The 56253-nt window shown below is 69.3% G+C and carries 51 protein-coding genes and 1 tRNA gene (1 of these 52 only partly in view); 30 read left to right on the top strand and 22 right to left on the bottom strand.

Going from position 1 to position 56253, the window contains the following annotated elements; all coding sequences use genetic code 11:
• The 3 genes from ASF45_RS18855 to ASF45_RS18845 form a co-directional block, all read right to left on the bottom strand.
• Positions 1-393, bottom strand: partial view of an efflux transporter outer membrane subunit gene (locus ASF45_RS18855; protein WP_056666069.1) — the 5' portion only. The gene continues 1029 nt to the left of window position 1, outside the view; only the first 393 of its 1422 coding nucleotides appear in the window; the start codon lies at positions 391-393; its stop codon lies beyond the left edge, outside the window.
• Positions 393-1163, bottom strand: coding sequence for an enoyl-ACP reductase FabI (gene fabI / locus ASF45_RS18850; RefSeq protein ID WP_056666066.1), 771 nt, complete (start codon positions 1161-1163; stop codon positions 393-395). The genes ASF45_RS18855 and fabI overlap by 1 nt, the downstream gene beginning before the upstream one ends.
• A 194-nt stretch (positions 1164-1357) precedes the next feature.
• On the bottom strand, positions 1358-3088 hold the full coding sequence (locus ASF45_RS18845; RefSeq protein ID WP_056666063.1) for an alpha/beta hydrolase: 1731 nt from the start codon (positions 3086-3088) through the stop codon (positions 1358-1360).
• 183 nt (positions 3089-3271) lie between these two features.
• Here ASF45_RS18845 and ASF45_RS18840 point away from each other — a divergent pair, with 183 nt between their 5' ends.
• Genes ASF45_RS18840 through ASF45_RS18830 form a run of 3 tightly spaced genes read left to right on the top strand, consistent with a single transcriptional unit; the run spans position 3272 to position 6767 of the window.
• Positions 3272-3919 (top strand): TetR/AcrR family transcriptional regulator, encoded by a 648-nt coding sequence (locus ASF45_RS18840; protein WP_056666060.1) that lies wholly within the window; start codon positions 3272-3274, stop codon positions 3917-3919.
• Positions 3919-4920, top strand: a complete 1002-nt coding sequence (locus tag ASF45_RS18835) for a DUF4105 domain-containing protein (RefSeq protein ID WP_056666056.1) — start codon at positions 3919-3921, stop codon at positions 4918-4920. Before ASF45_RS18840 ends, ASF45_RS18835 begins: the two co-directional genes overlap by 1 nt.
• On the top strand, positions 4917-6767 hold the full coding sequence (locus ASF45_RS18830; protein WP_056666053.1) for a triacylglycerol lipase: 1851 nt from the start codon (positions 4917-4919) through the stop codon (positions 6765-6767). Before ASF45_RS18835 ends, ASF45_RS18830 begins: the two co-directional genes overlap by 4 nt.
• Here the strand turns inward: ASF45_RS18830 and ASF45_RS18825 are convergent.
• A complete protein-coding gene (locus tag ASF45_RS18825; RefSeq protein ID WP_056666050.1) occupies positions 6751-7626 on the bottom strand; it encodes an EamA family transporter in 876 nt (291 codons plus the stop codon). The two genes, ASF45_RS18830 and ASF45_RS18825, sit on opposite strands and share 17 nt — an antisense overlap.
• A gap of 126 nt (positions 7627-7752) precedes the next feature.
• On the opposite strand from ASF45_RS18825, the gene ASF45_RS18820 reads away from it, so the two are divergent.
• The 11 genes from ASF45_RS18820 to ASF45_RS18770 all read left to right on the top strand — a co-directional run bounded on the left by ASF45_RS18820 (position 7753) and on the right by ASF45_RS18770 (position 21854).
• Positions 7753-10482 carry an HAD-IC family P-type ATPase gene (locus ASF45_RS18820; protein WP_056666046.1) on the top strand — a complete coding sequence of 910 codons (2730 nt, stop codon included), beginning with the start codon at positions 7753-7755 and terminating at the stop codon, positions 10480-10482.
• Positions 10479-11369, top strand: a complete 891-nt coding sequence (locus ASF45_RS18815; RefSeq protein ID WP_056666043.1) for a universal stress protein — start codon at positions 10479-10481, stop codon at positions 11367-11369. The genes ASF45_RS18820 and ASF45_RS18815 overlap by 4 nt, the downstream gene beginning before the upstream one ends.
• A gap of 160 nt (positions 11370-11529) precedes the next feature.
• Entirely contained in the window at positions 11530-11805 is a 276-nt protein-coding gene (locus ASF45_RS34690; protein ID WP_162244033.1) for a DUF4148 domain-containing protein, read from the top strand.
• 460 nt (positions 11806-12265) lie between these two features.
• Positions 12266-13549: a solute carrier family 23 protein gene (locus tag ASF45_RS18805; RefSeq protein WP_056666036.1), complete on the top strand. Its 1284-nt coding sequence runs from the start codon at positions 12266-12268 to the stop codon at positions 13547-13549.
• Positions 13550-13553: 4 nt separating this feature from the next.
• Positions 13554-14438, top strand: a complete 885-nt coding sequence (locus ASF45_RS18800) for a LysR family transcriptional regulator (protein WP_056666032.1) — start codon at positions 13554-13556, stop codon at positions 14436-14438.
• Between the two features lie 106 nt (positions 14439-14544).
• The gene (locus tag ASF45_RS18795; protein WP_056666028.1) at positions 14545-15522 is read left to right on the top strand and encodes a tripartite tricarboxylate transporter substrate binding protein; all 978 of its coding nucleotides are present in this window, start codon (positions 14545-14547) and stop codon (positions 15520-15522) included.
• A 5-nt stretch (positions 15523-15527) separates the two neighbouring features.
• Positions 15528-16700, top strand: a complete 1173-nt coding sequence (locus ASF45_RS18790) for a CaiB/BaiF CoA-transferase family protein (protein ID WP_056666025.1) — start codon at positions 15528-15530, stop codon at positions 16698-16700.
• Positions 16697-17458: an enoyl-CoA hydratase gene (locus ASF45_RS18785; protein WP_056666022.1), complete on the top strand. Its 762-nt coding sequence runs from the start codon at positions 16697-16699 to the stop codon at positions 17456-17458. The genes ASF45_RS18790 and ASF45_RS18785 overlap by 4 nt, the downstream gene beginning before the upstream one ends.
• 65 nt (positions 17459-17523) lie before the next feature.
• On the top strand, positions 17524-20088 hold the full coding sequence (locus tag ASF45_RS18780) for a ligase-associated DNA damage response DEXH box helicase (protein WP_056666020.1): 2565 nt from the start codon (positions 17524-17526) through the stop codon (positions 20086-20088).
• Positions 20085-20747: a ligase-associated DNA damage response endonuclease PdeM gene (pdeM, locus tag ASF45_RS18775; protein ID WP_056666017.1), complete on the top strand. Its 663-nt coding sequence runs from the start codon at positions 20085-20087 to the stop codon at positions 20745-20747. The genes ASF45_RS18780 and pdeM overlap by 4 nt, the downstream gene beginning before the upstream one ends.
• 111 nt (positions 20748-20858) lie before the next feature.
• On the top strand, positions 20859-21854 hold the full coding sequence (locus ASF45_RS18770; protein ID WP_056666014.1) for a tripartite tricarboxylate transporter substrate binding protein: 996 nt from the start codon (positions 20859-20861) through the stop codon (positions 21852-21854).
• A gap of 19 nt (positions 21855-21873) precedes the next feature.
• Here the strand turns inward: ASF45_RS18770 and ASF45_RS18765 are convergent, their stop codons facing one another.
• Positions 21874-22401 (bottom strand): helix-turn-helix domain-containing protein, encoded by a 528-nt coding sequence (locus tag ASF45_RS18765; protein ID WP_063887721.1) that lies wholly within the window; start codon positions 22399-22401, stop codon positions 21874-21876.
• 95 nt (positions 22402-22496) lie between these two features.
• Between ASF45_RS18765 and ASF45_RS18760 the strand changes: the two genes are divergently transcribed.
• Genes ASF45_RS18760 through ASF45_RS18750 form a run of 3 tightly spaced genes read left to right on the top strand, consistent with a single transcriptional unit; the run spans position 22497 to position 24965 of the window.
• A complete protein-coding gene (locus ASF45_RS18760) occupies positions 22497-23486 on the top strand; it encodes a tripartite tricarboxylate transporter substrate binding protein (protein ID WP_056666009.1) in 990 nt (329 codons plus the stop codon).
• 7 nt (positions 23487-23493) lie between these two features.
• Positions 23494-24141 carry a glutathione S-transferase family protein gene (locus ASF45_RS18755; protein ID WP_056666005.1) on the top strand — a complete coding sequence of 216 codons (648 nt, stop codon included), beginning with the start codon at positions 23494-23496 and terminating at the stop codon, positions 24139-24141.
• 20 nt (positions 24142-24161) lie between these two features.
• A complete protein-coding gene (locus ASF45_RS18750; protein ID WP_056666001.1) occupies positions 24162-24965 on the top strand; it encodes an aldolase in 804 nt (267 codons plus the stop codon).
• A gap of 53 nt (positions 24966-25018) precedes the next feature.
• Here the strand turns inward: ASF45_RS18750 and ASF45_RS18745 are convergent, their stop codons facing one another.
• Genes ASF45_RS18745 through cyoA form a run of 7 tightly spaced genes read right to left on the bottom strand, consistent with a single transcriptional unit; the run spans position 25019 to position 31654 of the window.
• Positions 25019-25564 (bottom strand): response regulator transcription factor, encoded by a 546-nt coding sequence (locus tag ASF45_RS18745; protein ID WP_056665999.1) that lies wholly within the window; start codon positions 25562-25564, stop codon positions 25019-25021.
• A complete protein-coding gene (locus ASF45_RS18740; RefSeq protein ID WP_056665996.1) occupies positions 25554-26888 on the bottom strand; it encodes an ATP-binding protein in 1335 nt (444 codons plus the stop codon). Before ASF45_RS18740 ends, ASF45_RS18745 begins: the two co-directional genes overlap by 11 nt.
• A gap of 12 nt (positions 26889-26900) precedes the next feature.
• Positions 26901-27629 carry an SURF1 family protein gene (locus ASF45_RS18735; protein WP_056665993.1) on the bottom strand — a complete coding sequence of 243 codons (729 nt, stop codon included), beginning with the start codon at positions 27627-27629 and terminating at the stop codon, positions 26901-26903.
• Positions 27626-28042: a cytochrome o ubiquinol oxidase subunit IV gene (gene cyoD / locus ASF45_RS18730; RefSeq protein WP_156473091.1), complete on the bottom strand. Its 417-nt coding sequence runs from the start codon at positions 28040-28042 to the stop codon at positions 27626-27628. Before cyoD ends, ASF45_RS18735 begins: the two co-directional genes overlap by 4 nt.
• Complete coding sequence (gene cyoC, locus ASF45_RS18725) at positions 28042-28680, bottom strand: cytochrome o ubiquinol oxidase subunit III (protein WP_056665988.1); 639 nt, start codon at positions 28678-28680, stop codon at positions 28042-28044. The genes cyoD and cyoC overlap by 1 nt, the downstream gene beginning before the upstream one ends.
• Positions 28673-30676: a cytochrome o ubiquinol oxidase subunit I gene (gene cyoB, locus ASF45_RS18720; protein ID WP_056666960.1), complete on the bottom strand. Its 2004-nt coding sequence runs from the start codon at positions 30674-30676 to the stop codon at positions 28673-28675. Before cyoB ends, cyoC begins: the two co-directional genes overlap by 8 nt.
• A gap of 9 nt (positions 30677-30685) precedes the next feature.
• Entirely contained in the window at positions 30686-31654 is a 969-nt protein-coding gene (cyoA, locus tag ASF45_RS18715; protein WP_156473090.1) for a ubiquinol oxidase subunit II, read from the bottom strand.
• A 228-nt stretch (positions 31655-31882) separates the two neighbouring features.
• On the opposite strand from cyoA, the gene ASF45_RS18710 reads away from it, so the two are divergent.
• A complete protein-coding gene (locus tag ASF45_RS18710; RefSeq protein WP_082551124.1) occupies positions 31883-33223 on the top strand; it encodes an MFS transporter in 1341 nt (446 codons plus the stop codon).
• Positions 33224-33245: 22 nt separating this feature from the next.
• Here the strand turns inward: ASF45_RS18710 and ASF45_RS18705 are convergent, their stop codons facing one another.
• Positions 33246-33836: a hypothetical protein gene (locus ASF45_RS18705; RefSeq protein WP_056665985.1), complete on the bottom strand. Its 591-nt coding sequence runs from the start codon at positions 33834-33836 to the stop codon at positions 33246-33248.
• A gap of 159 nt (positions 33837-33995) precedes the next feature.
• Between ASF45_RS18705 and ASF45_RS18700 the strand changes: the two genes are divergently transcribed.
• On the top strand, positions 33996-34583 hold the full coding sequence (locus tag ASF45_RS18700) for an NADPH-dependent FMN reductase (RefSeq protein ID WP_056665983.1): 588 nt from the start codon (positions 33996-33998) through the stop codon (positions 34581-34583).
• 3 nt (positions 34584-34586) lie between these two features.
• Here the strand turns inward: ASF45_RS18700 and ASF45_RS18695 are convergent, their stop codons facing one another.
• Together ASF45_RS18695 and ASF45_RS18690 are read right to left on the bottom strand one after the other, a co-directional pair.
• Positions 34587-34859, bottom strand: a complete 273-nt coding sequence (locus tag ASF45_RS18695) for a YkvA family protein (RefSeq protein ID WP_056665981.1) — start codon at positions 34857-34859, stop codon at positions 34587-34589.
• An 87-nt stretch (positions 34860-34946) separates the two neighbouring features.
• Positions 34947-36998 carry a diguanylate cyclase domain-containing protein gene (locus ASF45_RS18690; RefSeq protein ID WP_056665979.1) on the bottom strand — a complete coding sequence of 684 codons (2052 nt, stop codon included), beginning with the start codon at positions 36996-36998 and terminating at the stop codon, positions 34947-34949.
• 118 nt (positions 36999-37116) lie between these two features.
• Between ASF45_RS18690 and ASF45_RS18685 the strand changes: the two genes are divergently transcribed.
• Positions 37117-37554, top strand: coding sequence for a YbaN family protein (locus ASF45_RS18685; protein WP_056665977.1), 438 nt, complete (start codon positions 37117-37119; stop codon positions 37552-37554).
• Between the two features lie 72 nt (positions 37555-37626).
• Here ASF45_RS18685 and ASF45_RS18680 read toward each other — a convergent pair whose 3' ends face one another.
• The 6 genes from ASF45_RS18680 to ASF45_RS18655 all read right to left on the bottom strand — a co-directional run bounded on the left by ASF45_RS18680 (position 37627) and on the right by ASF45_RS18655 (position 43766).
• A complete protein-coding gene (locus tag ASF45_RS18680; RefSeq protein ID WP_056665974.1) occupies positions 37627-38088 on the bottom strand; it encodes a Fur family transcriptional regulator in 462 nt (153 codons plus the stop codon).
• Positions 38089-38102: 14 nt separating this feature from the next.
• Positions 38103-38720: a hypothetical protein gene (locus ASF45_RS18675; RefSeq protein WP_056665971.1), complete on the bottom strand. Its 618-nt coding sequence runs from the start codon at positions 38718-38720 to the stop codon at positions 38103-38105.
• Between the two features lie 165 nt (positions 38721-38885).
• Positions 38886-39650: a glycosyltransferase family 2 protein gene (locus ASF45_RS18670; protein ID WP_056666951.1), complete on the bottom strand. Its 765-nt coding sequence runs from the start codon at positions 39648-39650 to the stop codon at positions 38886-38888.
• Between the two features lie 23 nt (positions 39651-39673).
• Positions 39674-40852, bottom strand: coding sequence for a CynX/NimT family MFS transporter (locus ASF45_RS18665; protein WP_200932178.1), 1179 nt, complete (start codon positions 40850-40852; stop codon positions 39674-39676).
• Complete coding sequence (msbA, locus tag ASF45_RS18660) at positions 40849-42603, bottom strand: lipid A export permease/ATP-binding protein MsbA (protein WP_056665968.1); 1755 nt, start codon at positions 42601-42603, stop codon at positions 40849-40851. Before msbA ends, ASF45_RS18665 begins: the two co-directional genes overlap by 4 nt.
• A complete protein-coding gene (locus ASF45_RS18655) occupies positions 42600-43766 on the bottom strand; it encodes an O-antigen ligase (protein ID WP_162244032.1) in 1167 nt (388 codons plus the stop codon). Before ASF45_RS18655 ends, msbA begins: the two co-directional genes overlap by 4 nt.
• Before the next feature lie 465 nt (positions 43767-44231).
• Here ASF45_RS18655 and tolB point away from each other — a divergent pair, with 465 nt between their 5' ends.
• Genes tolB through ybgF form a run of 3 tightly spaced genes read left to right on the top strand, consistent with a single transcriptional unit; the run spans position 44232 to position 46893 of the window.
• Positions 44232-45518 (top strand): Tol-Pal system beta propeller repeat protein TolB, encoded by a 1287-nt coding sequence (gene tolB / locus ASF45_RS18650; protein ID WP_056665961.1) that lies wholly within the window; start codon positions 44232-44234, stop codon positions 45516-45518.
• 35 nt (positions 45519-45553) lie between these two features.
• The gene (gene pal / locus ASF45_RS18645; RefSeq protein ID WP_056665958.1) at positions 45554-46090 is read left to right on the top strand and encodes a peptidoglycan-associated lipoprotein Pal; all 537 of its coding nucleotides are present in this window, start codon (positions 45554-45556) and stop codon (positions 46088-46090) included.
• A gap of 5 nt (positions 46091-46095) precedes the next feature.
• The gene (gene ybgF / locus ASF45_RS18640) at positions 46096-46893 is read left to right on the top strand and encodes a tol-pal system protein YbgF (RefSeq protein WP_082551122.1); all 798 of its coding nucleotides are present in this window, start codon (positions 46096-46098) and stop codon (positions 46891-46893) included.
• 58 nt (positions 46894-46951) lie between these two features.
• On the opposite strand, the gene ASF45_RS34685 is transcribed toward ybgF, so the two are convergent.
• Complete coding sequence (locus ASF45_RS34685) at positions 46952-47974, bottom strand: glycosyltransferase family 4 protein (protein WP_082551121.1); 1023 nt, start codon at positions 47972-47974, stop codon at positions 46952-46954.
• 414 nt (positions 47975-48388) lie between these two features.
• On the opposite strand from ASF45_RS34685, the gene ASF45_RS18635 reads away from it, so the two are divergent.
• The 7 genes from ASF45_RS18635 to ASF45_RS18605 all read left to right on the top strand — a co-directional run bounded on the left by ASF45_RS18635 (position 48389) and on the right by ASF45_RS18605 (position 55903).
• Positions 48389-49174 (top strand): ThiF family adenylyltransferase, encoded by a 786-nt coding sequence (locus ASF45_RS18635; RefSeq protein ID WP_056665952.1) that lies wholly within the window; start codon positions 48389-48391, stop codon positions 49172-49174.
• A gap of 41 nt (positions 49175-49215) precedes the next feature.
• Positions 49216-49291: transfer RNA gene (locus ASF45_RS18630), tRNA-Lys, on the top strand.
• Positions 49292-49367: 76 nt separating this feature from the next.
• Positions 49368-50594 carry a tRNA adenosine(34) deaminase TadA gene (gene tadA / locus ASF45_RS18625; RefSeq protein ID WP_056665949.1) on the top strand — a complete coding sequence of 409 codons (1227 nt, stop codon included), beginning with the start codon at positions 49368-49370 and terminating at the stop codon, positions 50592-50594.
• On the top strand, positions 50591-51610 hold the full coding sequence (locus ASF45_RS18620) for an LD-carboxypeptidase (protein ID WP_063887720.1): 1020 nt from the start codon (positions 50591-50593) through the stop codon (positions 51608-51610). The genes tadA and ASF45_RS18620 overlap by 4 nt, the downstream gene beginning before the upstream one ends.
• Before the next feature lie 63 nt (positions 51611-51673).
• Positions 51674-52597 carry an adenylate/guanylate cyclase domain-containing protein gene (locus ASF45_RS18615; RefSeq protein WP_056665946.1) on the top strand — a complete coding sequence of 308 codons (924 nt, stop codon included), beginning with the start codon at positions 51674-51676 and terminating at the stop codon, positions 52595-52597.
• Between the two features lie 24 nt (positions 52598-52621).
• On the top strand, positions 52622-55114 hold the full coding sequence (locus ASF45_RS18610) for a penicillin acylase family protein (RefSeq protein ID WP_056665943.1): 2493 nt from the start codon (positions 52622-52624) through the stop codon (positions 55112-55114).
• Between the two features lie 126 nt (positions 55115-55240).
• Positions 55241-55903 (top strand): flagellar brake protein, encoded by a 663-nt coding sequence (locus ASF45_RS18605; RefSeq protein ID WP_162244031.1) that lies wholly within the window; start codon positions 55241-55243, stop codon positions 55901-55903.
• Positions 55904-56253 lie beyond the last annotated feature (350 nt).

The following is a 56253-nucleotide window of genomic DNA, read 5'->3' as shown; positions in this document are numbered from 1 at the left end:
GCCGACCTGGTATTGGCCGGCCGTCAGCGGCTGGCGGGTGATGTTGAGGTCGCCCGGCGTCAGCGCGCGTGCGGCCTCGGCCGACAGCGCCAGCGTCGGCCGCGCATCGGCGCGCTGGATGCCGTAGGCGGCCTGCGCCTCGGCCACGCGCAGTGTGGCGCTACGCAGGTCGCGGCTGTTGGCCAGCGCCTGGTCGATCAAGGCCAGCAGCGCCGGATCGCCGAAGGCGTCGCGCCAGCCGAGCCCGGACGGCTCCAGCGCGCTGGCGGCGGCCGTCGGCACATCGGGGTACCGGGCGGCAACGGGCGGCGCCGGCAACTGCAAGGTCGGTGCCATCGAGGCACAGCCGGCGCCCAGCGCCGCGGCCAGCAGGGCAGGGGCGAGACTGCGCATCAGCCAACCACGTGGTAGCCGGCGTCCACGTACAGCGTGCTGCCGGTGATGTTGCGCCCGCCATCGCCGGCGAGGAAGGCGCACAGCGCGCCCACGTCGTCGATGTCCACCAGCCGGCGCAGCGGCGCGCGCGCGACGGCATCCTGCAGCAACTGGTCGAAGCCTGCGATGCCCGAGGCCGCGCGTGTGGCCAGCGGACCGGGCGAGACGGCGTTCACGCGGATGCCGCGCGGGCCGAGTTCCGCGGCGAGGTAGCGGGTGCTCGATTCCAACGCGGCCTTGACCGGGCCCATGACGCCGTAGTTCGGGACCACCTCCTCGGCGCCGACGTAGCTCATGGTCATCAGCGCGCCGCCGTCCGGCATCAACGGCTCGGCCAGACGTGCCATGCGGGAGAACGAATGGCAGGAGATGTCCATGGCGCGCGCGAAGCCCTCGCGCGAGGTGTCCGTCACGCGGCCATGCAGATCGCTCTTGGGCGCGAAGGCGATCGAATGCAGCGCGAAGTCGAGCCGTCCCCATTGCCGTGCGATGGCCTCGAACACGGCCTCCATCTGGCCGGGCTGCTCCACGTCCAGCGGCATGCGGAGCGCCGCCTGCACCTGGTCGGCCAGCGGCTCGACCCAGGGGCGGGCCTTGTCGTTGAACCAGGTCACGGCCAGTTCGGCGCCGGCGGCGTGGAACGCGCGCGCGCAACCCCAGGCGATGCTCCTGTCATTGGCGATGCCGATGACCAGGCCCTTCTTGCCTTGCAGGTCGAACATGGCCATCTCAGTTTTCCACGGCGCGGCGCGTCAGCCGCAGGGCACGAGACCGGCTCGCAAGCAGCGGGTCGAGTGGCCGCGGAGCAGACCATGCCAGCAGACGCCGCGCAACGGGCTCTGCCCGGGCGCTGGCGGCGCCCCCTGGAGGGGGGATGGGATTTCTACACGCAGTGAGAAATCCAAACGGGGGTGGCCTCATTTCATTTCTCCAGGACGTAGGTGCCGGGGGCATCGGCCAGCGGCGGGTAACCGGTGGCGCCGAGCCGCGGCGGTTGGACCGGTGCGCCCGAGTGCGCGGCCAGCCACTGCTGCCAGGCCGGCCACCACGAGCCCTGCACCGTGGGGGCGACGGCCTGCCAGTCGGCCGGGGCAAGGTACGTGCCGCCGGCCGGCCGCTTCAGGATCTGGTAGCTGCGGTGCGAATCCGGCCCGGGCGGGTTGACGATGCCGGCGTTGTGGCCGCCGCTGGTCAGTGCGAAGGTGATCTCCGCCGGACTCAGGAAGTGCAGCTTGTGCACCGAGCGCCAGGGCGCGACATGGTCGGTGGTGGTGCCGACCATGAAGATCGGCAAGGCCAGGTCGCCCAGCGACACCGGCCGGCCGGCCACGGGATAGCGGCCTTCGCTGAGGTCGTCGTCCAGGAACAGGCGGCGCAGGTACTGCGCGTGCATGCGGGCGGGCATGCGCGTGGCGTCGGCGTTCCACGCCATCAGGTCGCTCGTGGCGGAGCGGTTGCCGAGCAGGTAGTTGCTGACCAGGCGCGACCACAGCAGGTCGTACGAGCGCAGCATCTGGAAGGCCCCGGCCATCTGGCTGGCCCGCAGGTAGCCGGTCTCGGCCATCTGCGCTTCCAACAGGCTGACCTGGCTCTCGTCGATGAACAGGCCCAGCTCGCCGGGCTCGCTGAAATCGGTCTGTGCGGCGAACAGCGAGACCGAGGCCAGCCGCGCATCGCCGTCGCGCGCCATCGCCGCGGCCGCGATGGCCAGCAGCGTGCCGCCCAGGCAGTAGCCGGTGGCGTGCACGCGCCGACGCGGCACGATGGTGCCCACGGCATCGAGCGCGGCATGGAAGCCCTCGGCCAGGTAGTCGTCCATGCCCAGGTCGCGCTCGGCCGCACCGGGGTTTTTCCAGGAGATGCAGAACACGGTGTGGCCCTGGTCGACCAGATGCTTGATGAGCGAGTTGTGCGGCGACAGATCCAGGATGTAGTACTTCATGATCCAGGCCGGCACGATCAGCACCGGCTCGGGATGCACGCAGGCGGTGGCGGGGCGGTACTGGATCAGCTCCATCACGCGGTTGCGCAGCACCACTTGGCCAGGCGTGGTGGCCAGGTCCTGGCCGACCGTGAAGCCCCCGGGCGCGGGGGGCCGGCCGCTGGCCAGGGCGAGCAGGTCGGCTGCCAGGTATTCGGCGCCGCGCACCAGGTTGGCACCGGCCTCGGCGGCGGTGCGCTGCAGCACCAGCGGATTGGTCGCCAGTTGGTTGCCGGGGGAGAAGGCGTCCAGCCACTGCCGCGCCCAGAAGGCCACCATCTTCTCGTGGTGCGGCTCCACGCCGGCGATGCCGTGGGTGGCGGCGTCCCACCACTGCTGCGTCAGCAGGAAGGACTGCTGCAGCAGGTTGAACGGCCAGGTCTTCCAGGCGGCCGCCGCGAAACGGCGGTCCTGTGCCGGCGGCAGCACCAGCTCGCGGGCATCGCCGGGGCCGGCCAGCAGGCAGTCGCGCAGGTAGTGCGCGAGTGCGGCGGCCTGGGTACCGGCCAGCTGCGCCAGGGCGATCTGCCGTCCGGGCGAGACGGCCAGGTGCGCGCTCCAGTCCTGCCAGGCCAGCAGTGCAGCGGCAGGCGACAGCGAGCCGGTCGCACGTGCCAGCGCCGCACGCACGAGTTGGTCGAGATGCTCGGTCGGCGATGGCGTGTGTGGCATGGCGGGATGGATGGATTGCAGGGCTGTCCGGAATCTACCGAGGGATGGCGGCCAGCCGTTTGATCCAGGTCAAGAGCGGCTGTTAGCGACCGACCAGTCGGTTTTTGTGCACGGCGATAATGCGCACCACCACGACCGCAGAATGACGGTGGCCGGCCCTGCGCCACCCATTCCGTACCCGCGATGACGCCCGAATTGCTCGCCGACCAGCCGACCCCGGAACGCCCGGCACGCCAGCGCCTTCCGGCGATCGTGCGCGTGACCCAGATCCTGGATGCGGCGCTGCGCGTGTTCTCCGACAAGGGCTTCGCGGCGGCGCGGATCGACGATGTCGCAGCCGCCGCCGGGCTGTCCAAGGGCGGCGTCTACACGCATTTCACGAGCAAGGAGGAGATCTTCGGCGCGCTGCTCACGCGGCTGATGCTGCCGCTGCACGCCAACCGGCCACCGCTGCATCCGGACACCGCCGTGACGGTGGACGTGCTGGTGCGCCAGGTCGTCGCGCCCATGTACGACTCCTTCGGCGACCCGGCCACCGCACTGACGCTGCGGCTGATGCTGGCCGACGGGGCGCGTGCGCAGCAGCTCGTGGGCCAGTGGCGCGAAATGGTCGTGGAACCCTATCTGGCCGACATCCAGCAACTGCTCCAGCGCGGTGCAGCGCAGGGCCACCTGCGCCGTGGTGTGCTGCTGCGCGAGCCGCGGCTGGTGCTGTCGCCGGGCGTGCACACCATGCTGGAGCTGCTGGTGCAGGGCACGCTGGATGCCACGGCCATGGAGCGCCAGCGCAAGGCCCACATCGCGATGCTGCGCGAACTGCTGGAGCCCTGATGGGCCGCGCGGCCTGGTCGCTGGTGCTGCTGCTGTCCAGCCTGTGGGCGGTACCGGCGCTGTACTTCCGCCTGCCGCTGCCGGCGGCCGGAGCCGGTGTGGTCGCGGCCGGCTGGGCGCTGCTGGCGCTGGCGGCCATGGTCCTGCTGTGGCGCGAGGGCCCGGCGCGGCCGGTGCTGGTCTACGGCGTGGCCTTCGTGCTGCTGCTGGGCTGGTGGGTGCGCATCGCGCCGTCGGATTCGCGCGTCTGGGCCGACGACGTGGCCCGGCATCTGCAGGCCCGGACCGACGGCAGCGTGGTGACGCTGTCCAACGTGCGCAACTTCGACTGGCGCAGCGACACCGACTACACCCAGCGCTGGGAGACCCGGCGCCTTGACCTGGACCGGCTGCGCACGGTGGACATGGCGCTGTCGTACTGGATGGGGCCGGCCATCGCGCACACGCTGGTCTCGTTCGGCTTCGACGATGGCCAGGGGGGTGTGCAGCAGCTCGCCTTCTCGATCGAGATCCGCAAGGAGCGCGGCGAATCCTTCTCGGCCATCGCCGGCTTCTTCAAGCAGTACGAGCTGAGCCTGGTGGCGGCCGACGAGCGTGACATCCTGCGCGTGCGCACCAACGTGCGTGGCGAGGACGCCTACCTGTACCGCGTGCAGCTGGCACCGGCCGCGCAGCGCGCGCTGTTCCTGGCCTACCTGGCCGAGGCCGAGGCGCTGGCGCGCCAGCCGCGCTTCTACGACACGCTGACGGCCAACTGCACCACCATCGTCTACGAGATGGCGCGCCGCATCGTCGGTGGCCTGCCGCTGGACTGGCGGCTGCTGGCCTCGGGCTACCTGCCCGAGTACCTGCACGGCGTGGGCGGCCTGGCACCGGGCCACTCGGTGGAGCAGCTGCGCAGCGCCGGCCGCATCACCGAACGCGCCCAGGCGGCCGATGCCGACCCGCAGTTCTCGCAAGCGATCCGGCGCGGCGTGCCGGGCATGGAGGCCACACCATGATCCGGCGGCTGGCCGCCTTGCTGGCCCTGGTGCTGCTGACCGGCTGCGCCGGCGTGACCGTCACCTCGATCTCGCCAGCCAAGTACCTGGCCGAGCGCCGCGGCGACGTGCTGACCACGGGCCGGCTCAGCGAGAGCGCGCAGGATGTGCTGCGCGTGGTCGGCATCACCGATTGCCGCGAGCGGCCCGTGGCCTGCCGCGGGGCGCTGGGCATCTCGGGCGGCATCAGCGAGGAGCAGCGCCTGTCGGCCCTGGCCGAACTGTGGCTGGAGAACGCCCTGGCGGCCGACAAGGCCCTGGCCGCCGACGAGGTCGTGCTCGACGCCTGGCTGGAGACCGCCCGCCACGCCTACGCCTACCTGTTCTTCACGGCGCGCAAGCCGGGCGAGCGGGCCTTCGAGGACCGCCAGACCCAGGTGCGCGACTATTACAACTACGCCGTGCAGCAGACCGTGACGCGGCTGTTCAAGGTCTACAGCGCCACGCCGGCCGCGCAGCGCGGCGAGACGCTGGCCGTGGGCGGCTGGCGCGTAGCCAGCCATGCCGACGACCTGGCGCTGCCGCCGGATTCGCCCATGCCCGACGAACTGCTGCCGGCGTCCTCGCTGCGTTTCACGGGCCTGCGCAACAGCTACCGGCGCGACGGTTTCGGCGCCGAACTCGTGGCCGTGCTGCCGCCGCCCGCCGATGCCGACCCGGCCCGGCCCTTCGACACCACGCGCTTTCCGGCGATCACGGCCCTGTTGCGCTTCGAGGGCAGCACGCTGGCGGGCGTGCTGACCGGGCGCGCCGTGCAGCTGATGCTGTACGACCCCTACCGCAGCGCGCAGGCGCCGCTGGCCGGCGAGCGCGTGCCGCTGGCCGCCAACTTCACGGCCGGCTACGGCCTGTGGCTGGCGCGCGCGGGCTTCGCCACGCAGTCGCTGCGCACGCTGTTCGGCCTGTCCGACGGCATCGTGCGCCCGCGCATCGAGCTCATGCAGCCCTACGACCCCAAGCGCCGCACCATCGTCATGCTGCACGGCCTGGCCAGCAGCCCGGAGGCCTGGATCAACGTGGCCAACGAGGTGCTGGGCGACGAACTGCTGCGCCAGAACTACCAGATCTGGCAGGTCTACTACCCGAGCAATGCGCCGCTGGCGCTGAACCAGAAGGCCATCCGCGAGGCGCTGCTGCAGACGCTGGCGCACTTCGACCCGGGCGGCCAGGCGGTGGCCTCGCAGAACATGGTGCTGGTGGGCCACAGCATGGGCGGCGTGCTGGCGCGGCTGCTGGTGTCGTCGGCGGGCGAGCGGCTGTGGTCCCTGTTGCCGGCGGACCCGGCGGCGCCGGAGACACACGAGCGGCTGGCGCCGTTCCTCTCCTTCGCGCCCTTGCCGCAGGTCAGCGAGGCCATCTTCATCGCCGCGCCGCACCGTGGCACGCCGTTCGCGGGCAGCCGGCTGGCGCGCCGCATCGCCAACTTCGTGACCTTGCCGCTGGCCATGCTGGAGCAGATCGGCGACGTGACGGGCCTGTTCGGCCGCCCAGGCCCCGACGGCAAGGAGCCGGGGCCGCAGCGCATCCCCAACAGCATCGACAACCTGCGCGACACCGATCCCTTCGTGCAGGCCGCCGCCGAACTGCCGATCGGCCCGCACGTGCGCTACCACTCCATCATCGGCCAGGCCGACATGGCGCTGCCGTGGCTTGACGCGAGCGACGGCATCGTGCCCTATGCCAGCGCGCACCTGGCGGGCGCGGCCTCCGAGCGCGTGCTGCCGTCCGAGCACAGCGTACAGGAGCACCCGCTGGCGATCCTGGAGATCCGGCGCATCCTGCGCGAGTCGCTCAGCGGACCCCGCTGAGCAGCACCACGCCCACCACCACCAGCACGCAGCCCGCGGCGCGGCCCGGGCCGACGCGCTCGCGCAGTACCAGCAGGCCGAACAGCGCGCCCACCATCATCGACATTTCGCGCGTGGGCGCGACCACGCTGAGCGGCGCCCCCATCCCGAGCGCGGCCAGCACCAGGATGTAGGAGAGCGGCGAGAGCAGGCCTACGGCCACGGCCAGCCCCCAGTGCCCGCGCATGGCGGCCAGCGCGGCGGCGCGGTTGCGCAGCATCCAGGGCGCCAGCATGCACAGCCGAACCAGGTTGGAGCACCAGTCCAGCACCACCGGCCCCACGCCCAGCACCTTGACGCCGTAGGCATCGACCACGGTGTAGCCCGCGATCAGCGCGCCCGTGGCGCCGCCCCAGCGCACGCCGGCCAGCGCGCTGGGCTGGCGGAACATGGCCAGCCGGCCATCGGTGCAGATCAGGCCGATGCCCAGCACGATGGCCACCAGACCCAGCAGCCCGTGCGCCGAGGGTGCCTCGCCCAGCAGCACGAAGGCACCGATGGAGGACAGCAGCGGCCCGGTGCCGCGCGCCACCGGATAGACCACCGACAGATCCGCCACGCGGTAGCCCTGTTGCAAACACATGCTGTAGACCAGGTGCAGCAGGCCGCTGGCGACGATGCAGGCCAGCACGGGGCCGTTGACCGGCATGCCGCCGTGCGTCAGCTCCCACACCACCCAGGGCGCATAGGCCGTGCAGGCCACCAGCGTGCTGGCGGCCACGAAGGCCGTGCCGGCATGGGCGGCGCGCTTGGCCAGCAGGTTCCAGGTGGCGTGGATCAGCGCCGCAAGCACCACCATGGACAGGCTGAGCCAGCTCATGGCCGGGCCTTCGGAAGCGGCCGGCGGTTGATGCACATCAAGCAGCGGGCGATCAAGGGCCGAATACCCGGTGGCGCCAGCGTTCTATTGGCCTCGAATGCGGGCCGGCTATGTTGTATTGCGGGCATGGTCTCCTCCACTGCATTTTCCACAAGCGCGCAGGACTGGCACAGCCTCGCGCCCGATGCCGCGCTGGCGGCGCTGAACGCCAGCCGCGCAGGCCTGGACCCGGCGGACGCGGCCGTCCGGTTGGCCGCCCACGGCCCCAACGCGCTGCCCGCTGCGCCGCGCGCGCACCCGCTGCGGCGGCTGCTCGCACAGTTCAACAACGCGTTGATCCTGTTCCTGCTCGGCGCGGCCGTCGTCGCCGGCGCGCTGGGGCATTGGGTCGATGCCAGCGTGATCGTGGGCGTGGTGCTGGTCAACGCCATCGTCGGCTTCGTGCAGGAGGGCAAGGCCGAGCAGGCGCTGGCGGCCCTGCACGGCATGCTGGCGCCCAACGCGCGCGTGCTGCGCGGCGGCCAGCGCGCCACCGTGGCGGTGGCCAGTCTGGTGCCCGGCGACCTGGTGCTGCTGGAGGCTGGCGACCGCGTGCCCGCCGACCTGCGGCTGCTGCGTGCGCGCGGCCTGCTCGTGGACGAGGCCATCCTCACGGGCGAGTCGGTGGCCGCCAGCAAATCCGAGGTGGCCGTCGAGGCCGCTGCCGCGCTCGGCGACCGCACGGGCATGGCCTACTCCGGCACGCTGGTGGCGGCCGGGCAGGGCCTGGGCCTGGTGGTGGCCACCGGCGTGCAGACCGAGATCGGCCGCATCAGCAGCCTGCTGGGCGGCGTGCAGTCGCTGGCCACGCCGCTGCTGCGCAAGATCGACGCCTTCGGCCGTCGTTTCACGGCCCTGTCGCTCGCGCTGGCTGCCGCGCTGTTCGCGTTCGCCGTGGGCGTGCAGGGCATGGAGTGGGTGCCGGCCTTGATGGTCGTGGTGGCCATCGCCGTGAGCCTGGTGCCCGAGAGCCTGCCGGCCGTGATCACGATCACGCTGGCCATCGGCGTGCGCCGCATGGCCGCGCGCCAGGCCATCGTGCGCCGGCTCCCGGCCGTGGAGACGCTGGGCGCCACGACCGTGATCTGCTCCGACAAAACCGGCACGCTCACGCGCAACGAGATGACGGCTTGCCGCGTGGCCACGGCCGGTGCCTGCATCGCTGTGGGCGGCTCGGGCTATGCGCCGGTCGGCGCCCTGGATCTGCCGCCGGGGCAGGAGGCGTTGGCCGCCAATGCGCGCCTGCTCATCGAGGCCGGGCTGCTGTGCAACGACGCGCAGCTGGCGCAGGACGCAGCCGGTCAGTGGAAGGTCGATGGCGACCCCATGGAAGGCGCGCTCGTGGCCCTGGCCATGAAGGCCGGCCTGGCGCCTGCCGCGTTGCGCGCCGGCCAGCCGCGCAGCGACGAGATCCCGTTCGATGCGCAGCACCGCTTCATGGCCACGCTGCATGCACACACCAGCGGCCAGGCCCTGCTGGTCGTGAAGGGCGCGCCCGAGCGCGTGCTGGCCATGGCCACGGCCCAGCTGGGTGCCAGTGGCCAGCCCGAGCCGCTGGATGGCGCGCACTGGCAGGCGGCCATTGCCGCGGCCGCCTCGGCGGGCGAGCGCGTGCTGGGCTTCGCGCTGCGCCAGCTGCCTTCGGCGCCGGTGCCGCTGGACTTCGGCGCGGTGACCGACCTCGTGTTCCTGGGCCTGGTGGGCTTCATCGACCCGCCGCGTGCCGAGGCCATGGCGGCCGTGGCCGATTGCCGCTCCGCCGGCATCCGCGTGAAGATGATCACGGGCGACCACGCGGCCACGGCCGCCGCCATCGCGGCGCAGCTGGGCCTGTCCGATGCGCCCGTGGTGGCCACGGGCGCCGATGTGGACGCGGCCGACGATGCCGCGCTGCGCGTGCTGGCCGCCCGCGTCGACGTGTTCGCCCGCACCGACCCCGCGCACAAGCTGCGCGTCGTGCGTGCGCTGCAAGGCGAGGGCGAGGTCGTGGCCATGACCGGCGACGGCGTCAACGACGCGCCCTCGCTCAAGCAGGCCGACGTGGGCGTGGCCATGGGCCACAAGGGCACGGACGCGGCCAGGGAGGCGGCGCAGGTCGTGCTGGCCGACGACAACTTCGCCTCCATCGTGGCAGCCGTGCGCGAGGGCCGCACGGTCTATGACAACATCCGCAAGGTCATCGCCTGGACGCTGCCGACCAATGGCGGCGAGGTGCTGGCCATCGTGGCCGCGCTGCTGCTGGGCCTCACGCTGCCGATGACCGCGCCGCAGATCCTGTGGGTCAACATGGTGCTGACCATCACGCTGGGCCTGGTGCTGGCCTTCGAGCCGGCCGAGCCCGGCGTGATGGCGCGGCCGCCGCGCGCGCCCGACGCGGCGCTGCTGTCGCCTTTCATGCTCTGGCGCATCGTGTTCGTCTCGCTGCTGTTCACGCTGGGCGCATTCGGCATCTTCGCGTGGGGACAATGGCGCGGCCACGCCGACGCGCTCAGCCGTACCATGGTGGTCAACGTGCTGTGCGTGATGGAGATCTTCTACCTGTTCAACGTGCGCTACCTGCACATGCGCTCGTTCACCTGGACCGGTGCGCGCGGCACGCCGGCCGTGCTGTGGGCCGTGGCGCTGGTGGTGATGGCCCAGCTGGCCTTCACCTACGCGCCGTGGATGCAGACACTGTTCGACACGCGCGACGTGCCGCTGGCCGACGGGCTGCTGATCCTGGCCATCGGCGCGGCCTCGATGGTGGTGCTGGAGATCGAGAAGGCCTTGCTGCGCCGCTGGCGGCTGTTCGACGAGTTGAAGGGAAACGCGACATGACCGAAGCCATGCGCCAGAGCGTGCTGCTGGCCACCGACCTGGGCCCGCGCAGCGACCGCGCACTCGACCGCGCGCTGCTGCTGGCGCGCGCGTGGCGCGTGCCCCTGGTGGCGCTGACCGTGGTGCCCGGCGGTGCCGGACTGGTCTCGCACCCGGTGCTGGCGCTGTCGTCCGACGCCGTGGCGCAGCGTGCGGCGCGCCGCCAGGCCGAACGCCGGCTGCGCGCCGACCTGGCCGACGCGAGCGTGCCGCCCATCGTGCGCGTGGAGCAGGGCGAGTTGACGAGCACCGTGCTGGCCGTGGCCCAGGCCGAGCGCTGCGGCCTGATCGTGACGGGGGTGGCGCGCCACGAGGCGCTCGCGCGCGTGCTGCTGGGCTCCACCGTGGAGGCGCTGGCACGGCGCGCACCAGTGCCGCTGCTGGTGGTGCGCGAGCGCGCGCGGGCCGCCTACACCCAGGTGCTGGTCACCAGCGATTTCTCCGAGCATGCGCGCCATGCGCTGCAGACGGCCGTGGCGCTGTTCCCGCAGGCCAGCTTCACGCTGTTCCATGCCTTCGGCAACCCGTACCCGCTGCTGGCCGGCATGGACGTGGAGCAGGCACGCCAGGCCGGCCGCGCCGTGGCCGAGGAGCAGGCGCGGCTGTTCCTGGACGCCACGCCGCTGCCGGCCGCCGTGCGCGCGCGCACCACGCTGCGCCTGGCCTACGGCGACCCTGGTCTGCTGCTGCGCGAGCATGGTGCGGAGCACCTGGGCGAACTCGTGGTGCTGGGCACGCAGCGCCGCTCCGGCCTCACGGGCCTGCTGCTGGGCAGCGTGGCCGAGCGCGTGCTGGAACTTGCCGAAAGCGACGTGCTCGTGGTGCCGCCGCGGCCTGCAGTCGGCTGAGCGCTCGGGCTCGTTCGAAGTGAGGATGTTGGTCGGTCGCGCGAACTGAACAATGCAGCCATCGGTGCGGTGCGCATACCCGGGAACCCCATCGAGCACGCCGCGGGCATGGGGTCTGCGGCGTTGGATGAGCTGCAACCCTTATTGCGAGGACCGAACCATGAACACCCGACTGATCGCGTCGTCCTGGATGGCCGCCGCCACCTTTGTCGCCATGCCCAGCCTTGCCGACGTGCACGCGTCCGGCGAGGTGGGCTACATCCCGCCCAGCACGAGCGCGCCCAGCACGCTCACGCGGGCCGAGGTGACCGCCCAGCTGGAGCAGGCGCAGCGCGAAGGCGCGATGCCGCCGAACGGGGAAGGCGCCGACACCGGCGCCATCACCGCACCGCAGCCCCGGCTGCTGGCCGAGCAGCAGAACCTGGCTGCGCGCTGAGCCGCAGGCGGTTTGCACAACGGCAACTGGCGGTTGCCACCGCGAGTTGCGTTGTGGCGGGCGGTACTGGTACGCCGGCAGCACCACTGCGCATGCTGCGGCGGCGGATCGAGCAGCAGAGGCGCCACCGTGCAGATGGAGGTGTCGTCGTCCTTGCAGAGTGCTGCCTGCAAGTCGCTCGCGATGGCGCGTCCTGGAGGCGGATTCGCCGGCCCGAGACCCACCGGGCAGCGTGTCCTTCGTTCTCGAACTCTGTGAAGAGGCGGCGTTGCACTGCACGCGGCGGAGTCGGCATCGGAATGGCCAATTGCATGGGCGTGCCCCGTTGTGAAGGGTGCTCACCGTACGGGGGGCGCCGCAGCAGCGCATCCTTTGGAATGACGATGGCGCAGGCGCAGAATGCGCGCTCGCATGCGGCCCGCTGGCCGCAACAAAACATCACAACGAGGAGAACCATGTCATGCGCGGTCTGTTTCCCGACTGGACCCTGAAGACCGGCGGCGAAGTCGCCCCCGACGAACGCCTGCCCACCGGCCAGACCATCGCCATGGGCGTGCAGCATGTGGTGGCCATGTTCGGCTCCACGGCGCTGGCGCCCATCCTGATGGGCTTCGACCCCAACACCGCGATCTTCTTCTCCGGCATCGGCACGCTGATCTTCTTCCTGATGACGGGCGGCCGGCTGCCGAGCTACCTGGGTTCGAGCTTCGCCTTCATCGGCGTGGTCATCGCGGCCACGGGCTATGCGGGCAGCGGGCCCAACGCCAACATCGGCGTGGCGCTGGGCGGCATCATCGCCTGCGGCTTGCTGTACTTCCTGATCGGCCTGGTCGTGCAGGTGGCCGGCACGGGCTGGATCGAGCGGCTCATGCCGCCCATCGTGACCGGCACCGTGGTGGCGGCCATCGGCCTGAACCTGGCGCCCGTGGCGGTCAAGATGCTGGGCGCCACGCCTGTGGAGACCGGCATCGGGCTGCTGACGGCGCTGGCCGTGGGCCTGATCGCGGTGCGCAGCCACGGTGTGGCCGGGCGGCTGCCCATCCTGCTCGGCGCGCTGTGCGGCTATGCCTTGTACTGGGTCGCGGCCAACGGCCTGGGCTGGGCCAAGCCCATCGACTTCTCGGGCGTGGGCCAGGCCGCGTGGGTCGGCCTGCCCAAGTTCAGCGCGCCCGTGTTCGACGGCACGGCCATGCTCTTGATCGCTCCCGTGGCCGTGATCCTGGTGGCCGAGAACCTGGGCCATGTGAAAGGGCTGGCGGCCATGACGGGCCGCAATTTCGACCCGCTGATGGGCCGCGCCTTCATGGCCGACGGCATCGCCACCATGGTCTCGGGCGCCGGTGGCGGCACGGGTGTGACCACCTACGCCGAGAACATGGGCGTGATGGCGGTCACGCGCATCTATTCCACGCTGGTGTTCGTGGTGGCCGCGCTGGTGGCGCTGGCGCTGGGCTTCTCGCCCAAGTTCGGCGCGCTGATCCTGACGCTGCCGGTGCCCGTGATCGGCGGCCTGGCGCTGGTGGTGTTCGGCCTGATCGCGGCCACGGGCGGGCGCATCTGGGTGCAGAGCAAAGTGGACTTCTCGCGCCCGCGCAATCTGATCACGGCCGGCGTGGCGCTGACGGCCGGGGCCGGCGACCTGACGCTGTCCATCGCGGGCTTCAAGATGGGCGGCATCGGCACGGCGACCTTCGGCGCCATCGTGCTCTACCACCTGCTGCGCGAGCGCGACGCGGCCCGCTGAGGGCATGAAGCTCGACTCCACCACGGTCCAGCTGGTCCTCGCGATCGCCGAGGAAGGCAGCATCTCGCGTGCGGCCGACAAGCTGAACCTCGCGGTGGCTGCCGCGTCCCGGCGCGTGACCGACCTGGAAGCGCAGCTGGGCACCCGGCTGTTCAAGCGCCAGCCGCACGGGGTCCGGGTCACCGAGGCCGGCGAGCGCCTGCTGGCCCATGTCCGGCAGATCGACAACCTGATCGGCCGGCTCGCGGGCGATGCCCAGGTGCTGGGCCAGGGCCGCGACGGCCGCATCATCATCGGTGCGCCCAAGGCGGCCATCATCCAGTTCCTCGCGGCAGACATCGCGCGGCTGCGCGATGCGTACCCGCAGATCGCGCTCAAGATCCTGGAGGAGAACAGCAAGATCGTGCAGCAGCTGCTGCGCGACAAGGTCATCGACGTGGGCATCTACGAGAAGACCAGCGGTTTCCTCGACCTGCCCAAGTTCGACTACCGACAGGACCGGCTGGTGCTGGTCTACAGCCGGCGGCATTTCGGCTTCGACGCCGCCACCGTGGGCATCGACGACATCCTCGATCTGCCCATCGTGAGCCTGGGCAAGGGCTCCGCCGTGCTGGCGGCGGTGCAGCGGGCCTACCGCAGCCGCGGCCGGTCGTTCCCCAACGACTTTTCCGCCAGCGGCTTCGACACCATGCTGGCGCTGGTGCGGCATGGCCTGGGCGTGGGCCTGATGCCGCCCGAGGTGCTGCGCAGCTTCCATCCGGAAGACGCTTTGGGCTCGGTCGAACTCGATGGCGACTGGCACCGGCGGGCCTACGTGCTGTCGTTCGTCGACGGCCATGCACAGGAGCAGGTGCTGCGCAACGTGGTGGGGCAGCTGCGCGGGGCCTGAACGAGGCTGGTTTCGCAGATCGCGAATCCAGGCATGCGTTCCACGCCATTGCCGCGGTCCGGGTGCGGCGCGACAGTCGCGGCACCACCCGAGGAGACCGCACCGCATGCAACGCAGACACTTCCTGGCCGGCGCCACCGCCGCACTGGCCGCCCCCTGGTCGCTGGCCGCCACCGAGCTGCCCAAGGGCACCATCAAGATCTATGTCGGCTGGGCGCCGGGCGGCGGCACCGACGTGTTCGCGCGCATCGTCGGGCAGAAGCTGTCCGAGCTGTGGGGCCGCCCGGTGGTGGTCGAGAACAAGCCCGGCGCCACCGGCGCGCTGGCGGCCGGCTTCTTCGCGCAGACGCGCTTCACCGACGGGCTGAACCTGCTGATGGCGCACGTGAACACGCACGCCATCGGCCCGCACATCTTCAAGGCCATCAGCTACGACCCGCTCAAGGACTTCGCGCCCATCGCCATGGTGGGCGCCACACCGCACATCCTGGTGACCAGCGCCGCCCGTCAGGGCGCGAGCACCGTCAAGGAAGTGGTGGAGGAGTGCCGCAAGAACCCCGGCAAGATCAGCTTCGGCTCGTCGGGCACGGGCTCGGTGCAGCACCTGTGCGCGGCGATGTTCAACATGGCTGCGGGCGTGGAGACCATCCACATCCCCTACAAGGGCTCCGGCCCGCTGCAGACCGACCTGATCGGCGGGCAGATCGACTACAGCTTCGACACCATGACGGCCGCCACGGCGCAGGTGAAGGCGAAGAAGACTGCCGCCATCGCGCAGACCCGCGTGCAGCGCGCCAAGGGCTTCCCGGACCTGACGACCATGGACGCGCAGGGCTTCAAGGGCTTCGACGTGTCGAGCTGGTACGGCGTGGTCGGCCCCAGGGACATGTCCAAGGACCTGGCGACGCTGATCAATGCCGACATCAACAAGGTGCTGGCCATGCCCGACGTGGTGGCGCGCTTCGACGGATTCGGCGTCGAAGACGGCGGCGGCAGCGTCGACAAGTTCGCCGGCTTCATGGCCAGCGAGTTCAAGAAGTGGGGCGAAGTGGTGCGCACCGCAAAAATCACGGAAGAAGGCTGAAAGACATGACTGCAACCCGACCCCTCCCGCTGCAAGGCGTGCGCGTGCTGGACGTGAGCCAGGTCATGGCAGGCCCCTTCGCCTGCATGATGCTGGCCGACATGGGCGCCGACGTGATCAAGGTCGAACCGCCCGGCGGCGACCAGACCCGGGGCGCCATGGGTTTCAAGATGAAGGGCCCCGATTCGATGGGCTTCCTGAACATGAACCGCAACAAGCGCTCGCTGACGCTGGACCTCAAGACCGACGAGGACCGCGCCACCTTCTACGAGCTGGCCAAGACCGCCGACGTGATCGTCGAGAACTACCGCCCCGGCGCGGTGCAGCGCCTGCGGATCGACTACGCGTCGATCCGCGCGATCAACCCGAGGATCGTCTACGTCAGCATTTCCGGCTTCGGCCAGAGCGGCCCCTGGGCCGAGCGGCCGGGCTTCGACCTGATGGCGCAGGCCATGTCGGGCGTGATGAGCGTGACCGGCTATCCGGGCGAGAAGCCGGTGAAGGCCGGCGTGCCGGTGGCCGACATCGGCTGCGCGCTGTTCGCCACCTCGGCGCTGCTGGCCGCCTACATCGGCGCGCAGAAGACGGGGCAGGGCCAGCACATCGACGCGTCGCTGTTCGACGCGGCGATGGCGTTCTCGATCTGGGACATGTCGGAGTACTGGGGCACGGGCGCGGCACCCACCAAGCTGGGCACCAGCAACAAGATGAGCGCGCCCTACCAGGCGGTGCAGGCGCGCGACGGCTACTTCGTGATGGGCGCCACCAACCAGAAGCTGTGGGCCAAGCTGTGTGCGCTGCTGGAGCGACCCGACCTGGCGGCGCATGCCGACTACGCCAGCGTGTCGCTGCGGCTCAAGCACCGCGAGGCGCTGATCGCGGCGCTGGAAGAGACGCTCACCCAGCGCGACAGCGAAGAATGGATCGCCGCGATGCTGGCCACCGGCATCCCGGCCGGCCCGATCCTGAGCTACCCCGAAGCCTTCGAGGGCGAACACGGCACGCACCGGCGCATGTGCATGGAGATCGACCATCCCATCGAGGGCAAGGTCAAGAACATCGGCTTTCCGGTCAAGCTCCTGGGCACGCCGCAGCAGGTGCGCCGGCACCCGCCGCTGCTGGGCGAGCACAACGCCGAGATCCTGGCCGAGCTGCAGGCCCGGGCGGTGACGGCATGAGCCAGGCCGACTGCGTGCGCCTGCAGGTCCACGCCTCGGGCGCGGCCGAGATCGTGATCGACCGGCCGCAGCGCCACAACGCGATGACGCTGCCGATGTACGAGGCGCTGCTGGCGCACATCTCCACCTGCCAGCGCGATGGCGCGGTGCGCAGCGTGCTGTTCCGCGGCACGGGCGGCAAGTCCTTCATCTCGGGCACGGACATCGGGCACTTCGCGAACTTCCGCGAAGGGCAGCAAGGCATCGCCTACGAGGCTTTCGTCGAGCGCGTGATCGACGCGGTGGAGCGCATTGCCGTGCCCACGATCGCCGTCATCGAAGGCTGGGCCGTGGGCGGCGGCCTGGCATTGGCCACGGCCTGCGATTTCCGGCTGTGCAGCGAAGGCTCGCGCTTCGGCGCGCCGATCGCCAAGACCTTGTCCAACACCCTGTCGTCGCGCAATATCGCGCGGCTGCAGGCGGCGCTGGGGGTGCCGCGCGTCAAACGCATGCTGCTTCTGGCCGAGTACCTGAGCGCGCCCGAGGCGGTGGCCTGTGGCTACGTGCACGCGATGTGCCCGGCGGCCGCGCTGGGCGAGGCGGCACACGCGCTGGCCGGGCGGCTGATGGCCTTGTCGCCGGTCACGCACAAGGCGGTGAAGGAGAGCATCCGCCGCATCGTGGTGGAGCAGCGGCTGGACGACGACGACATCGTCGCAGAGGTCTACGCCAGCCAGGCGTTCCGCGACGGCGTGGCAGGGTTCATCGGCAAGTCCTGACCGGCCCCCGCAACGCGGGCTTGTCCTGCGTGGAACGCGCGCACGGCGTGGCATGCTGCGCGGCGATGAAGACAGCGCTACGGACTTGGTTCACCACACGCGGCTGGAAGCCGTTCGCGTTCCAGCGCGCGGTCTGGCAGGCGCTGGCCAAGGGCCAGAGCGGCCTGCTGCACGCCACCACGGGCGCCGGCAAGACCTACGCGGTCTGGCTCGGTGCACTGGGTGCCTTCGCCGGCAAGCCCCCCGCGCGTGGCGCAGCGATGCCGCTCACGGTGCTGTGGATCACGCCGATGCGCGCCTTGGCCGCCGACACGCTGCGCGCCTTGCGCGAGCCGCTGGCCGACCTGGCGCCGCACTGGACGGCCGGCGCGCGCAGCGGCGACACCACCTCGGCCGAGCGCAGCGCGCAGGACCGGCGCCTGCCCTCGGTGCTGGTGACCACGCCCGAGAGCCTGTCGCTGCTGCTGGCACGGGCCGGTGCGCGCGAGCTGTTCATGCACCTGCAACTGGTGGTGGTGGACGAATGGCACGAGCTGCTGGGCAACAAGCGCGGCGTGCAGGTGCAGCTGGCGCTGGCCCGGCTGCGGCAGTGGCGGCCGGCGCTGTGCACCTGGGGCATGTCGGCCACGCTGGGCAACCTGGAGCAGGCCATGGCGGTGTTGCTGGGGCCAGGGTCTGCGGGCCAGCTCGTGCGCGGCGCCGTGCCCAAGAAGCTGGCCATCGACACGCTGCTGCCGCCGCGCGCCGAGCGCTTCCCCTGGGCCGGCCACCTGGGGCTGGCCATGCTGCCGCAGGTGGTGGCCGAGCTGGAGACGAGCAGCACCGCGCTGGTGTTCACCAACACGCGCTCGCAGTCCGAGATCTGGTACCAGGCGCTGCTGGAGGCGCGGCCCGACTGGGCCGGCAGCATCGCGCTGCACCACGGCTCGCTGGACCGCGCGGTGCGCGAGTGGGTGGAGGCCGGGCTCAAGGCCGGCCAGCTGCGCGCCGTGGTCTGCACCTCCAGCCTGGACCTGGGCGTGGACTTCCTGCCCGTGGAGCGCGTGCTGCAGATCGGCTCGCCCAAGGGCGTGGCGCGGCTGCTGCAACGCGCCGGGCGCTCGGGGCACGCGCCGGGCCGGCCGTCGCGCATCACGCTGGTGCCCACGCACAGCCTGGAACTGGTGGAGGGCGCGGCCGCGCGTGCGGCGGTGCAGGCGGGGCTGGTGGAGGCGCGGGACCCGCCGTCGCAGCCGCTCGATGTGCTGGTGCAGCACCTGGTGACGGTGGCGTTGGGCGGCGGCTTCGTGCCCGATGCCCTGTATGCCGAAGTGCGCAGCACCCATGCCTACGCGCAGCTGGACGCCGAGCGCTGGCAGTGGTGCCTCAACTTCGTGCGCCAGGGCGGCGCGGCGCTGACGGCCTACCCGGACTACCACCGCGCGGTGCCGGACGAGCAGGGCGTCTGGCGCGTGCCCGATGCGCGGCTGGCGCGCCGGCACCGCGCCAACATCGGCACCATCGTGGCGGATGCGAGCATGGTCGTGCAGTACGTGGGCGGGGCGCGCATCGGCAGCGTGGAGGAGGGGTTCGCGGCGCGCTTGCGGCCCGGTGATGCGTTCATGTTCGGTGGGCGCCTGCTGGAGCTGGTGCGCATCCACGACATGACGGCCTGGGTGCGGCGCGCCAGCGGCAAGAAGGCCGCGGTGCCGCGATGGAACGGCGGGCGCATGCCGCTGTCCTCGCTGCTGGCCGACGCTGCCGTCGTCGCGCTGGCCAGCGCCAACGAAGGCCACTACGACAGCCCCGAGATGCGCAGTGCGCAACCGCTGCTCGATGTGCAGCGGCGCTGGTCTGCACTGCCCACGCCCGAGACCCTGCTCGCCGAAACCCTGAAGTCACGGGAAGGCTGGCACCTGTTCCTCTACCCCTTCGCCGGCCGGCAGGTGCACCTGGGGCTGGCCAGTCTGCTGGCCTGGCGGGCTGCGCAACAGGCGCCGCGCACCTTCTCCATCGCCGTGAACGACTACGGCTTCGAGCTGCTCAGCGCCACCGAGGTCGACTGGGCCACGCTGCTGCCCCAGCTGCTGCACCAGGACCATGATGGCCCGGCGCTGCTGGCCGAGGTGCTGGCCAGCCTCAACGCGGGCGAAATGGCGCAACGGCGCTTTCGCGAGATCGCGCGCGTCTCGGGCCTGGTCTTTCAGAGCCACCCGGGCGAGCGGCGCAGCAGCCGCCAGCTGCAGGCGTCGTCGTCGCTGTTCTGGGAGGTGTTCCGCAAGTACGACCCGGCCAACCAGCTGCTGGTGCAGGCCGAGCAGGAGTTGCTGGCGCAGGAGCTGGAAGTCGGCCGGCTGCAGTCGGCCCTGCAGCGCATGAACGACCGGCAGCTGGTGCTGTGCGCCCTGGCGCGGCCCACGCCGTTCGCGTTTCCGCTCATGGTGGAGCGCTTTCGCGAGCAGTTGTCCAACGAGCGGGTGGCCGACCGCATCGCGCGCATGCTGGCCCAGCTCGAGCGTGCCGCGGGGGGCGAGGCCGCCAGCGAGCCCGAGGACGATGTGGCGCAGGTGCAGGCTGGCTTGCAGTTCGGGCAGCAGACCGATCTGGGCAAGGCTGCCCGCAAGCCGCCCCGCCGGAGACACGGCCTGTGAACCCGGGCCAACGCGTGGTCTGGGCCGGCGAGCCGCTGGTGCTGCTGCCCGAGCGCGCGGTGTGGTGGCCGGCCCGCCACACGCTGCTGATCGCCGACCTGCACCTGGGCAAGGCCGCCACCTTCCGCGCCGCGGGCCAGCCGGTGCCGGCCGGCACCACCCAGCGCAATCTGGCGCGGCTGGACATGCTGATCGCCCGGCATGGCGCACAGGCCCTGGTGGTGCTGGGCGACTTCCTGCACGCCGAGCAGGCCCGCACGCCGGCCCTGCTGGACGCGCTGGCCACATGGTGCGCGCGGCATGCGGCGCTGGCCATCACGCTGGTGCGGGGCAACCACGACAGCCACGCCGGCGATCCGCCGCCGGGGCTGGACATCGCCGTGGTCGACGAGCCGCACCTGCTCGGGCCGTTCGCGTGTTGCCACCATCCGCAGCGCCACGCCACGCACTTCGTGCTGGCAGGCCACGTGCACCCGGCCTGTGTGCTGCAGGGCCCGGGCCGCGACCGGCTGCGGCTGCCGTGCTTCGTGGCCGAGGACGGCCAGGCCTGGCTGGCGGCCTTCGGCGAATTCACGGGCGGCTGGCGTGTGGACGCTGCACCGGGCAGGCGGCGCTATGCGGTCGGCGACGGGCAGGTCTGGGCGCTGCCCACGGCGTGAGCGTCTGCGGGAATCCGCGGGTTACGTCGCGCTGCCGCGGCCCCGATGATGCGGCCCGGCGGCCGTGTCCTGCGCGCCGCCGCACCACCCCACACCAGGAGGAAGACACGCATGCGCCCGACCCCCGACCTCTCGCGCCGCCGCACCCTGCAGGGCATGGCGACGCTCGCCGCCGGCAGCCTGGTGCCCGGCCTGCAGGCACAGACGGCACGCTGGCCCGACAGGCCGCTGCGCGTGGTCGTGCCGTTCCCGCCCGGCGGCCTGACCGACGCCTACGCGCGCCTGTTCGCCGACCACTTCACGCAGACGCTGGGCCAGCCCTCGGTGGTGGACAACCGGCCCGGCGGCGGCGCCATCATCGGCATCAGCCAGGTGGCCAAGGCGCAGCCGGACGGCTACACGCTGCTGGTCTCCACCTCGGGCACGGTCTGGCAGAACCGCGTGCTCTACAGCAAGCTGCCCTACAACCTGGACACCGACCTCACGCCGATCGCGCTGTTTCCCTCGGGCCCGCTGGCCGTGGCCGTGGCGCCCGACGTGCCGGCGAAGAACATGCGCGAATTCATCGCCTATGCGCGGGAGCGCCAAGTCAACATGGCCAGCTACGCGCCGGGCGCGTACCCGCACATGGTGGCCGACCAGCTCAACCGCCATGCCGGCACCAAGATCCAGACCATCATGTACAAGGGCGAGTCGCCGATGTGGGTGGACGTGGCGGGCAACTCGGCCCAGATCGGCATCGGCAGCTACCAGGCCTTCAACACCGTGCAGGGCCGCGGTGTGCGGCCCATCGGCGTGACCGGCAACTACCGCTCGCCCAAGATGCCCGACGTGCCCACGCTGGCCGAGCAGGGCATCGCCACGCCACTGGTCAAGCTGGAAGGCGGCCTGGCCCTGATGGCGCCCGCCGGCACGCCCGAGGCCGTGCTGCTGGCGCTGAACAAGGTGGCGCTGGCCTGCGTGGAGACCGAGCGCGGCAGCAAGCTGCGCGAGAGCTTCGGCATCCCCAACAAGCCCAAGGACCTGGCCGGTACGCGGCGCGACTGGGACACCGAGGTGCCGATCTGGATCAAGCTGGCCGTGGAGCTGGGCATCAAGCTGGACTGAGCGCAGCGGGGCAGGGGGCTCAGTCCTCCTGCGCGATCACCAGCAGCACCGAAGCCTGCTGCTTGCCGACCGAGGTGATCTTGTGCGGGATGCTGGAGTTGAAGTGCGCCGAATCGCCGGCGCGCAGCGTCTCGGTGCGCTGCGCCAGCTGCAGCACGACCTGGCCCTTGAGCACGTAAAGGATCTCCTCGCCACGGTGGTGGCTCATGGGGTGGTTGCGCACGGGCTCGTCGGTCGGGTTCAGCACGAAGGCCACCATCTTGTGGTCGGGCAGCGCGCTGGAGACCATGCGCGGCGCATGCAGCGCCGGCTCCGGCGCCGCCTCGGCGCGCCGGATCACCACCGGATCGCTGTCGGAGGGTTCGGCGAACACTTCCTCCACGGGAACGCGCAAGGCCTTGGCCAGCTTCAGCGCGGCACCGACGGACGGCGTGGACAGGCCGCGCTCCAGCCGCGAGACGTAGCTCTTCGTCAGGTCGCTCGCCTGCGCCAGATCCTCCAGCGTCATGCCGGCTTGCACGCGCAGGATCTTCAACTTGATTGACATGTTGCGTACAGGAAACTTGTTTCCTAGAATATTCTTGGTTTCCAGATCTGCATCAAGGCGGATCCGGCATGGGTTTGCTAACCAAGGAGTATGGTATGTCGCTGCGCACACGCCTTCGGGCACTGGTTCTCGTGGTCTCCTGCGGCCTGGCCGCGACGCTGGCGGTGACCACCGCAGCGTCGGCCCAGTCCTATCCTTCCAAGCCGGTCCGGCTCATCATTCCTTTCGGCGCCGGTGGCATCACCGACGTGGCGGGCCGGCTGGTCGGGCAGCACCTGGGCGAGGAGCTCGGCCAGCCGGTGGTGATCGACAACCGCGCCGGTGCCGGCGGCGCCATCGCGGCGCAGGCGCTGGCGCAGGCCCAGCCCGACGGCTACACGCTGCTGCTGGGCACCGTGGGCACCCAGGTCGTCAACAAGATGCTCTACAGCAAGCTGGCCTACGACCCCGCAGCCCTGGTGCCCGTGTCGCTGGTGAGCAACTCGCCCTACGTGCTGGCGGTCAACGGCGTGCCCGGCGTGAACGACCTGCCAGGCCTGGTCGCCTATGCCAAGGCGCACCCTGGCGCACTGAACTTCGGCTCGGCCGGCAACGGCAGTTCGCCGCACCTGGGCATCGAACTGTTCAAGCTGGCGAGCGGCACGCAGATCGTCCACGTGCCGTTCAAGAGCGGTGCGGAGGCCGTGAACGCGGCACTCAGCGGGCAGGTGCAGATCGTGATCGATGCCTTGCCGGTCATCGCGCCCCATGCCAGGACGGGAAAACTCAAGCTGCTGGCCATCGCCGACGAGCAGCGCAGCCCGGCCGCGCCGCAATTACCGACCAGTACCGAGCAGAAGCTGCCCGAGTTCCAGATCGGCTCTTGGAATGCGCTGGTGGCTCCGCCGGGCACGCCTGCCGCGCAGGTGGACGTCCTGAACGCGGCGCTGGCCCGCGCCATGAAGCGCCCGGCGCTGGTGGCGCGCCTGGCCGAGATGGGCATCGAGCCGATGCAGACCGGCGTGCCGGCCTACCTGGCGCATGCCCAGCGCGAGACTGCCAAGTGGAGCCGGGTGATCCAGGCCGCCGGCACCAAGCTGGACTGACACGCCCATGCAGCTCTACGACACACAGCGCTCGGGCAACGCCTGGAAGGTGCGCCTGATGGCGGGCCTGCTGGGCCTGCCGCTGGCGCGGCAGACCCTGTCGATCGACCGCGGCGACCTGGCGCAGCCGGCCTTTCTGGCCATCGCCCCGTTGGCGCAGGTGCCCGTTCTCGAACTGGACGACGGCAGCCACCTGGCCGAGTCCATGGCCATCCTGTACTACCTGGCCCAGCCCACCGCCTGGTGGCCCCAGGCCCTGGCCGACCAGGCCAGGGTGCTGACCTGGCTGGCGTTCGAGCAGGAGCGGCACATGAAGCCGCTGGCCAAGCTGCGCCTGCACCTGGCCCTGCACCGCAACCGCGACCCGCAGGCGGCGCAGATGCAGGCCTACGCCCACGAGGCCCGCGAGGCGCTGGCGCTGCTGGAGGCACAACTGCAGCGCCAGGGCCCAGCCGGCTGGGTCGCCACCATGGACCACCCCAGCATTGCCGATGTCGCGCTGTACCCCTACACGCGCATGGCGCCCATGGGCGGCATCGACCTGGCGGCCTATCCCGGCATCGTGGCCTGGCTGCAACGCATCGAAGACCTGCCGGGCTATGCCGCGCTGTTCCCGGGCGAGCCCGGGCGCAACCTTTCCACCCTCGAAACCTGATTCCGCAAGGAGGAGACCCCATGGCATCCACGACCGACACCTTCACGCTCGACAAGGACGCGCTCGTCGCGCTGTCCCACCGGCAGATGGACGCTCACCTGGCCGACAGCGGCTACACGCTGCGCCAGAAGCTGGCGCTGACCTGCCGCATCCTGTTCGACAACGGCCACGATTCCGGCCTGGCCGGCCAGATCACCGCGCGCACGGGCCAGCCCGGCGAGTTCTACACCCAGCGCCTGGGCCTGGGCTTCGACGAGATCGCCGAGGACAACCTGCTGCGCGTGGACGAGGATCTCAACGTGCTCGAAGGCGACGGCATGGCCAACCCGGCCAACCGTTTCCACTCCTGGGTCTACCGCGCGCGGCCCGATGTGAACTGCATCGTGCACACGCACGCCGTGCACACGGCGGCGCTGGGCATGCTGGAGCAGCCGCTGATCGTCTCGCACATGGACAACTGCGTGCTCTACAACGACGTGGCCTTCGTCGGCCAATGGCCGGGCATCCCGGTGGGCAACGAGGAGGGCGAGTTCATCTCGGCGGCACTGGGCGACAAACGGGCGCTGCTGCTCTCGCACCACGGCCTGCTGGTGGCCGCCACCAGCGTCGAAGAAGCCTGCGTGCTGGCCATCGCGTTCGAGCGCGCGGCGCGCATGCAGCTGCTGGCCATGGCCGCCGGCGAGGTGCAGCCGATCGACCCGCGCCTGGGCCAGGAGGCGCACGACTGGATCCTGCGGCCCAAACGCAATGCGGTGGCCTTCGACTACCACGCGCGACGCGCGCTGAAGAACCCGCACCACGCCGACTGCATGCGCCCGCGCTGACGGCAGGCCTGCCCGGACGGGCTGCAGGACGCACGCGCCCGGCCCGGCGCGCGCTATTTCACCTGTTGCTTCTCGAGCTTGCGCGCCAGCGTGCGCCGGTGCATGCCCAGGCGGCGCGCGGTCTCGGAGATGTTGAAGCCGGTTTCGGCCAGCATCTGGTGGATGCGCTCCCACTCCAGCGTCTTGATCGAGCTCTGGCGGTTCGTCAGCTCGACCTCGGTCGTACCCTCGGCGCGGCCGAAGGCGGCCTCGATGTCGTCGGTGTTCGACGGCTTGGCCAGGTAGTGGCAGGCTCCCAGCTTGATCGCCTCCACGGCGGTGGCGATGCTGGCAAAGCCGGTCAGCACCACGATCAGCATGGTCTCGTCGCGCGCGCTGAGGGTCTGCACGCAGGCCAGGCCCGAGGCCTCGCCGGCCAGCTTCAAGTCGACCACGGCGTGGCTCGGTGCGAAGTCCTGCAATTGCACCAGCAGCTGCTCCAGGCCGGTGGCCACGCGCACGGCGTAGCCGCGGCGCTCGAACGAGCGCGCCAGCGTGCGGGCGAAGGCGGCATCGTCCTCAACGATCAGCAGGCGGCGTTCCAGGGGCTCATCGGTCATCGGCGCTATCTTCCTCCTGCAGGGCAATGGCCGGCAGCGGCAGGGTGATTCGGACCTCGGCACCGCCGCCGTCCAGGTTGCGGGCGGCGACGTAGCCGCCCAGTGTGCGCGCCACGTTGACGACCAGGAACAGGCCCAGGCCGCGGCCGGGCTGGCCCTTGCTGGACTGGTAGGGCTTGCCGAGCTGCGCAAGCATCTGCGAGGCGAAGCCGGGGCCGCGGTCGCGCACGGTGAGCACCAGCTGGTCGCCGCTGCGCGTGGCCTGCAGGCGCACGTGGTCGGGCGAGACCTCGGCCGCGTTGTCCAGCACGTTGACCATCATCTGCTGAATGGCGGAGTCCGCCACCATGGCCAGGTCGTCGCCGATCTGGTTGTCGAAGACGAAGCCGGGGCAGGGCCGGCGCTGGCGCCAGCGCTGCACCACCTCGTCCAGGAAGGCGTTCAGCGTGGTGGCGCGCGAGGATTCGCCGCGCGCCTCCCCGGCCGACAGCAGGATGCCGCTCACGATGGCCTTGCAGCGCGCGACCTGGGCCTGCATCTCGGCCACGTCGTCGGCCAGCTCGGGCTCGGAGCTGAAGTGCGGCAGATGCTGCCAGTCGCCCAGGATCACCGCGAGCGTGGACAGCGGCGTGCCCAGCTCGTGCGCCGCGCCGGATGCGAGCAGGCCCATGCGCACGATGTGCTCCTCCTCGGCCGCGCGCTGGCGCAGTGCGGCCAGACGCCCATCGCGTTCGCGCAGGTTGCCGACGATGCGCGTGATGAAGGTCACCAGAAGCGCAGCCGTGAGTGCGAAGCTCACCAGGGTGCCCATCATGTAGGGGCTGGCCAGGCCGCGGTGGTGGTCGGGCGCCAGCGCGAGCGGCTGGGCCCACAGCGCCAGCGCGGCGAAGCAGGCCGAGGTCACGCCCACCATGGTCCAGGTGGCCCAGGCCGGCAGCAGCACGGCGCCGAGGATCACCTGCAGCAGGTACAGGAACACGAAGGGGTTGGTGGCGCCGCCGGACAGGTACAACTGGGCCGTGAGCGCGGCCACGTCCACGAGCAACGCGACCAGGAGCTCCACGCTGGTCACACGCCGGCCCGTGCGCGCGCGCAGCAGCGACAGCACGTTGAAGGCCACCAGGCAGCCCAGCACGGTCAGCATGGGCTCGACCGGGATTGCGATGCGCAGGCCGTAGTGCACGACTTCGATGGTCAGCACCTGGCCGAACACGGCGATCCAGCGCAGCTGGATCAGCTGCTGCAGATTCTTGAGGCCGGCCGCCTTGTCGGGGCCGGCCGGGCGCGCGGAAGGGGGCGCGGCGCCGGTGGTGGAAGCAGGCATGGGGCCGGATTGTCAGTCCGGCAAGCGGCGCGTCGAGCGCCACGCATACCACCCGCCGGCCGCCACCATGGCCGCCAGCGCGAACCAGGTCAGCGCATAGACCAGGTGGTTGTCGGTGAAGCGCAGCACCGTGAGCCCGCCCACGGGCCACTGGCCGGCAGGCGTCGCCTGCGCATCGACGAAGTAGGGCGCGACGCGGTCGGCGGGCAGGCCGCGCGCGGCGGCGATGGCCGCCACGTCGCGCGAATGCCAGCGGTTGGCCGCCGGGTCGTTCTCGCGCAGGAAGCCGCCATGCGGTTCGCTGATGCGCAGCAGGCCGGTGACACTGACCGGGCCGGCCGGCGGAGCGGCCGCGCGCCTGGCGGGGTCGCGCCGGTCGGGTGGCACGAAGCCACGGTTGACGAGCACGATGCTGCCGTCCTGCAGGCGCAGCGGCGTGAGCACCCAGAAGCCGGCGCCCAGCGTGGTACTGGCCTGCACCAGGGCCTCGTCGGCGTGCAGGAATTCGCCTTGCAGGCGCAGGCGGCGGTACTCGAAATCAAGGGGAGCGGCCTGGATTGCGGGCCAGGCCCGCGCGTCCGGCGGGGCCACCGGCGCGGCACTGACGCGCGCCTCGGTGCGCGCGATCAGGCCCTTCTTCCAGCCCAGGCGCTGAACCTGCCAGGTGCCCAGCGCGAGGAACACCGCACTCAGCAGGGCCGCGGCCAGCAGCACCCAGGGCAGGCCGCGCGCACGGGTCATTGCGTGTGGCGCTGGTGCGCCGCAGCGGGTTGCTGCTGGTGCTCGCCGTGCGAGGGCATCATGTTGGCGTTCATGTGGAACATGACCCACAGCGTGCCGGCGATCGCAATCGCCACGAAGACCACCGTGAACATGGTGGACAGCATGGTCCAGCCGCCCTCGACCTTGCCGTTCATGTGCAGGAAGTACACCATGTGCACGAGCACCTGCACGATGGCGAAGCCGCCCAGCACCAGGATGGCCGTGGTGCGATCCTGGATCACGTTGGCCATGACCAGCCAGAACGGGATGGCCGTCAGGATGACGGACAGCACGAAGCCGATCACGTACTCGCGCATCGAGCTGTGCGGGCCGACGTCGCCGTGGTGGTCATCGTGGTGACCGTCGTGGTGTGCATGGGTATCCGAGGCCATCACAGCACTCCCATCAAATAGACGAAGGTGAAGACGCCGATCCAGACAACGTCCAGAAAGTGCCAGAACATCGACAGGCACATCAGCCGGCGCTTGTTCTCGTGGATCAGGCCGTGCTTGGCGATCTGCACCATGAGCACGACCAGCCAGATGGAGCCGAAGGTTACGTGCAGGCCGTGGGTGCCGACCAGCGCGAAGAAGGCCGACATGGCGGCGCTGCTCTGCGGGCCGGCGCCTTCGTGGATCAGGTGGCGGAACTCGTAGAGTTCCACGGCCAGGAAGGCCAGGCCGAACAGGCCCGTGACGGCCAGCCAGATCAGCGTGCCGCTCTTGTCGTTGACCTGCTTGCGCAGCATGGCGAAGCCGAAGGTGATGGACGAGAGCAGCAGGAAGGCCGTGTTGAGGGCCACCAGCTTGAGATCGAACAGCTCGGCACCGCCTGCGCCGCCGGCGAAGCTGCGGCCCAGCACGCCCCAGGTGGCGAACAGGGCGGCGAAGATGAGGCAGTCGCTCATCAGGTAAAGCCAGAAGCCCAGCGCGGTGCCGTTCTCCGGGTGCGGTTCGTGCGCGAGGTGGTACTCGCGCACTGCGGTGGCGCCGTGCGCGCCGTGAACGCTTGAATGAGCCAGATCAGCCATGTTGTGCCAGCAGTTGGGTGCGCGCGTTTTCCGTGGTGACCACTTCAGCCGCCGGGATGTGGTAGTCGCGCTTGTAGTTGAAGGTGTGGACGATGGCGCCGATCACGATGGCCGCGAACGAGGCGATGGCCAGCGGCCACATGTGCCAGATCAGCGCGAAGCCCCAGACCAGCGAGAGCACCGAGAGCACCACGCCGGAGCCAGTGTTCAGCGGCATGTGGATGGCCTGGAAGCCGGACAGCGGGCGCTTGTAGCCGTGCTTCTTCATGTCCCACCAGGCGTCCACGTCGTGCACCACCGGGGTGAAGGCGAAGTTGTACTGCGGCGGGGGCGAGGAGGTGGCCCATTCCAGCGTGCGGCCGTCCCACGGATCGCCCGTGTGGTCGCGCAGCTGGTCGCGCTTCAAATAGCTCACGCCCAGCTGGACCAGGAAGGCGCCGATGCCCAGAGCGACGATGCCGGCGCCGCAGGCGGCGATCACGAACCAGATCTGCAGGGAAGGATCTTCGAAGTGGTTGGCGCGGCGCGTGACGCCCATCAGGCCCAGCACGTACAGCGGCGTGAACGCCACCCAGAAGCCGACCAGCCAGCACCAGAACGAGACCTTGCCCCAGAACTCGTCCAGCTTGTAGCCGAAGGCCTTGGGGAACCAGTAGTTGATGCCGGCGAACATGGCGAACACCACGCCGCCGATGATCACGTTGTGGAAATGGGCGATCAGGAACAGGCTGTTGTGCAGCACGAAGTCCGCGGGCGGCACGGCCAGCAGCACGCCCGTCATGCCGCCGATGGCGAAGGTGACCATGAAGCCCACCGTCCACAGCATGGGCACCGTGAAGCGGATGCGGCCGCGGTACATGGTGAACAGCCAGTTGAAGATCTTGGCCCCGGTCGGGATCGAGATGATCATGGTGGTGATGCCGAAGAAGGCGTTCACGCTGGCGCCCGAGCCCATCGTGAAGAAGTGGTGCAGCCACACCAGGTACGACAGCACGGTGATACACACCGTGGCGTACACCATGGAGGTGTAGCCGAACAGGCGCTTGCGGCTGAAGGTGGCCACGACTTCGGAGAACACGCCGAAGGCCGGCAGCACCAGGATGTAGACCTCGGGGTGGCCCCAGATCCAGATCAGGTTCACGTACAGCATGGGGTTGCCGCCCAGGTCGTTCGTGAAGAAGTTGGTGCCCAGGTAGCGGTCCAGGCTCATCAGCACCAGGGCGGCCGTCAGCACCGGGAACGAGGCCACGATCAGCGCGTTGGTGCACAGCGCCGTCCAGGTGAAGATCGGCATCTTCATCATGTCCATGCCGGGCGCGCGCATCTTCACGATGGTCACCAGCAGGTTGATGCCTGACAGCGTGGTGCCGACCCCCGCGATCTGCAATGACCAGATGTAGTAGTCCAGCCCGACCCCGGGGTTCTGGTGGCCCAGGTTGGACAGCGCCAGCCAGCCCGAGGTGGAGAACTCACCCAGGAACAGCGAGACCATCACGAGAACGGCACCGGCCGTGGTCATCCAGAAACTGAAATTGTTCAGGAACGGGAAGGCCACGTCGCGCGCGCCGATCTGCAGCGGCACGAGGTAGTTCATGAGGCCCGTGACCAGCGGCATGGCCACGAAGAAGATCATGATCACGCCGTGCGCCGTGAACACCTGGTCGTAGTGGTGCGGCGGCAGGTAGCCCATGTTCTCGCCGAAGGCCATGGACTGCTGCAGGCGCATCATGACGGCGTCGGCGAAGCCGCGCAGCAGCATCACGATGCCCAGCACCATGTACATGATGCCGATCTTCTTGTGGTCGATGCTGCACAGCCAGTCGCGCCACATCGGGCCCCACAGGCGGAACTTGGTGAGCAGCGCGAGCACGAACAGGCCACCCAGGCAGACGGCGATGAAGGTCCACAGCAGGATGGGTTCGTGGGACATCGGAATCGAGTCCCAGGTGATGCGGCCCAGCAACCAGTGTGCAGGCGCGGTCGTGTGTTCGGTCATGGCCATGGATCAGAATTCCTGGAGATCGGTGCGCGTGGCGGCGGTGCACAGGGCATCCTCCGATGCGGCGGCGAGCTTGCGGGCGGCGGTCTGGGCCTGGGCGCGCTGGGCGTCCTTGGCCATCGTCTCGTGCATGCAGGTCTGGCCGTCCTCGACGCACAGGTTCAGCACGCGCTGGTACAGGCCGTCCTCGACCGTGGAGAACAGCGCCACGGGGTTGCGCTCGCTGGGCTTGACGAGGTCGCGGTAGGCGTTGCGCGTGAGCGGCTGGCCTTCGGCCTTGGCCTTGGCGACCCACTTGTCGAAGTCCTCGTTGGACAGGCCGTGGAACTTGAAGGTCATGCCAGAGAAGCCGGCGCCGCTGTAGTGCGAGGACATGCCCTTGTAGACGCCGGGCTTGTTGATCACCGCATTCAGCTCGGTCTGCATGCCGGGCATGGTGTAGATCATGCCGGCCAGGTCGGGCACGTAGAACGCGTTCATCGTGTGGCTGGAAGTCAGCTTGAACAGGATGGGGCGGTCCACCGGCGCGGCCAGTTCGTTGACCGTGGCGATGCCTTGCTCGGGGTAGAAGAACAGCCACTTCCAGTCCAGCGAGACCACCTGCACCTCCAGCGGCTTGGTGTTCTCGGGGATGGGCTTGCCGGCGGCGATGCGGTCCAGCGGGCGGTACGGGTCGAGCTGGTGGGTGCTGATCCAGGTCAGCGCGCCCAGCGCGATGATGATGACCAGCGGGGCCGACCAGATCACCAGTTCGAGCTTGGTGGAGTGGTGCCACTCCGGGTCGTAGTCGGTCTGGGCATGCTTGCCGTCCTGGCGGTAGCGCCAGGCGAATAGCAGGATCAGGAAGATCACCGGCACCACGATCAGCAGCATCAGCAAAGTGGCGATGACCACCAGCCGACCTTGCTGGGCCGCGACGTCGCCGGCTGGAAAGAGCACGACCATCTTGCTGCAGCCGGCCAGCAGGCCGGCCATGGCGAGTAGAAGCGGTGCTCGGAGGAGGTTCAGTAGGCGCATGCTGTTGAACGGGGGTTCGGGCAACCCTCTGCGGGTTACTCCGGGTTGCAGATAACCCGGAAATGTATCCGGGCTTCATGGCTTGGGCGATTGGACGTTTTGTCCTACATCAAGCGCGGCGCCCACATGCCACGGTATATAGTGGCCTCTCGATAGGCAAGTGGCAAACCCAGTGGAGACCGCTCGATGTCCAGCATCAGCCAAGCAGCAACCCTTCCCATTTCCTTCGACGAGCGCCAGCACGGGCGCTTTCCTGAAACCGAGAACCACGTCGACCCGGGCGACATCGCCGTCGGCGTGGTGATCGGCCGGACTTCCGAATACTTCGACTTCTTTGTCTACGGCATCGCCTCGGTGCTGGTGTTTCCCGCGGTGTTCTTTCCGCACATGCAGCGGCTCGACGGCACCCTGTGGTCATTCGCGCTGTTCGCGCTGGCCTTCATCGCGCGGCCGATCGGTACCGTGGTCTCGATGGCCATCCAGCGCCGCTGGGGCCGGGCCACCAAGCTGACGATTGCGCTGTTCCTGCTCGGCTCCTCGACCGCCGGGATCGCCTTCCTGCCCGGGACCGCGAGCCTGGGCTTCACGGCGGTCTGGCTGCTGGCCGCGCTGCGCATCGGCCAGGGGCTGGCTCTGGGCGGCTCCTGGGACGGCCTGCCGTCGCTGCTGGCGATGAACGCACCCAAGGGCCGGCGCGGTTGGTATGCCATGCTGGGCCAGCTGGGCGCACCGATCGGCTTCATCCTGGCCAGCGCACTGTTCGCCTACCTGTACGGCGCGCTGTCGCATGCCGACTTCCTCGACTACGGCTGGCGCTACCCCTTCTTCGTCGCGTTCGCGATCAACGTGGTGGCACTGTTCGCGCGGCTGCGGCTGGTGGTGGCCGAGGACGTGGAGGAGCAACTGAACCAGCGTGAACTCGAGCCCGTCTCCGCCACCGAACTGGTGCGCACGCAGGGCGCCAACGTGTTCATCGGTGCCTTCGCGGCGCTGGCCAGCTATGCGCTGTTCCACCTGGTCACGGTGTTCCCGTTGTCCTGGATCCAGCTGTACACCGAGCAGTCCATCGTCGGCTTCCTGCTGATCCAGGTGCTGGGCGGCTTCCTGTGCGCGGCCAGCATCGCGATGTCGGGCCGGCTGGCCGACCGCTACGGCCGCCGTCGCACGCTGGGCACGCTGGCGGCCATGATCGCGGTGTTCAGTGGCTTCGCGCCCACGCTGCTCGATGGCGGCACGCTGGGCCAGGACGTGTTCATCCTGCTGGGCTTCATCCTGCTGGGGCTGTCCTATGGCCAGTCCTCCGGCACGGTGACGGCCAACTTCGCACCGCGCTACCGCTACACGGGCGCGGCGCTGACCTCCGACATCGCTTGGCTGTTCGGTGCGGCCTTCGCGCCGTTGGTGGCACTGGGCCTGTCGGCCCACTTCGGCCTGGGCTACGTGAGCGTCTACCTGCTGTCCGGCGCAGCCTGCACGCTGGGTGCACTGGGCCTGAACCGCGCACTCGAAGACCGCGAGCGCGACTGATCCATCGATCAGGGCAGGGCGCTCAGCCCTGCAGCGCGACGTCGATGTAATAGACGCCCCAGGGGCACAGTGCAAAGCGCTCGTGCACGGGCTTGTCCTTGAACGCGGACAGGTTGTCGGCGTCGTACACCGCCCATTGCGGGCCCAGGCCACCGAGCGCCATGGGCTGGTCGTCCAGGTGCGTGGCCACCACCATACGGTAGGCCTGCACGTCGGCCAGCGAGAGGACGGCGTTGTAGCCGTCGACCGCGCGTAGGCCCAGGCGCAGCGGGGCCTTGAGGTCGGCGCCGGCTTCGGCCAGCACGGTGGTCAGCAGCGGGCCGCTCAGCTTGTGCTTTTTGTTGTCGTATTCCAGCGTGGGCGTGATGTGCACGCGCACCAGGCGCTGCAGCGCCACGCCGTCGAAGGCGAAAGCGGTGCTGAACTGCACCTTGTGTTTGGCCATCATCTGGTCCAGCGCCTTGTCCAGCGGCCCGCGGTTGCCCTTGCCGATCGCGCCGCCCACCGTGAGCAGCGTGGGCTGGCCGCCAGCGGCCGGCTTGGCGGCACCCTGGGCCCGGGCCGCGCCGGCGGCGGCCAGCGCGGCGCCGGCCAGGAAATTTCGCTTGTGCATGTCTTCTCCCGTGGTTGGTGGCGGGCGGATTATGGTCGGGCGCCCGACCGTCTTTTGCATGGCGCGGCGAAGCCAAGGGCGAACGCCCGACTTGGGCCACAATGCCGCCCGGCCGACCCGTCGGGCGGCGTTCCATGTTCTTGTTCCCGAAGTTCATCCATGTCTGCACGCCGTCTCCTCGTCATCCCCGCCAGCGCACGCACCGGCTCCTTGAATGTCCAGCTGGCGCGCCATGCGGCGCGCGTGGCACAGGCGGGCGGCTGGCAGGCGCAGCTGCTGGACCTGCGTACGCTGGCGCTGCCGGTCTACGACGGCGACCTGGAGGCCGCCGAGGGCGTGCCGGCCGGCGCGCTGGCCTTGCAGCAGGCCATTGCCGAGAGCACGGCCGTGCTGGTGGTGACGCCCGAGTACAACGGCTTTCCGACGCCGCTGTTCGTCAACGCCTTCGACTGGCTGTCGCGCATCCAGGCGGCCGACGGCCATCCTGCGGGCCTGACCAGCACCGCCGACAAGCCGGTAGGGCTGCTGTCGGCCTCGCCCGGGCCGCTGGGCGGCCTGCGTGCCATGAACTTCGTTCGGCAGTATCTGCAGATGGCCTTCGCCATGCTGGTGGTGCCGCAGCAGTTCGCGCTCGGCCGGGCGAACGAGGCGTTCGATGCCGAGGGCGGCCTGGCCGATGCACGCGCAGCGCAGTCGGTGGCGCGTGTACTCGACGCGCTGGCGAGGCTGGTACCGGCCGAGCGCTGAGCTTCAGCCGGCGCGGGCCGCCAAGTCGGCCTGCAATCCTGCTGGCAGGCGCGCGAGCAGCCAGCGCAGGGCCAGTGGCAGCAGCACCAGGTCGTCGACAACCCCGAGGAACGGGATGGCATCGGGCAGCAGATCGACCGGGCTCAGCAGGTAGACCAGCAGGCCGGCCGCAGCCAGCTTGAACCAGCGCGGCGCACGCGGGTCGCGCAGCGCCCACCAGAACTTCATCAGGTCACCCCGGACCAGGGTCCACAGCAGCGACACACGTTTGAACATCGGCGGAATTCCTCCAGCAGGCCAGCGGGCCGTTGCCCAGGACATGGGGACCGGCGCCGCCCGCGCAAGGCCCACAGACACCTTGTTTCACATCGGCTTGCGGCCGGAGCGCTTGGCGGCGTACATCGCGCTGTCGGCACCCGAGAGCAATTCGTCGGCCGATATGCCGCAACGCGGCTGGTAGACCGCGCTGCCGATGCTGACGGAGACCTGCACCGTGGCCGCCTCGAGCACGAAGGGCGCGGCGATGGTGGCATCGATCTTGGCGGCCACGGCGGCGGGGTCGGCCAGCGGATCGCCGACCGGCTCGAGCAGCACCACGTACTCGTCCCCAGCCAGCCGCGCCACCGTGTCGGTGACGCGCACGGCAGCCACCAGGCGCTGACCGACCTGGCGCAGCAGTTCGTCGCCGGCCTCGTGGCCGTGTGTGTCGTTGACGGCTTTGAAACCGTTCAGGTCCAGGAACAGCAAGGCCAGGCTGTGGCCCTGGCGCTCCGAGCGCGCCAGCGCAGCAGGCAGGTTGCGTTGCAGCAGGCGGCGGTTGGGCAGGCCGGTCAGCGCGTCGCGGGTGGCTTCGCTCTCCAGCCGCAGTTCCAGCTCCTTGCTGGCCGTGGTGTCGAAGACCAGCGCATGGAAGCCGTCGACCTGGCCTTGCCCATTGCGGTAGGGCAGGTAGATGGCCGTGCTGTGCTGGCGCTGGCCGCGCACCACCATGCTACGCTCGAACTGCACGCGCTCACCCTGCAGCACGCGGGCCAGTTCGGGCTGCCACAGGCGCACGGCGGCCTCGCCGTAGAGGGATTCCATGGTCTCGCCGATCAACGCGTCCGGGTCCTTGCCGAACCAGTCCAGGTAGGCGCGGTTGGCAAAGCGGTAGCGCAGCGTGCGGTCGACATCGGCCACCAGCGCGGGAATGTTGTCGGTGATGGTGTGCAGTTGGGCCTGGCTGGCGCGGATCTGGGCCGTGCGTTCGGCGATGCGCGCTTCCAGCCCGGCGTTGACCTGCTCGAGTTCGGCGCGGTCATGCGCCTCGCGCGCGTCTGCATCGGCCAGCGCGCGCGACAACAGTTCGACCTCGCGGTAGGCCGTCTGCAGCGGAATCGGCCTGGCCTGGCCAGCGCGGCGCGCACCGACCGCCTGCGTCAGCCGGTGCAGGGGCCGCGTCAGCCGCTGGGCCGCCAGCGGCGCGCACAGTGCGGCCAGCAGGCATACGGCGATGCCGCCGATGACCATCTCGCGCTGCAGCTGGTGGTAGTCGGCGAAGGCCTCCTGTTCGGCCTGGCGCACCACCACCACCCAGCCCAGGCCGGGGTAGTTGTCCTGGCCCACGGTGGGCACGATGGCCGTCGCGTAGTGCCGGCCGTCGCCCCAGTGACGCATGGCGGCGCCCGCGGCGGCACGCAGTTCGCCGACGGCGGGCAAATCCAGCGGCTTGCCTTCGGTGCCGGCCGGGCCCAGCAGCACCGTGCGTTTGGCATCGACCACGAAGAGCTGTGCCTGGTAGACGGATTCGGCCTGCGCCAGCAGGTTGCGCTGCAGGTCGCGCGCCCATTCCCAGCTCAGGTGCGCGCCCAGCACGGCCTGCAGGCCGCCGCCCGCGTCGCGGACCGGCATGGCGACGTCGACGAAACGCCACGGCTCCTGCTGCTGCGGCAGCAGCTTTTCCAGCAGCAGGGCGGCGTGCACATCCCCGACGAAGGCGCCCTGCACGCCGCCCTGAAACCAGGGCCGCTTGGACACATCCTGGCCTTCGAGCAGCCCGCCGGTGGCCGCCTCCACGCGGCCGTCACGGTGCACATAGCCGATCCAGGCGTACAGCGGAAAGCTCTGCTGCACGCGCTCCAGCACGGCGCGCCGCTGCTCGGGCCGTTGGCCCGGCTGCATGTCCTGCAGGCCGGAGAGGATGCGCAACTCCTCGTAGCGGTAGGCCATGCCGCGGTCCAGCTGGTCGCGCATCTGCCAGCCGATCTGCGCCAGCGCGGCCGTGGCCGTGCGCGCGGCGTGGCGTTCCGCAAAGCGTTCCACGAGGAGCAGCAGCACCACCACGGCCACCAGCACGGCCCAGGCCAGAGCGATGGCAATCCAATACGCGAGGCCGCGGCGGCGGGCTGGCGGTGCAGGCGAAGCCGTGGAGATCATGTCTTGGATTTCATCAATTTTGAGGATAAGACATTCGACATTCTGGACGAGTCGGTGTTGTGTGGGCCGTCCGCGCCGTTTCCGGCCCAAGAGCGCTGGGCCAGAATGCAGCCCAGCCATGCCGACCGACGATCCGCGCTCCAGTGACAGCCCCGCAGCGGGTGCGCCGGCCGTGCAGCCTCTGCCTGCACCGTGGCGCTGGCTGTTGCTGCTGCTGGCCTGTGTGTCGCTGGCCACGGGCGTGGTCGGCCTGTTCGTGCCGGGCCTGCCGACCACGGTGTTCGTGCTGATCGCGGCCTGGGCGGCGGCGCGCAGCTCGCCCCGGCTGCACCGCTGGCTGCTGGACCACAGGGTGTTCGGCCAGCTGATCCGCGACTGGCAGGCCGGCGGCCGTGTGAGCCGGCGTGCCAAGTGGCACGCCACGCTGGCCATGTCGGCCTGCGCGGCCATCTTGCTGTGGGCCGGCAGCCGCTGGTGGGTGAGCGCGCTGGCCTGCGGATGCATGGCCGCCGTGCTGTGCTGGCTGTGGTTGCGGCCGGAGCCCGTGCCGGGCTGAGCGCGCTGGCGGTGCCTGGCCCGTTGCCGCCCCGATGCGGTGAGCGGTGGCGCGCATCAGGCGCGCCTGGGATCAGGCGACCAGCCGCGGCCGTTGCGTGGTCCTGGCTGGCATCGGCACGAGGCTATCAACCACCACGCTGAGCGCCTGGCCTCGCAGATCCTGGCCCTGCGCCGCAGCCGCAGCCAGCAGCCGTGCACGCAGTTCAGGATCGGCCAGCGTGACGGTGCGGCCGCTGCGGCGGCAGACCAGCCGCACCACCCGGGCATCGACGCCCTCGGACTTGATGCCGTAGAGCGCGCGGCGCTGCCCATCCCATTCGTGCACCAACAGGCCGGCCACGAGCAACTGCTGCACCACGCGGTAGACCGTGCCTACGCTGACGCGCGTGCCCCGCTGCAGCATGTGCTGGAACAGGTCATCGGCGCTCAGGCAGCCGGGTGCGGCGGACTCCAGCACCTGGAGCAAACCGATGCGCGCGACGGTGGGCTGCAGCCCGGCAGCCCGCAGGCGCTGCAGCACGGTGGTGCCCATGGCGACCGGCGCGTTCAGCGCGGCACCTCGAAGCTCAGCGTGGCGGTGTGGCGCACGTCCTCGTACGTCTTGCCATCCAGCGTGACGCTGCCGTTGTTGACGCGCGCCGTGACCTCCAGCACGTACAGGCCCGGCATCCACGGCGTGAAACCCACGGTGCCGTCCTGCGCCGGCGCGAGCACACGGCGCCAGCCCTCGCTGGTCTCCACATGGACCTGGCTGGCCGCCACGGGCCGGCCCTTGAAGAACAGCTGGAAGCGGTTGCCGCCGGGCTCGGTGGGCACGAGCTCGAGGTCGTTGAGGGGCTTGGTCTCGGCGCGCCCGAAGCGGGCCTGGAGGTAGGTCAGCACGCCGTCGCCGGTGCGCACGGCCGTGAAGCGCAGGTCGCCCGCCTGCGGCTGGAAGGCGTAGTGGTTGGCGGCCGTTTCCAGCGGCAGCGTCTTGCCTTCGGGCAAGACGGGCCTGGCGTCGCCCAGCGCGGGAAGCTGCGCCAGCGGCTTGCCGAGTTCGCCGACGTAGACCTTGGCACGCCCGCCTTCGGATTGCAGCCAGAGGTAGTCGGCCTGTGCAGCGCTGGCGATCAGCAAGGCGGCGGCGCAGGCGGCAAGCCGCCCGGCGGTGCGGAAGTTCATCGGTTGGTGTCCTCGTCTGGAGATGCGTGGCAGGCAGGAGACCGGGAGGGCGCGCGGATGGCACACGCCTCGGTAGGTGCTCTTACTGTGTATGACGCACGAGGCCTGCGAAACCAGCACCTCCTTACAGAACTTTTACAACTCGGTGCAACGACTGTGCGGCACCTACGGTTGCCTGGGCGTGTTCAGTGCCATGAGCTTGAGGTACTTGTAGAAGGTCGTCTCGGCGTTGTAGACGGCGATCAGGAAGCCCGCGCGCCCGTCGCGGAAGCCTTGGCGCACGAGGTAGGTCCGCACGAAGGCCCACAGGCCGTGCACGATGGCGCTGCCCAGCGAAGCCTTCTTGCCGCGCGCCTGCATGTCGCGTGCGCCGACCGCGGAATAGCGGTTGAGCTTCTCCAGCACGTCGTCCAGGTCCTGGTAGCTGTAGTGGACCAGGCTGTGGCGCAGGTCCTGCCGCGTGCCGTCCACGGTCATGTGGGCGTGCAGCAGGTGCGCGGTGAAGCCGGCTTTCTCGCGCCGCACGAGACGCAGTGTGTAGTCCGGCCGCCAGCCGCTGTGGTGGATGAACTGGCCGCAGAAGCTGGACAGGCGCGGCAGCCGGTAGCCGTCGGCGGCGCCGGAGGCGATGGCCGCACGGATCTCGGCCTGCAGCTCGGGGCTGATGCGTTCGTCCGCATCGAGCGACAGCACCCAGTCGCAGCGGGCCATGGCGATGCCGCGCTGCTGCTGCGGACCGTAGCCGGGCCAGTCGGTGGGAACGACGCGTGCTCCCTGTTCGGCCGCCAGGGCAGCGGTGGCGTCGGTGCTGCCGGAGTCCAGCACCAGGATCTCGTCGGCGAAGCTGGCCGAACGCACGCAGTCGGCGATGTGGTGGGCCTCGTTCTTGGCGGCGATGACGACGCTGAGGCTGGGAGAAGGCGAAGACATGCCTGGATTGTCGGCGAGGCCTGTCAGCCCCGCGTCGCAGTCATGCGCCAAGCCAGCAGCGCGCCGGCCACGCAGCACAGCCCGGTCAGCGCCCAGGTCCATTGCCAGCCGCCCGCCAGCCGTGCGACCCAGCCGACCAGCGGCGGCAGCGCGAACTGCCCCACCGCCGAGCACTGCTGCATCCAGCCCACGGTGGTGGCGACGGTGTCGCTGCCTGGCGCCAGCCGTACACACAGCGCGAACAACGTGGCCGGGACCAGGCCGCCGACCAGTGAGAACAGCAGCACGGCGCCGGTGCGGACGGCAGGGCCGGCGTCCAGCGCCGGCAGGAAGGCCAGCATGGCGCCCAGTGCCATGGCGGAAAAGCCGGTCCACAGCAACTTGCGCGGGGCTGTGCCCCGGCGCAGCAGCCGGCCCGCGGCGATGTTGCCGCCGATGTTGACGGCTGCCACCAGTGCCGTCAGCGCGCCAGCCAGCTGGGCGCCGACCTGGGCTTGCGCGAACACCGTGGGCAGGAAACCGACCACGGCCAGCCACTGGCCGGCGTACATGGCGAAGCTGGCGCCCAGCAACCAGGGCCCGGGTGCGGCCAGCGTGCGGCGCAGCCGCGCGGACCAGGCGCCGCGCCCCGGGGCTGCGCTGCGCGCGTCGGCCGGCAGCGCCAGCCAGAGCAGGGCCGCCATGGCCAACGACGGGGCGGCCAGCAGCCACCACCAGCCCGACCAGCCCAGCCGCGGCAGCAGCCAGGGGCCGGCCAGCAGCGCCGTGGCCGTGCCCAGCGGCATGCAGGCACCCCACCAGCCGAGCTTGGCGTCGAGTTCGCCGGGCGCCGCGACCCGGCGGATCAGGCTGGGGCCGGGCGTGACGGCCAGCAGGAAGCCGAAGCCCTCCAGCGCACGCAGGACGAGCAGGGCGGTCGCGTCCTGGGCGAAGCCGCCGGCCAGGCTGGCCGCGCTCAGCAGCACCAGCCCCGTGGCCATGCAGCGCTTGAGGCCCAGGCTCTCCCCCGCCAGGCCGACCGCCAGGCCCAGGCCCATGCCGGCCAGCTGCACCAGCGAGAGCAGGAAGCCGGCCTGCACCAGCGACAGCTCCAGCGCCTCGCGCAGCACGGGCAGGGCCGGCGGCAGCTTGCCCACATGCAGGGCGGCCGCCACGCCGGCCAGCACCACGGTCCATGCCGGGTCGCTGCGGCGTTCGCTCACCCGGGCAGGCCCAGGCCGTGCAGGCGGGCGTAGGCGCCGTCGCGCGCCAGCAGTTCGGCGTGGGAGCCGGTCTCGACGATGCGGCCGGCTTCCATGACGACGATGCGGTCGGCGTGCTGTACGGTGGACAGCCGGTGGGCGATGACCAGCGTGGTGCGGCCCTGCATCAAACGCTGCAGCGCGGCCTGCACGGCGCGTTCGGACTCGGTGTCCAGGGCCGAGGTGGCCTCGTCCAGGATCAGCACGGGTGCATCCTTGTAGAGCGCACGGGCGATCGCCAGGCGCTGGCGCTGGCCACCGGAGAGCTGGGCAGCGTTGTGGCCGACCAGCGTGTCCATGCCCTGCGGCAGTTCGGCGACCAGTTTGTCCAGGTTGGCGTCGACCAGACATCGCGCCAGCCGCTCGCGGTCCAGCGGCTGGCCCAGCGCCACGTTGGCGGCCACGCTGTCGTTGAGCATGACCACGTGCTGGCTGACGACGGCGAACTGGCGCCGCAGCGCCATCACGTCCCAGTCCTGCACCGCATGGCCGTCCAGCGCCACCCGGCCCGCGGTGGGTTCCAGGAAGCGCGGCAGCAGGTTCACGAGCGTGGTCTTGCCGGCACCGGAGGCGCCGACCAGGGCGACGGTCTCGCCGGCGGCGACGCGCAGGTCCAGGGCATCGAGGGCCGGCTGGCCGCTGCCGTCGAACTGCACGGTCACGCCCTCGAGCGCGATGTCGCCGCGCGCACGCGGCAGGCTGAAGCTGCCACCGCGCTCGTCCTCGGTCTGCTGCATGAGCTCCAGGGCCCGCTCGATGGCGGCCAGCCCGCGCGTGATCGGGTTGGCCACTTCCGACAGGTGCTTGATCGGAGACACCAGCAGCAGCATCGCGGTGATGAAGGCGACGAAGCTGCCGACCGAGGTGCCGTCGTCGGCACTTTGCACCAGCGCAATGGCGATCACGGCCGACATGGCCACGGCCACCAGCATCTGGGTGAGCGGCGACATGGTGGAGGAGGCCACGACGGACTTCATCGACAGCTGGCGCAGCCGCTCGCTGAGTTCGTTGAAGCGCTGCTGCTGCAAGGCTTGCGCGGACTGCAGTCGCACATCGCGGTGCGCCAGCACGTTTTCCTCGACCACGTAGGCCAGCGCATCCGTGGAGCTCTGGCTGGCCCGCGTGAGCTTGTAGAGCCGGCGCGACAGCACGCCCATGACCCAGGCGACCGCCGGGATCAGCAAGGCCACGATCAGGGTCAGCTTCCAGTTCAGGTAGAGCAGGTAGCCGACCAGCGCCAGCAGCGTGAGGCTGTCGCGCGAGAAAGCCATGATGGCGCCGACCAGCACCTGCGAGCCGGTCTGCACTTCGTAGACCACGGTGTTGGCCAGCGAGCTGGCCGACTGGCTGCGGAACAGCCGCAGGTCACCGGAGAGGATCTTGGCGAACAGTTCGCGCCGCAGCTGCAGCAGGCCCTGGTTGGCGATGCGGCCGAGCGCGTAGTTGGCTGTGAACGCCGCCAGCCCGCGCAGGCCGAACAGGCCCAGCAGCGCGACCGGGATCGCCCACAGCGGCAGGCTGTCGCGCTGGAAGCCGCGGTCCAGCAGCGGCTTGAGCAGGGCCGGGATCATGGGTTCCGTCGCGGCGACCACGGCAGTGGCCAGCACCAGCAGCGCCCAACCCGCGCGGGCGGAGCGGAAGTAAGGCCAGACGCGCCGCAGGCGTTGGCCGATCGAGGCCTTGGGGGCGGATGTGCTCGCAGTGGTGGTCATGCGGCGCGGCCCGTCGCCTGCGCCGGCTCCGGGGCGGTGCGCAGACTCAACGCCATCAGCAGGCCGATGGTGACGCAGAAGAAATCACCGATGGCCGCGTCGAACAGGATGGAATTGAACATGCAGGAGATCAGCAGGGCGGCCACGGCCGAGGCACCGGCGCGCACAGCAGGCCGTTCGCCCAGGCACAGGTCGCGGTAAAGGGAGTACAGCAATGCGCACAGTAGCAGCATCGCGCCGACGCCGGCCTCCACGCCCCACAGGAGGAACTCCTGGTGCGGGTTCCTGACACTGTAGGTAAACGGGTTGCCGCGTCCTGCATCGAGGCGCCTGTACTGCTGGTTGAAGCTGCCCACGCCGAAGCCGCTCCAGGGGCGTTCGGCGATGGCCTGGACCGAGCGGTGCCAGAAGTTCAGCCGCTCGCCCGAGGACGACCGGGTTTCGGCCCGTTCGGCGAATGCCAGGCTCTCGTCCACCACCAGGCCGGCGCGGTAGCGCATGGGTTCGGAGACGACCAGCAGCAGCGCCGCCACGGCGATGGGCGCCAGCACGCCAAGAAAGCGCATCCGCCGCGGAAGCAGCCACAGCAGCGCCAGCGAGATCACGGCGGTGGCCACCAGGTGGCCGGTGCGGCCCGGCATCACCAACAAGGTACTGGCCAGCCCGAGTGCGGCCACCGCGATCGCCGCCTGGCGCATCCAGGGCCGCGGCAGGTAGCCGCGCAGGTGCCAGCAGATGGCTGCCAGCGTGGCCGTCATGATGGACTGGCCCAGGTAGTTCGTGAAGACGGCGTGGTCGATGGTGGCCGTGTCGGCCGTGGCCCAGGGCACGGGCACGCCCAGCACCAGCAGCCAGGAACTCAGCAGCAGGAACACCTGGGCGCCGACGAACCAGGCGAGCGCGATCAATGCCTCGCGCCGGGTGCGCAGGAACAGCACGAGGACAGGGATCAGCAGCAGCTTGGCATGCTTGCCCAGCGCGCCGAGCGCCTCGCCGCTGGGCGCCGTGGTCCACAACAGCGACAAGGCCAGGAAGGCGAGTGCCGCCAGCAGGACCGGTGGAGAGCGCAGCCGCGCTGCGGCAAGGTCACGCCTTCCGTGCAGCGCGGGCCACAGTACAAGGCCCAGCGCGCTGACCAGGAGCAAGGCTTTGGAGATGCTCACCACCGCCATCGGAAGCCCGACCGCCATGGCCATCAGGCATGCAAGAACAAGACGTAGATTCAAGAACGGTCCATCGAGGGCAGGGCGGTGCGCGAACGCGGGCGTGGCACGACCGCGGGCGCGGCATTATCGGTGCCAAGCGGCGCGGATTCGCGCCTTCCGACTCTGCTATCCTCGCTGGCTGTGGTGCTACCGCCACCGTCTCGTCACCGCCTCCCGTGCCTAGCCACCTCCCATTCCCGTGCCTGCCGGCCGTCGGCGGGTGGAAGCGCTTGCGCGCAGGGCTTGTGTCCGCCAATTCCGCAGGCTGTGTCGGGCATGCGATCGCGCTCCCGTCCTATGGCGTGGGAGGGATCGTGGATCCCACCATCGGTGCTGGCTGCACCCACAACATTTTGAAACCTTGAACGGGAACTTCCTGGGGTTGATCTGACCCGAGTGGCTCGCGTTCATTACATTTCCTCCATGCCATTCGAGTTTTCTCCCCGACGTCGGCACTGTGTTGCAGGGCTGGCGCTCGCCGGGGCCTTGCCCGCCTGGGCGCAGTTTCGCGTCGAAGTCACGGGTGTGGGCCTGACCCAGTTGCCCATTGCCGTCGCCACCTTCCGGGGCGACGACCAGTCGCCCCAGAAGATTGCCGCCATCGTGCAGGCCGACCTCGAGCGCAGCGGCCAATTCCGCGGCGTCGATGTCTCCGGCGCCGCGCTCGACGAGGCGTCGCGGCCCGACATGGCGCTGTGGCGCCAGCGCGCCGCCGACTCCTTGCTGACCGGCAGCGTGACGCGGCTGGCCGATGGCCGTTTCGACGTGCGCTTTCGTCTGTGGGACGTGGTGCGTGGCCAGGACCTGGGCGGCCAGAGCTACAGCGTGGTGCAGGCCGACCTGCGCCTGTCGGCCCACCGCATCGCCGACTACGTCTACGAAAAGCTGACGGGGGAACGCGGTGTGTTTTCCACACGCATCGCCTACGTGACGCGGGCTGGCCAGCGCTACACGCTGTGGGTGGCCGATGCCGATGGCGAGAACAGCCAGACCGCGCTGGCCAGCCCCGAATCCATCATCTCGCCGGCTTGGTCGCCAACCGGCCAGCAACTGGCCTATGTGTCCTTCGAGTCGCGCAAGCCCGTGGTCTACGTGCACGACGTCGCCAGCGGCCGGCGCCGGCTGGTGGCCAACTTCCGCGGCTCCAACAGCGCGCCAGCCTGGTCGCCGGACGGCCGAACGCTGGCCGTGACGCTCACGCGCGACGGCGGCTCGCAGCTCTACGCGATCGACAGCAACGGCGGCGAACCGCGCCGGCTGACCCAGTCCAACAGCATCGACACCGAACCTGCGTTCTCGCCCGACGGCAAGAGCCTGTATTTCGTCAGCGACCGTGGCGGTGCGCCGCAGATCTACCGCATGCCGGCGTCCGGCGGTGCGGCCGAGCGCGTGACCTTCAGCGGCAGCTACAACATCTCGCCGGCGCTGAGCCCGGATGGCCGCTGGCTGGCCTATGTGTCGCGCATCGGCGGCGCGTTCCGGCTGCAGGTCATGGAACTGGCGAGCTCCACCGTGGCCGGCATCACCGACACCACCGCCGACGAACGCCCGAGCTTTGCGCCCAACAGCAAGCTGCTGGTCTACGCCACGGTCCAGAATGGCCGCGAGGCGCTGATGACCACCACGTTGGACGGCAAGATCAAGGCCCGCCTGGCCGGCCAGGCGGGCGACATCCGCGAGCCCGACTGGGGCCCGTTCCTGAAGGCTTGAGTACCGGTTTTTTTGTCAAAAAGGGGAGTGTGTAAATGAAGCAGTTCGTATTGACCGCGATCGTCGCCGCCGCTCTGGTGGGTTGCAGTTCGCCCGTGAAGCTGGACGATGTGCCGGTCCAGGACAAGGCTGGCACGTCGGCCTCGACCATCGGCTCGCAAGGCGCTGGCGCCGGCAACGTCGGCCAGAGCAGCGTGGCACCCGTGGACCTGAGCAAGTCCAACGACCTGGCCGCAGGCCCGGCTGGCGCACGCACCGTGTACTTCGGCTACGACAGCTACAGCATCGAAGCCAACGAGCAGACCACGGTCGAGAACAACGCCCGCTTCCTGCGTGCCGACCGCAACCGCAAGAGCGTGGTCGAAGGCCACACCGACGAGCGCGGCGGCCGCGAGTACAACCTGGCCCTGGGCCAGAAGCGCGCCGAAGCCGTTCGCCGCTCGCTCGTGCTGCTGGGTGTCGGCGACAACCAGGTGGAAGCCGTGAGCTTCGGCAAGGAAAAGCCGGCGGTGCAAGGTTCTGACGAGGCCGCCTACGCCAAGAACCGCCGCGCCGAAATCACCTACCGTTGAAGCGCATGCGCACGACAGCAGTGATGCGTGCCGGCGCGCGCGCGGCCGCGGCGGCCTGCCTGGGCATGGCACTGCTGGCCAGCATGCCGGCGCACGCGTTGTTCGGCGACGACGAGGCGCGCCGCGCCATCCTGGAGCTGCGCCAGCGCCACGATGCGCTGCAGGCCGCGCAGCAAAAGGCCGGGGAGGAACTGCGCCGGGTGAACGATGAGAACACCCAGATGCGGCGCAGCCTGCTCGACCTGCAGACCCAGATCGACGCTCTGCGTGCCGACCTGGCGAAGTCACGTGGGCAAGAAGAACAACTGGCCCGCGACGTCGCCGAGATGCAGCGCCGCCAGAAGGACATCGCCCAGGGCGTGGACGAGCGCCTGCGCAAGTTCGAGCCGACCAAGGTGACGGTGGACGGCCGCGAGTTCCTGGCCGATCCGGCCGAGACGCGCGACTACGAGGCCGCGCTGGCGGTGTTCCGTAAGGGTGACTTCGCGCCCGCCGGCACCGCCTTTACCGAGTTCATGAAGCGCTACCCGCAGAGCGGCTACCGCGCGCTGGCCTTGTTCTGGCTGGGCAATGCCCAGTACGCCACGCGCGACTACCAGGCTGCCATCGGCAACTTCAAGAACATGCTGACGGCGGACGCGAACCACCCGCGCGCACCCGAGGCCGCGCTGTCGATCGCCAACTGCCAGCTGGAGCTCAAGGAAGTGCGCGGCGCACGCAAGACGCTGGAAGACCTCATCAAGGTCTATCCGCAGTCCGAAGCGGCCGCGGCTGCCAAGGACCGTCTGGCCAAGATGCGTTGATGCAGTTTGCGCAAGAACCGACGGCGCCACGACATCTGTCGTGGCGCCGCCTCAGTATTCAAATCGCATGGCCAGGAGCGCTGGACGCTTCTGGTTTTTCCAGTCGGTCCACATAAAATCTGGTGCGCCTACGCAAGGCATCGCGGGAAAATAGTCTCTCGACTGTTGCGCGGGCTTGTGCGCCAATGCGATGGCGCATCGCCGGATCGGCCTTCAAGGTGCCGATGATGTCGACCGCCTCGGCCGTCGTGCGAAACAAGAATCCGTTCTCGCCGTGTTCAATATGCTCGGCGTAACCACCGTGAACATGGCAGACCACGGGTAGAGCACATGCCATGGCCTCCAGCACGACTCGGCCAAAGGTTTCCACATGCGTTCCGCTGCGGTAGCAAAAGACATCCAGGCGATTGAGAAATACTTCTGCTGCAAAAGTTCCTTCAGCGAGGAGGTTGCAATTCGGCCTCCTGCCTAGTTGCTCCTGAAGAACGGTGCCTCCTTGGATTTCGAGATGGCAGCCCATATCCAGCAGCGCGCAGTACAAGTCTTTGTCCTCGGCGTGATGCTTGTCGGCGGTGTCTCGACTCATCCGGCCTACCGTGAATGGGCGATCAGCTGCTTCGGCGGGAAGGAACCTCGACGCGTCGATCGGAGAAGGATGCACCACGCCTGCGAGCCCCAGAATGTTCTTTTGGAACTCGCTGATCAGAACAATTTCCGCATCCGGCCATCGTAGCCAGAAAGGAAGCTTTCCTATCAGAGCCGCGATTTTGGGATGGAACGTATTGAAAATGTAAATCAGCCGCTCCGGTGGAGTGATGAAGAGCGGCCACGCCTTGTTCCTCCAGTGCGCGCCCGCAAATACGTAGGTGCCACCTTGGGGAACGTTTCTGGAAAGGACGGATATCTTGCGAATTTGGTGTTCTTCCAAGAGTATCTTTGAAGCGCGGGACGACGCTGCCCACATCGACACATCTGCGACCTCTTTGAGATTTTCGTAGAGAAACAGCGTTTCCTGCTCGCTGCCACCATAGGGATTCATGAAACTGTTGAAGATATGGATCTTCTTTCTATCTTCTTGCATATTTGATTCAAGGTCGGTTCTTCACGGTCTTTTATCCGGAGCTTGCGGTTCGCAGATCTCTCGCGAGCCGCATACTGTGGGGCATTGGCTGTGTCGAGTGCCTCGGAAGTGCAGGGCGCTGGCCTGAATTTGCCGACATGGAAGCTTCGTTGGTGTTGTGCGCCAAGGTCGCGACGCAAGGTACCGAACTGCATGCCTGCTCGCCTGCAAAGCAATGTTGGCGGGCGGCGAAACTGAGGAGTTATTTTTGAACTTTGCTATTGTGATCCGAGCGCGGGAGAGTTCGAACGACTGGGTGCTGGCGTCGCACGGCTTCTGCGAGAACGGTTTCGATGGTGGGTGGAATGCTTCGAACCGTGCAGCCAGTGTCGTGCTGGTCTCGCGTTGTCGGAACTGGTGCCTGGAGTGCTTGCCATGATCGCGCCAGACGAACCGGATCTGGCGCGGCGCTTCGGTGGCCTGGAGCGGCTCTACGGCATGGCCGGTGCCGGCGCCATCCGCTGCGCGCACGCCGTCGTGGTGGGCATCGGTGGCGTCGGATCCTGGGCCGCCGAAGCCCTGGCCCGCAGCGGCGTGGCGCAGCTCACGCTGGTCGACATGGACCACATCGCCGAATCGAACATCAACCGCCAGATCCATGCGCTGGACAGCACGGTGGGCCAGGCCAAGGTGCTGGCCATGCGCGAGCGCATCGCGCAAATCCACCCGGGCTGCCAGGTCCACGTCGTCGACGACTTCGTGACGCCTGAGAACTGGCCGGGACTGCTGCCGGCCGATGCCGACGCCGTCATCGACGCCTGCGACCAGGTGGCCGCGAAGACGGCGATGGCGGCCTGGGCCCGCGGTGCGGCCGCACGGCGCCAGCTGTTCATCGGGGTGGGGGCAGCCGGCGGCAAGCGGCTTGCGCACGAAGTGCAAATCGACGACCTGGCCGCCGTCACGCACGATCCGCTGCTGGCCCAGCTGCGCCAGCGCTTGCGCAAGCACCACCAGGCGCCGCGCGACGGCAAGCGCATGGGCGTGGCCTGCGTGTTCAGCCGGGAGCCTGTGGCACCGCCCGATCCGTCCTGCGCGATCACAGGGGACGGTAGCCTGAACTGCCATGGCTATGGATCCGTGGTCAGCGTGACGGCAACCTTCGGCCAGTGCGCGGCGGGTTGGGTTCTCGATCAAATTGCGAGGCGCGTGCAAAAAGCCTGATTCGTCTGGCTATAATCGTTGGCTTTGCTGCTTACAGCAGTGGGACGTTAGCTCAGTTGGTAGAGCAGCGGACTTTTAATCCGTTTGTCACTGGTTCGACCCCAGTACGTCCTACCACCCATTCGCTCCTTGGGACATCCGCCATGCCGTCGATGCTCAAGCTTCTCCCCCCGTTAGCGCACCGCCCTCGTTCATGACGGACGATGAAGCCATGGCGCTCGCGCTGGAGCAGGCGCGTCGCGCGGCTGCGCAGGGCGAGGTGCCGGTCGGCGCCGTCGTGCTGCACCAGGGCAGGGTGGTCGGTACGGGCGCCAACGCGCCGATCGCACTGTGCGATCCCACGGCGCATGCGGAGATCGTGGCACTGCGGGCGGCGGCCCAAGCTCTGGGCAACTACCGACTCGAGGACTGCGAACTGTTCGTCACGCTGGAGCCTTGCGTGATGTGCAGCGGTGCCATGCTGCACGCACGGGTGTCCCGCGTGGTCTATGGCGCGGCAGATCAGAAGACCGGCGCTGCGGGCTCGGTGGTCGACCTGTTTGCCCGGGGTGGCTTGAACCACCACACCAGCGTGCGGGGCGGGGTCCTGGGCGAGGCCTGTGGCGCGCTGTTGCGCGATTTCTTCCTGCAGCAGCGCCAGGCGCAGGCCGGCGCGCGCGTGCCCTTGCGCGAGGATGCGCTGCGCACGCCGGCCGGATGCTTCGCCGGACTGGCGGACTATCCCTGGCAAGGGCGGTACATCCGCAGCCTGCCGAGCCTGGCCGGCCTGTCGATGCACTACCTGGACGAGCGCGGGCAAGGCGATGCCGACCCCCTGACGCTGCTGTGCGTGCACGGCGCCCAGGGCTGGAGCTACAACTTCCGCACGCTGCTGCCGGTCTGGCTCGAAGCCGGGCATCGCGTCGTTGCGGTGGACCTGCCGGGCTTCGGCATGAGTGACAAGCCGAAGAAGGAGGGGGCGCACAGCCCCGCCTGGCACCGCACGGTGCTCGATGAGTTCGTACAGGCGCTCCAGTTGCACGACATCGTTCTGGTGCTGCAGGGTTTAGGAGGTTTGCTGGCGTTGGATCTGCCGCGGCGTGCGCCGGCACGCTACCGAGGCCTGGTCGCAGTGGATGCCAGCTTCTCGGGGGCCGTCGCGATGCGCCCGAATGGCGGGCCATGGCCGGCGAAGTGGCAACACGCCCAGGCACGGCAGGCCGTGCAGTTGCTGCAGCAGGAGCCGCGCAAGGATGCAGCTGACGCGCCGTTCCCCGACGCGGGCCACCGCGCCGGGCCACGCGCGTTCCTGCGCTGGACGACGGACACATGGGAGGTGCCCGACTGGCCCGCGGCACAGCCGCCGGCCGCCGCCAGTGGAAGTGCCACGCTGGCCCGCCAACTGCTCGACGGATTCGCAGTGGGATACTCCCGCCCGTGAATTCCAAGCACATCTACATCTATTCCCCAGCTGGCGCCGTGCGCGACAAAGCCGCGTTCAAACGCGCAGTGCAGCGCCTGCGCGCACAAGGCCATGCGGTCGAGATCGACGAGGCCGCGCTCAAGAGCCACATGCGCTTTGCCGGTGACGACGACACGCGGCTGGCCGCGCTACACCGCGCCGCGGCGAGCGGCGCGGACATCGCCCTGATCTCGCGGGGCGGCTATGGCCTCACGCGCATCCTGGACCGCATCCGCTATCCGGTGCTGGCGCGTGCCGCGGCGCGCGGGCTGCGCCTTGTCGGCCACAGCGACTTCACGGCCCTGCAACTGGCGTTGCTGGCGCGCGCTGGCGGCATCAGCTGGGCCGGGCCTGCGCTGTGCGGAGATTTCGGCGGCGAGGACGAGCCTGACGAGATCATGCAGGCTTGCTTCGACGATCTGCTGCTGGGGCAGGGCGAGGGCACGGGCTGGCGCATCGGCCGCGACGATCCGATGCCGGCATCGCGCGCGCGCCGCGGCACGGCGCCGGCCGAAGATGTGCCGCCGTCTTGGGCTGTGCGCGATGCCACGCTGTGGGGCGGCAACCTGGCCGTGCTGAGCGGATTGGTCGGCACGCCCTATCTCCCCGACGTGCGCGGCGGCGTCCTGTTCCTGGAGGACGTGAACGAGCACCCGTACCGGATCGAACGCATGCTCACGCAGCTGTTGCATGCCGGCGTCCTGGCCCGCCAGAAGGCCGTGGTGCTGGGCCAGTTCACGGGATACCAGACGGTGGCGCACGACCGCAACTTCCGTCTGACCACCGTGGTTGCCTGGCTGCGCAGCCAGATCAAGGTGCCGGTCTTCACCCAGATGCCGTTCGGCCATGTGCCCACCAAGGTGCTGCTGCCGGTCGGCGCGAAGGTGCAGATGGTGGTGGAGAACCGCGAGGCGTTGCTCTTCTGGGGGCATCTGGATGGCGACCACCACGGCCATGGGCAGCACGCACACGAAGGGCACGGCCACGCGCATTGAGCCCGCGGCCGGCGACTTCCCCTACACTGCGGGCATCTTCCCGCCATTCCCCCCCGCAGCACCATGGGCGTTCAGGCCACGGTTGTTTTTGCAGACCTTTCGGACAGCACGGCGTTCTTCGAGACGTTGGGCAACGAGAAGGCGACGGCGACCATCACGCGGCTGACGCAGTGGATCGGCGCCATCTGCGAGGCCCACCGCGGACGCGTGGTCAAGACACTGGGCGATGGCATCCTGGCCATCTTCGAACAACCCGTCGATGCAGCCGACGCTGTCGTCCAGATGCAGCGCGGACACCGCATCCGGCTGGAGCAATGGCCTGAGCCCCTGCGCATGGAGATCAAGGCAGGCGTGGCCAGCGGCGATGTGGTGGAGGTCGATGGCGACTGTTACGGCGACGCCGTGAACGTGGCGGCACGCCTGAGTGATCTGGCCGGAGGCAGCGAGATCTGGGCCACCGCGTCCGTGGTCGATGGCGTCGATGAAGGCCAGGGCCTGCGCTTTCGCACCCTGGGTTCGGTCACGCTGCGCGGCAAGGCCGAGCCGCTCGCGCTGTTCAAGGTGGAATGGGAGGAAGACATTGCTTCCGACTTCCTGACCCAGCAGGCCGTGCTCGCGCGGCCAGCGATGGCCGACGCATCTGCGTCGAGTCGCATCCAGTTGCAGCATCTGGATCTCTCGCTGAGTTTTCACGCGAGGGAGTTGCCGGTGCACCTGGGCAGGAACGAGCATGCCGAGGTTGTCGTCAACGATCCACGGGTGTCCCGTCTGCATGCACGCATCGAAGCCCGCAGCGGCGGCTTCGTGCTGGTCGATCTCAGCAGCTTCGGCACCTGGGTGCGGTTCTCCGGCAGCGATTCGGAAGTTGCACTGCGGCGCGACGAATGCCAGCTCCATGGCACGGGAGAAATTGCCCTGGGCGTGCCGCACGGCGATCTCAGCGCGCCGACCGTGGCGTTCTCCATCAACGGCAGCACACAACGCTGACCCTGCTACCGCGAGGGATCTTTGATGCGATGGTTCAAGCGCCTCGGCGCCGTTCTGCTGTTCGTCGTCCTGACCGGCCTGCTGGTTCTGGGCATGTACGTGTGGCGCAGTTTTCCGCAACTGGACGGCACGCTGCGCGCGCAGGGCCTGCGGAGCGCGGTCACCGTGGAGCGGGATGCTTCCGATGTCACGCACATCAAGGCGGCGACGGCACGGGACGCCTGGTTCGCGCTGGGCTTCGTGCATGCACAGGAGCGCGGCTGGCAACTGGAGTTCAACCGGCGCGTGATGCGCGGCACGCTGTCCGAGGTTCTGGGCGAAGCCACCCTGGAGACCGACAAGCTGATGCGCACGCTGGGCATCATGCAGGCCGCGCAGCGCCAACTCGAGCGCATGCCGCCCGAGGCCCGCGCCGCACTGGAAGCCTACAGCGAGGGGATCCAGTCCTTCTACACGAACCGGCCACAGGCCTTGCAGCCGGAATTCCTGGTGCTGGGTGTGCGCCCGGGCCAGAGTGGCAAGGCGTGGGAAGCAGTGGATTGCATCGGCTGGTCGCTGATGATGGCTCTGGATTTGGGCGGCAACTGGGGCACCGAGTTCGCACGACTGTCTGCGGCCCAGGCCGTGGACACGGCCCGGCTGTGGGAGCTGTTTCCGCCTTACCCTGGTGAGCCGCCAGCCTCCGCAGTGGATTTCGCTGCGCTGTACCGTCAGCTGGGCATCTACCGCACCGAACCGCAGCCCAGCCCGAAGACTTCACGCGCGTCGGACAGCGTGCCGCTCACGGCGCGCCTGCTCGACGACGCCGCGCGCCGCTGGTCGGCAGCCTTCGTGCGCGATGCCGGCCTTTCCGAAGGCAAGGGCAGCAATGCCTGGGTCGTCAACGGCAGCAACACGGCATCCGGCAAACCCTTGCTCGCCAACGATCCTCACCTTGGGCTCAGCGCGCCGGCCATCTGGTACTTCGCACGCCTGCAGGCTCCGAAGCTCGACGTGATCGGCGCCACCTTGCCCGGACTGCCTTTCGTGGTGCTCGGCCGCACGCGCACCGCCGCCTGGGGCTTCACGAACACCGGGCCCGATGTGCAGGATCTGTACATCGAGCAGATCAAGCCGGACGATCCGATGTCTTACCGCGTGGAGGATGTCCAGGGCCAAGCAGCCTGGGCCCGGTTCGATCAGCGCGTGGAGACCATTCGCGTGAAAGGACAGCCGGATGTCCAGCACACGGTGCGCAGCACGCGCCACGGGCCCGTCCTCAGCGATGCGCAGAGCGCACATGCCAAGTTGATCGACCTGAGGCGCTATGTGCTGGCACTGCGCTGGACGGCCCTGGAGGCGGACAACAAGACAGCCCTGGCCATGCAGCGCGTCAACGAGGCGGGCACTGTCGCCGAGTTGCTGGCTGCCTTCTCGGACTACCACTCGCCGATGCAGAACGTGATGATGGCCGACACGGCCGGCCGCATTGCCTACAAAGCCGTGGGCCGCGTGCCATTGCGGCGGCCTGACAACGACATCCGGGGCATCGCGCCCGCACCCGGCTGGGATCCTCGCTACGAATGGGCTGGCTGGTTGCCCTACGCCGAGACCCCCGAGCACGGAGCGGGCGAGGGCGCCCAGCCCGCCTGGATCGCGAATGCCAACCAGCGCGTGACACCGCCGGGCTACCCGTACTTCATGGGGCAGGATTGGGCCGTGCCCTACCGTTTCGACCGCATCGTCGAGCGGCTGGCCGCAACGCCGCGCCACGACGCACGAAGCATGGCGCTGCTGCAGGGCGACACCGTTTCCCTTGCCACCCAGCGGTTGCTGCCGTATCTGCGCAGGGCCCCGTCCGGCCATCCGTTGGCCCTGGGCGTGCAGCGCATGCTGCGAGATTTCAATGGCGACATGCGCGGCGACAGCGCCGCCGCGCTGGTGTTCTCGGTATGGGTTGATGAATTGACACGTAGCCTCCTGGTGCCCCGGCTGGGACAGGTGCGTTTCGATGCGTTGTATGGCAAACGACATTTCCGCAGCACGATCGAAACCGCGCTCGCGGCAGACGACGCGTGGTGGTGCGCACCGGGCGGCTGCGTCGATCAGGCCGGTCGGGCACTCACGCGTGCTCTGGACAGGCTGTCAAAACTCTACGGAGACGACCCCTCGCGTTGGCGCTGGGACGAGGCCCACATGGCGTTGAGCGTCCACCGGCCTTTCGGCAATGTCGATCTGCTGGCGCGCTGGTTCGACGTGCGGGTTCCCACGGGCGGCGACACTTTCACCGTCAACGTGGGGCAGTACTGGCCCAATGACGCCAAGACCCCGTTCGCCAGCCGCCACGCGGCGTCTCTGCGCGCGATCTATGACCTCGCGGACCTCGAACGCAGCCAATTCATGTACCAGACCGGGCAAAGCGGGCTGGTGTTTTCAAGTCGCTACCGTGACATGAAGAAGGAATGGTCGCACACGGACTATCGACTTTTGCGCATGGCGCCGGAGAGCATTCCGCATACACTCCAACTAGTACCATGAACTGTGCGACACGCGCGCGTAAACTGCGTGGTTTTTGAACAGATGACGGTGCAAGGCAGTCTCAGGCGGCTCCACCCAAATTTCAACACCGAGATGAGTAAAAAGGCAAAGATCGAGTTTGAGGACATGAACCTGCAGGTCGGCGTCCGCCTGCAAATCATGCCGAAACAGGCGAGCAGTCCAACGGTGCAGTACACATCGCTGATCGGCTTTGTGGTGGATGACTATCTTTTGATGCAGGTGCCGCAGCAAGATGGCAAGCCGGTCGAAACGGCGGCTGGGGCGGATGTCGCACTGCGCGTGTTTTCAGGGGTATCGGTGTTCACCTTCGACGCGCGCATCGAGGCCGTGTTGAGCAAACCACGACCACTCATGCTGCTGTCGTTCCCGACGAACATCCAGAAAGTCGGGCTGCGCAAGGCCGTACGTGTCAAGGCCAATATTCCGGTGCGTGTGGTCAACCCCACCAACCGCGAAGTGGTGAAAGAGGCGACGCTGTCGGACATCAGTCTGTCTGGGGCACTCGTGTCGACACCGAATCCGCTGGGTGCGGTCGGCGACACCATCGAGATCAATTTCTCTATTCTTGTTCAGTCGCAGAACGAGGATGTCGGCATTTCGACGACGGCCTCGATCCGTAGCGTGCAACAGGCCGTTGGCACGGCACCGGACGGCGGGGCGTTCTATACCGTCTATACCTACGGCATCAACTTCCTCGACATCGACGCAACACACCAGGCCTTGTTGCAGAACTACGTCTACGAAACGCTGCTGATTCACCGCAACTGAAACGGGGCAGGATTTTGATCCTGCCTCTTTGTGGCCTTTTATTTACATAATATACATCGTATAAATTATTGTTCGCGTATTGCAACGCGACGATAGCGGCGCCGAGCAGCGCTGACCGACGGCAGCAAACTTGACCCGCAAAGTGGAAGTAACCCTATTCCGCTCTGAGGAGCCCCCTAGTTTTCACCGACAGCGGGCCAACTTTGCTCCCATTCCACCGACAGCGGGTGAATCGACCCGGGTTCAGTAGACACCTTCGAGCCTCAAACCTGAGGCCCAATAGGAGGTGCCATGACGAACAAGCAACCCTACCCTGAAGAATTCAAGATCGAGCACGTGGACGACGACGA

Source organism: Pseudorhodoferax sp. Leaf265 (assembly GCF_001422365.1).
Classification (GTDB): domain Bacteria; phylum Pseudomonadota; class Gammaproteobacteria; order Burkholderiales; family Burkholderiaceae_C; genus Pseudorhodoferax.
Note: the sequence above shows the minus strand (reverse complement) of the source record. Positions and strands in the feature narration are given on the sequence as shown.

Excerpts from the sequence above, each read along its gene's own strand:
- fabI (WP_056666066.1), bottom strand. The coding sequence starts at position 1,163 with ATGGCCATGTTCGACCTGCAAGGCAAGAAGGGCCTGGTCATCGGCATC.
- ASF45_RS18845 (WP_056666063.1), bottom strand. The coding sequence starts at position 3,088 with ATGCCACACACGCCATCGCCGACCGAGCATCTCGACCAACTCGTGCGT.
- ASF45_RS18840 (WP_056666060.1), top strand. The coding sequence starts at position 3,272 with ATGACGCCCGAATTGCTCGCCGACCAGCCGACCCCGGAACGCCCGGCA.
- ASF45_RS18835 (WP_056666056.1), top strand. The coding sequence starts at position 3,919 with ATGGGCCGCGCGGCCTGGTCGCTGGTGCTGCTGCTGTCCAGCCTGTGG.
- ASF45_RS18830 (WP_056666053.1), top strand. The coding sequence starts at position 4,917 with ATGATCCGGCGGCTGGCCGCCTTGCTGGCCCTGGTGCTGCTGACCGGC.
- ASF45_RS18825 (WP_056666050.1), bottom strand. The coding sequence starts at position 7,626 with ATGAGCTGGCTCAGCCTGTCCATGGTGGTGCTTGCGGCGCTGATCCAC.
- ASF45_RS18820 (WP_056666046.1), top strand. The coding sequence starts at position 7,753 with ATGGTCTCCTCCACTGCATTTTCCACAAGCGCGCAGGACTGGCACAGC.
- ASF45_RS18815 (WP_056666043.1), top strand. The coding sequence starts at position 10,479 with ATGACCGAAGCCATGCGCCAGAGCGTGCTGCTGGCCACCGACCTGGGC.
- ASF45_RS34690 (WP_162244033.1), top strand. The coding sequence starts at position 11,530 with ATGAACACCCGACTGATCGCGTCGTCCTGGATGGCCGCCGCCACCTTT.
- ASF45_RS18805 (WP_056666036.1), top strand. The coding sequence starts at position 12,266 with ATGCGCGGTCTGTTTCCCGACTGGACCCTGAAGACCGGCGGCGAAGTC.
- ASF45_RS18800 (WP_056666032.1), top strand. The coding sequence starts at position 13,554 with ATGAAGCTCGACTCCACCACGGTCCAGCTGGTCCTCGCGATCGCCGAG.
- ASF45_RS18795 (WP_056666028.1), top strand. The coding sequence starts at position 14,545 with ATGCAACGCAGACACTTCCTGGCCGGCGCCACCGCCGCACTGGCCGCC.
- ASF45_RS18790 (WP_056666025.1), top strand. The coding sequence starts at position 15,528 with ATGACTGCAACCCGACCCCTCCCGCTGCAAGGCGTGCGCGTGCTGGAC.
- ASF45_RS18785 (WP_056666022.1), top strand. The coding sequence starts at position 16,697 with ATGAGCCAGGCCGACTGCGTGCGCCTGCAGGTCCACGCCTCGGGCGCG.
- ASF45_RS18780 (WP_056666020.1), top strand. The coding sequence starts at position 17,524 with ATGAAGACAGCGCTACGGACTTGGTTCACCACACGCGGCTGGAAGCCG.
- ASF45_RS18770 (WP_056666014.1), top strand. The coding sequence starts at position 20,859 with ATGCGCCCGACCCCCGACCTCTCGCGCCGCCGCACCCTGCAGGGCATG.
- ASF45_RS18765 (WP_063887721.1), bottom strand. The coding sequence starts at position 22,401 with ATGTCAATCAAGTTGAAGATCCTGCGCGTGCAAGCCGGCATGACGCTG.
- ASF45_RS18760 (WP_056666009.1), top strand. The coding sequence starts at position 22,497 with ATGTCGCTGCGCACACGCCTTCGGGCACTGGTTCTCGTGGTCTCCTGC.
- ASF45_RS18755 (WP_056666005.1), top strand. The coding sequence starts at position 23,494 with ATGCAGCTCTACGACACACAGCGCTCGGGCAACGCCTGGAAGGTGCGC.
- ASF45_RS18750 (WP_056666001.1), top strand. The coding sequence starts at position 24,162 with ATGGCATCCACGACCGACACCTTCACGCTCGACAAGGACGCGCTCGTC.
- ASF45_RS18745 (WP_056665999.1), bottom strand. The coding sequence starts at position 25,564 with ATGACCGATGAGCCCCTGGAACGCCGCCTGCTGATCGTTGAGGACGAT.
- ASF45_RS18740 (WP_056665996.1), bottom strand. The coding sequence starts at position 26,888 with ATGCCTGCTTCCACCACCGGCGCCGCGCCCCCTTCCGCGCGCCCGGCC.
- ASF45_RS18735 (WP_056665993.1), bottom strand. The coding sequence starts at position 27,629 with ATGACCCGTGCGCGCGGCCTGCCCTGGGTGCTGCTGGCCGCGGCCCTG.
- cyoD (WP_156473091.1), bottom strand. The coding sequence starts at position 28,042 with ATGGCCTCGGATACCCATGCACACCACGACGGTCACCACGATGACCAC.
- cyoC (WP_056665988.1), bottom strand. The coding sequence starts at position 28,680 with ATGGCTGATCTGGCTCATTCAAGCGTTCACGGCGCGCACGGCGCCACC.
- cyoB (WP_056666960.1), bottom strand. The coding sequence starts at position 30,676 with ATGACCGAACACACGACCGCGCCTGCACACTGGTTGCTGGGCCGCATC.
- cyoA (WP_156473090.1), bottom strand. The coding sequence starts at position 31,654 with ATGGCCGGCCTGCTGGCCGGCTGCAGCAAGATGGTCGTGCTCTTTCCA.
- ASF45_RS18710 (WP_082551124.1), top strand. The coding sequence starts at position 31,883 with ATGTCCAGCATCAGCCAAGCAGCAACCCTTCCCATTTCCTTCGACGAG.
- ASF45_RS18705 (WP_056665985.1), bottom strand. The coding sequence starts at position 33,836 with ATGCACAAGCGAAATTTCCTGGCCGGCGCCGCGCTGGCCGCCGCCGGC.
- ASF45_RS18700 (WP_056665983.1), top strand. The coding sequence starts at position 33,996 with ATGTCTGCACGCCGTCTCCTCGTCATCCCCGCCAGCGCACGCACCGGC.
- ASF45_RS18695 (WP_056665981.1), bottom strand. The coding sequence starts at position 34,859 with ATGTTCAAACGTGTGTCGCTGCTGTGGACCCTGGTCCGGGGTGACCTG.
- ASF45_RS18690 (WP_056665979.1), bottom strand. The coding sequence starts at position 36,998 with ATGATCTCCACGGCTTCGCCTGCACCGCCAGCCCGCCGCCGCGGCCTC.
- ASF45_RS18685 (WP_056665977.1), top strand. The coding sequence starts at position 37,117 with ATGCCGACCGACGATCCGCGCTCCAGTGACAGCCCCGCAGCGGGTGCG.
- ASF45_RS18680 (WP_056665974.1), bottom strand. The coding sequence starts at position 38,088 with ATGGGCACCACCGTGCTGCAGCGCCTGCGGGCTGCCGGGCTGCAGCCC.
- ASF45_RS18675 (WP_056665971.1), bottom strand. The coding sequence starts at position 38,720 with ATGAACTTCCGCACCGCCGGGCGGCTTGCCGCCTGCGCCGCCGCCTTG.
- ASF45_RS18670 (WP_056666951.1), bottom strand. The coding sequence starts at position 39,650 with ATGTCTTCGCCTTCTCCCAGCCTCAGCGTCGTCATCGCCGCCAAGAAC.
- msbA (WP_056665968.1), bottom strand. The coding sequence starts at position 42,603 with ATGACCACCACTGCGAGCACATCCGCCCCCAAGGCCTCGATCGGCCAA.
- tolB (WP_056665961.1), top strand. The coding sequence starts at position 44,232 with ATGCCATTCGAGTTTTCTCCCCGACGTCGGCACTGTGTTGCAGGGCTG.
- pal (WP_056665958.1), top strand. The coding sequence starts at position 45,554 with ATGAAGCAGTTCGTATTGACCGCGATCGTCGCCGCCGCTCTGGTGGGT.
- ybgF (WP_082551122.1), top strand. The coding sequence starts at position 46,096 with ATGCGCACGACAGCAGTGATGCGTGCCGGCGCGCGCGCGGCCGCGGCG.
- ASF45_RS34685 (WP_082551121.1), bottom strand. The coding sequence starts at position 47,974 with ATGCAAGAAGATAGAAAGAAGATCCATATCTTCAACAGTTTCATGAAT.
- ASF45_RS18635 (WP_056665952.1), top strand. The coding sequence starts at position 48,389 with ATGATCGCGCCAGACGAACCGGATCTGGCGCGGCGCTTCGGTGGCCTG.
- tadA (WP_056665949.1), top strand. The coding sequence starts at position 49,368 with ATGACGGACGATGAAGCCATGGCGCTCGCGCTGGAGCAGGCGCGTCGC.
- ASF45_RS18615 (WP_056665946.1), top strand. The coding sequence starts at position 51,674 with ATGGGCGTTCAGGCCACGGTTGTTTTTGCAGACCTTTCGGACAGCACG.
- ASF45_RS18610 (WP_056665943.1), top strand. The coding sequence starts at position 52,622 with ATGCGATGGTTCAAGCGCCTCGGCGCCGTTCTGCTGTTCGTCGTCCTG.
- ASF45_RS18605 (WP_162244031.1), top strand. The coding sequence starts at position 55,241 with ATGAACCTGCAGGTCGGCGTCCGCCTGCAAATCATGCCGAAACAGGCG.